The following is a 41,700-nucleotide window of genomic DNA, read 5'->3' as shown; positions in this document are numbered from 1 at the left end:
GGGGTTGGTGGGTGGGGGGGGGGGCCGGGCCGGCCCCCGGGCCCGGGGGGGGGGGGGGGGGGGGGGGGCCCGGGCCCGCGGCGTAGGTGAGCGCCCCGGGCACGCCCGCCTCCCCGAGCACCTGTGCGCGCCGGCCCAGCAGCAGCACCCGGTCGCCGTCCGCGGCGAAGGCGTGCGCCGCCGCCCGTCCGATGCCCGTGCCGCCTCCGCTGATCACGATGTTGCGAGTCATGGGGCGAGCCTAGGAGCGCTCCGCCGCCGGTGCCGGGAGTTGTCACAGGACCGTCACATCCGCACGGCGGCCGTACCGGTCACCGGGCCGGCGGGACGCGTGGGCGGGGGCCGCTCAGCGCAGACTGCGCACGTCGAGGTGGCGCAGCACCCGGTCCACGATCTCCGGGTCCGAGCCGGGCTCGCTCCGCGCGGCCAGCACCTCGTGCCGGGCGGCGCTGAGCATCTCGTTCTGGATGCGCCGCACCCGCCGGATCCGCTTGGCCCGCTGGTGCTGCGCCTCCCGCCGCTCCTCCTCGCCCATGTCCGGGCTGATCCGGATGCCGATGTCGAAGGCGCGGCGCAGCATCTGCTCGGAGAGTTCCTCGGGCAGTTCCTCCACCTGTTCGATCTCGCGCAGCCGGCGCTTCGCCGCCCTCGCGGCCCGGACCGCCAGCTCCTTCTCGAACTCCTTCTCCCGCTCGGAGTCGGCCCGCACCCCGAGCCGCCGCACCAGCCACGGCAGGGTCAGGCCCTGGAGCACCAGCGTCACGACGATCACCCCGAACGCGATGAAGATGATCTCGTCGCGGTCGGGGAACGGGGCGCCGCCGTCCACTTCGAGCGGCACGGCCAGCGCGAGCGCCACCGACGCCACCCCGCGCATCCCGGACCACCACATCACGACGGTCTCCCGCCAGCTGACCGGGATCTCCTCGTCGTAGTCCCGCCGCGCGTGCAGCCGCTTGGTCAGCCAGGTCGCGGGCAGCAGCCACAGCAGCCGGACGACGATCACCACGCCCACCACGGCGGCGGCCCAGCCGAGCATCTCGCCCCACCGCCCCTGGGCCGTGCGGACGGCGTTGTGCAGTTCCAGGCCGATCAGCCCGAAGGCGACGCCCGTGACGAGGGTGTCGATGATGTCCCAGAAGGTGTGCCCGGCGAGCCGGGTCATCACGTCGTCGGCGTCGGTGGCGTACTCGGCGAGGAAGAGGGCGGTGGTGAGCACGGCGAGCACCCCGGAGCCGTGCAGCTTCTCGGCGAGCACGTAGGAGGCGTACGGCACCAGCAGCGTCATTCCGATCTGGAGCGTCGGATCGCCGAGCAGGTCCATCAGCCGGTTCGCGCCCCAGCCCAGCACCAGGCCCACGGCCACCGCGACGACGGCGGACAGCACCAGGTCCAGTCCCGCCTGCCAGGGCGAGAACGCCCCGCTGACGGCGGCGGCGATCGCCACGTGGTACAGCACGATGGCGGTGACGTCGTTGAAGAGGCCCTCGCCCTCCAGGATCGACACCAGGCGGCGCGGCAGGCCGAGCTGGCCGGCGACGCTCGTCGCGGCGACCGGGTCGGGCGGCGCGATCAGGGCGCCGAGCGCGACGGCCGCGGCGATCGGCAGGCCCGGCACGATCGCGTTGGCGACGAACGCCACGCACACCGTCGTCACGAAGACCAGGGCGACGGCCAGCAGGAAGATCGGCCGGACGTTGGCCGCGAACTGCCGCCAGGAGGTGCGCCGGACGGCCGCGTACAGCAGCGGCGGCAGCAGCCCCGGCAGGATCAGGTCGGGCGGGATGTTCACGTTGGGCACGAAGTCGGCCAGGGCGAGCGCCCCGCCGAGGACGGTCATCAGGACCGGCGCGGGCACCCCCAGCCGGTCTCCCACCGGGACGCTCACCAGGGCCGCGAGCAGCAGTACGAACAACAGGGCAAGCTGATCCACGGACGGCGCTCCGGGGGTCGACGATCACACGGCAGATCTCAAGTCTGCCACCGCGACCTGCGGGTACCCCAAGATCGGCGATCTCGTGCACGCGTGTTCGCACATCACCGGGCCCGGCCGCGGGCGCCCTACAGCGCCCGGCGCATCGCCCGGTGCGGTATGCCCGCGTCGGGGAACTCCGGGCCGTACGGCGTGTAGCCGAGGCGCTCGTAGAACCCCAGGGCGTGGGTCTGCGCGTGCAGGTCCACCGCGGCCAGTCCGTGTGCGCGGGCCGCGTCCTCGACGGCGCGCACCAGGGCGGCGCCGACACCGAGCCCGCGGGCCGCCCGGGCGACGGCGAGCCGGCCCAGCGAGCCGACCGACGGGTCGCCGCCGGTCTTGGCGGCCGCCGCCTCGCCGTGCAGCAGCCGGCCGGTGCCCAGCGGCACCCCGTCCTCGCGGACCGCCAGCACGTGCACGGCGACGGCGTCGTAGGCGTCGTACTCGATGTCCTCGGCGACGCCCTGCTCGACCACGAAGACCTCCCTGCGGACCGCGAAGCACGCCTCGCGGTCGGCGGGGTCCCCGGCGGTGCGGACCGTGTACGCCGGGCTCACGCCCACGTCTCCTCCCGGACCTGGTCGAGCGCCCTGCGGAGGTCCTCGGGGTAGTCGCTGGTGAACTCCGCCCAGCCGCCGTCGCCCGGGTGCTCGAAGCCGAGGCGCACCGCGTGCAGCCACTGGCGGGTCAGGCCCAGCCGCTTGGCGAGGGTGGGGTCGGCGCCGTAGGTGAGGTCGCCCACGCAGGGGTGGCGGTGGGCGGACATGTGGACGCGGATCTGGTGGGTGCGGCCGGTCTCCAGCTTCACGTCCAGCAGGGAGGCGGCGCGGAAGGCCTCGATGAGGTCGTAGTGCGTCACCGAGGGCTTGCCCTCGGCCGTGACCGCCCACTTGTAGTCGTGGTTCGGGTGGCGGCCGATGGGGGCGTCGATCGTGCCGCTGGTCGGGTCCGGGTGGCCCTGGACCAGGGTGTGGTAGCGCTTGTCGACCGTGCGCTCCTTGAACTGGCGCTTGAGCGACGTGTAGGCGCGCTCCGACTTGGCGACCACCATCAGGCCCGAGGTGCCGACGTCAAGGCGGTGGACGATGCCCTGGCGCTCGGCGGCGCCGGAGGTGGAGATCCGGTAGCCGGCGGCGGCGAGACCGCCGATGACGGTGGGTCCGGACCAGCCCGGCGACGGGTGCGCGGCCACGCCGACCGGCTTGACGATCACGACCACGTCGTCGTCGTCGTGCACGATCTCCATGCCCTCGACCGGCTCGGCGACCACCTGCACCGGCGCGGGTGCCTGCGGCATCTCGACCTCCAGCCAGGCGCCGCCGCGCACCCGCTCGGACTTGCCGACCACCGCGCCGTCGATCTGGACCTTGCCGGCCGCGGCCAGCTCCGCCGCCTTCGTGCGGGAGAAGCCGAACATGCGCGAGATGGCGGCGTCGACGCGCTCGCCCTCCAGGCCGTCGGGCACGGGCAGGGTGCGGATCTCGGGAATCGTGCTCACCCGTCGAGTATGCCGGACGGCGCCGCCGCCCCCGCACGAGCCTGTGGACAACCCGTCCGGCTCAGTCCTTGTGGACGGTGCCGTCCGGGTCGAGGCCGCGGAAGGACAGCAGCACGATCAGGATGCCGCCGCACACGATCGCGGAGTCGGCGAGGTTGAACACCGCGAAGCCCTTGGGCGCGATGAAGTCCACCACCTCGCCCTCGAAGACGCCCGGCGCCCGGAAGATCCGGTCCGTCAGGTTGCCGAGCGCACCACCGAGCAGCAGGCCGAGCGCGACCGCCCACGGGAAGCTGTAGAGCTTGCGGGCCAGCCGGATGATCACCACGATCACGGCCGCGGCGATGAGCGTGAAGATGATCGTGAAGGCCGCGCCGAACCCGAAGGCCGCCCCCGGGTTGCGGATGGCGTGCAGCTCCAGCAGGTCCCCCACGACCCGGATCGGCGCGTGGCCCTCCAGCCGCGAGACGACCAGCAGCTTGCTGCTCAGGTCGAGGGCGTACGCGAACACGGCCACCGCGAACAGCACGGCGATCCGGCGCCCGCGGCCGGCCCGCCGCTCCCCCGCGTCACCCTCCCCCGGTACACCGCTCGCCCCGGCCGCGCCCGGGCCCGCGGGGGTCCCGGCCGCCGCCGTCCGCTCGCCGTCGCCGTCCGGGGTGTCCGGCATACCGATGATCCGCTCCGCCTCTGCCACGTGAGTCCCTCAACCTAGGTGCCTGACTGGGCACGAGACTACGGCACGGCCCGGCGGCGCCCCACGCTCAGGAGCGGCGTTCCTGCTTCTGCTTGCACTCCACGCACAGGGTGGCCCGGGGGAACGCCTGCATGCGTGCCTTGCCGATGGGCTTGCCGCAGTTCTCGCACAGTCCGTAGGTGCCCGCGTCCAGCCGTTCCAGGGCGCGTTCGGTCTGGGTGAGCATCTCGCGCGCGTTGGCGGCGAGCGCCAGTTCGTGCTCGCGCGTGATGTTCTTGGTGCCGGTGTCGGCCTGGTCGTCGCCCGCGCCGTCCCCGGAGTCCCGCATCAGGCCCACCAGGGACGCCTCGGACGAGCTGATCTCCTCGCGCAGCCGCTCCGTCTCGGACTGGAGTTCCGCGCGGGCCCCGGCGGCCTCCTCCTCGGTCCACGGGTCCTCCCCGGGGCGTACCGCCAGCTCGCCGGCGTCCGCCGCGGTGCCGCGCGCCTTGGGGACGGCGGTCTGGTCCGCCGTGGCGGTGGACGTGGGGGTCTTCTTCGCAACCACCGTCGTGGCTCCCGTCTGCTCCGCGGCCCGCGCCGCGCCCGCTCTCCTGGCCGTGCTCTTCCCCGCCGCCGTCCCCGCCGCCCCCCGGTGACCGGCGGCTTTTCCGGCGGCGGCCTTCCCGGTACCCGCCCGGCCCGCGGCCGCCCGCCTCTCCGCGGGCCGCTCCGCCGCGTCCGTCCCCGTGGCGTCCGTTCCCGTGGCGTCCGTTCCCGTGGCGTCCGTTCCCGGCGCGTCCGTTCCCGTGGCGTTCGCCCGCCCGGCCGCCGTCCTCGTGGCCGCCTTCCTGCCGGCCGTCTTCGCGGGCGCCGCCCGCCCGGCGGCCGCCGGGGTCTTCCGCCCGGCCGTCCTCCCGCCGGCCGCCGGCCCGGCCGCCTTCCCGGCGGCCGTCTTCCGCGCGGCCGCCTTCGCCGCGACCGGGTCCGCGGCAGCCGTCCCCTCGGCGGCCGTCGTGTCCGGAGCCGTCTTCTTGGCGGCAGGCCTCGCGCCGGTCTTCCCGGTCGCCGCCTGCTGCACGGCGGTCTTCTTCGCCACCATGGCCGCGACCCCTTCACATATTGTGATCTTGTTCGCGAATCGTGCTGGGACGATAAATCGACTCGGGTCCCGCGGCAACGGGGCGCACCGCCCGATTCGCCCGCCCGCACCCCCCGAGCCACGGGCCTGCATCCGTTGTGCCCAGCTCCCCGCCCGGTAATCCGCCGGGCCCGCCCGGCCCGGAGCCGGGCCCCCGCCCCCTCGCCGTTCGGGTCACGCGGGCCGCCCGCGCCCCGCCCCCGGAAAACCGGTCAGCCGCTGTCCGCGCGGCGCCGTACACTGGGCGCAGCGAGAAGCGTGGATGGGGACGAGTAGCGGCGTACGCAGCCCAGAGCGACCCGGGGACGGTGTGAGCCCGGGGGCGAGCGCGACGTGAAGATCACCCCGGAGCCGCCGGAAGAAAGCCGCAGCCAGTGCGCTGGGGCCGGTAGAACCGGCTTCGCGACCCCAATGAGGGGGCTCACCGGCGCACAGGGCGCGGCGGAGGGCCAAGGAGGGTGGTACCGCGGGAGCGCGCCGCACACGGCGTAGACAGGAACGAAGGCTCTCGTCCCTCCGACGGAAGGCAGCAAGTCCGTTGGAGGATGCTCGCAGATGACAGCGCCGACGTACCGCCAGGTGCCCGCACAGGTCGACCTGCCCGCTCTTGAGCACGCCGTGCTCGACTTCTGGCGCGAGCAGAAGATCTTCGCCAAGAGCCTGGAGCAGTCCGAGGGCCGCCCGGAGTGGGTGTTCTACGAGGGCCCGCCCACCGCGAACGGCATGCCCGGCGCCCACCACATCGAGGCCCGCGTCTTCAAGGACGTCTTCCCCCGCTTCCGCACCATGCGCGGCCACCACGTGGCCCGCAAGGCCGGCTGGGACTGCCACGGCCTGCCCGTCGAGCTGGCCGTCGAGAAGGAGCTGGGCTTCTCCGGCAAGCAGGACATCGAGGCGTACGGCATCGCCGAGTTCAACGCCCGGTGCCGCGAGTCCGTGACCCGGCACACCGACGCCTTCGCCGAGCTGACGACCCGCATGGGCTACTGGGTCGACCTGGACGACGCCTACCGGACCATGGACCCCGAGTACGTGGAGTCGGTCTGGTGGTCGCTGAAGGAGATCTTCGGCAAGGGCCTGCTGGTCCAGGACCACCGCGTGGCCCCCTGGTGCCCCCGCTGCGGCACCGGCCTGTCCGACCACGAGCTGGCGCAGGGCTACGAGACGGTCGTCGACCCCTCCGTGTACGTCCGCTTCCCGCTCACCTCCGGCCCGCTGGCCGGCGAGGCCGCGCTCCTGGTGTGGACGACGACCCCCTGGACGCTGGTGTCCAACACCGCGGTCGCCGTGCACCCGGAGGTCACCTACGTCGTCGCCACCAACGGCGAGGAGCGGCTCGTCGTCGCCGAGCCGCTCCTCGCCAAGGCGCTCGGCGAGGGCTGGGAGACCACCGGCCGGACCTTCACCGGCGCCGAGATGGAGCGCTGGACGTACCAGCGCCCGTTCGAGCTGGTCGCCTTCCCCGAGTCCGCCCACTACGTGGTCAACGCCGACTACGTGACCACCGAGGACGGCACGGGTCTGGTCCACCAGTCCCCCGCCTTCGGCGAGGACGACCTCAAGGTCTGCCGCTCCTACGGCCTGCCGGTGGTCAACCCGGTCCGCCCGGACGGCACCTTCGAGGAGGACGTGCCGCTGGTCGGCGGCGTCTTCTTCAAGAAGGCCGACGAGAAGCTCACCGAGGACCTCCAGCAGCGCGGCCTCCTCTTCCGGCACCTGCCGTACGAGCACAGCTACCCGCACTGCTGGCGCTGCCACACGGCGCTGCTCTACTACGCGCAGCCCTCCTGGTACATCCGGACCACGGCGGTCAAGGACCGCCTGATCCAGGAGAACGAGGGCACCAACTGGTTCCCGGAGACGGTCAAGCACGGCCGCTTCGGCGACTGGCTGAACAACAACATCGACTGGGCGCTGTCCCGCAACCGCTACTGGGGCACCCCGCTGCCGATCTGGCGCTGCGAGGACGACCACCTCACCTGCGTCGGCTCCCGCGCGGAGCTGACCGGGCTGACCGGCAGCGACCAGTCGGACCTCGACCCGCACCGGCCGTACATCGACGAGGTCGTCTTCGCCTGCCCGCACGAGGACTGCGGCAAGACGGCCACGCGCGTGCCGGAGGTCATCGACGCCTGGTACGACTCGGGTTCGATGCCGTTCGCGCAGTGGGGCTACCCGTACAAGAACAAGGAGCTGTTCGAGAGCCGGTACCCGGCGCAGTTCATCTCCGAGGCGATCGACCAGACCCGCGGCTGGTTCTACACGCTGATGGCCGTCGGCACCCTCGTCTTCGACAAGTCGTCGTACCAGAACGTCGTCTGCCTGGGCCACATCCTGGCCGAGGACGGCCGCAAGATGTCCAAGCACCTGGGCAACATCCTCCAGCCGATCCCGCTCATGGACCAGCACGGCGCGGACGCGGTGCGCTGGTTCATGGCGGCCGGCGGTTCCCCGTGGGCGGCCCGCCGGGTCGGCCACGGCACCATCCAGGAGGTCGTCCGCAAGACCCTGCTGACGTACTGGAACACGGTCGCCTTCCAGGCGCTGTACGCCCGTACGTCGCAGTGGGCGCCGTCCGCGGCGGACCCGGCCCCGGCCGAGCGCCCGGTCCTGGACCGCTGGCTGCTGTCCGAACTGCACGCGCTGACCGACCAGGTGACCCGGGCGCTGGAGGCGTACGACACCCAGCGCGCCGGCAAGCTGCTGTCCGCCTTCGTGGACGACCTGTCCAACTGGTACGTCCGCCGCTCGCGCCGCCGCTTCTGGCAGGGGGACAAGGCCGCGCTGCGCACGCTGCACGAGGTGCTGGAGACGGTCACCCGGCTGATGGCCCCGATCACCCCCTTCATCACCGAACGGGTGTGGCAGGACCTGGTCGTCCCGGTCACCCCGGGCGCGCCGGAGTCCGTGCACCTGGCCACCTGGCCGGAGGCGGACCTGGCGGCGATCGACCCGGAGCTGTCGAAGCAGATGGTCCTGGTCCGCCGGCTGGTGGAGCTGGGCCGCGCCACGCGCGCGGAGTCGGGTGTCAAGACGCGTCAGCCGCTGTCCCGCGCGCTGATCGCGGCGAGCGGCTTCGGCTCGCTGGACCGCGAGCTGCACGCGCAGATCACGGAGGAGCTGAACGTCTCCGCGCTGGCGTCGCTGTCCGAGGTGGGCGGCTCGCTGGTGGACACGACCGCCAAGGCCAACTTCCGCGCGCTGGGCAAGCGGTTCGGCAAGCGGGTGCAGGACGTGGCGAAGGCCGTCGCGGGCGCCGACGCGGCCGCGCTGTCCCTCGCCCTGCGCGAGGGCACGGCCTCCGTGGAGGTCGACGGTGAGACGGTTACCCTCGCCCCCGACGAGGTGATCATCACGGAGACCCCGCGCGAGGGCTGGTCGGTGGCCTCCGACTCCGGTGCCACGGTGGCGCTCGACCTGGAGATCACCGAGGAGCTGCGCCAGGCGGGCCTGGCCCGGGACGCGATCCGGCTGATCCAGGAGGCCCGCAAGAACAGCGGCCTGGACGTCGCCGACCGGATCGCCCTGCGCTGGACCTCCACGGACCCGGCGGTGGTCGCGGCGCTCGGCGAGCACGCCGCGCTGATCGCCGACGAGGTCCTCGCGACCGACTTCGCCCAGGGCGAGGCGGACGACACGTTCGGCGAGCCCTTCACCGACGAGGGCCTGTCGCTCGTGTTCCGCCTGCGCAAGGCGTAACGGACACCGGGAAGGGCCCGGTCCCCCTGGGGGGCCGGGCCCTTCCTCGTGCCCGCGGTGGGCGGGGCCGCCGCGGTACGTGTGCCCACCCCGTGCGAAAAGGGCGGGCCCCCGGACCGAGGTCCGGGGGCCCGCCCTTGTGGACGCTGCCGACGCCGTTGTCGCTACCGGTCCCGCGGGCCGGTCAGTTGTCGTCCTCGTCGATCAGGAACCCGCGCATGGGCGAGGGAGCCTGACCCATCGGGGACGGGCCCTGCGGGCGGACCGGGGCCATGGGCTGGGTCATCGCCGGGGTCATCTGCTGCTGGCCGCCGTAGGACGGGCCGGACGGGGCGGGCGAGTTGCCCAGCGCCTGGTTGCCGCCGTAGGACGGGGCGCTTGCGCCGGCCGGGGCCATGGAGGGCGTCGGGGACGGCGGCAGCGACGCGGCGGCGGGATTACGCGGCGGCGCCAGGGAGTCGTCCGCCTGGGTCTCCAGCTGACGCAGCTGCGACTCCAGGTACGACTTCAGGCGCGTGCGGTACTCGCGTTCGAAGCCGCGCAGGTCCTCGACCTTGCGCTCCAGCGTGGCGCGTGCGGACTCCAGGGAGCCCATCGCCACGCGGTGCTTCTCCTGCGCGTCCCGCTCCAGGGCGTCGGCCTTGGCACGGGCGTCGCGCTCCAGACCCTCGGCGCGGCTGCGGGCCTCGCCGACGATCTTGTTGGCCTCGGAACGGGCCTCGGCGATCGCCTGGTCGGCGGTCTGCTGGGCCAGCGAGAGGACACGGGCGGCACTGTCGCCACCCGGGGCCTGACCGGGGCCGCCCATCGGACCGCCCATGGGGCCGCCCATCGGACCGCCCATCTGCTGCTGCATGGGCGGCTGACCGCCCATCTGGCCCTGACCCATCGGGCCCTGGCCCATCTGCCCCTGACCCATCGGACCCTGGCCCATCGGACCCTGGCCCATGGGGCCGGGACCCTGCGGGCCGCCCTGACCGCCGGGGCCGGCGGGCAGCTGCGGGGCACCGCTCGGCAGCTGGGGCGGACCACCCATGGGGCCACCCATCTGCTGCTGCGGCGGGCCCGATATGCCGGCGGGCACCGGTGCGCCGGGACCTCGCATGCCCTGCTGGGGGTGCTGCTGCTGAGGATGCTGCTGAGGATGCTGCTGCTGCGGATGCTGCTCCTGCTCCGGAGGCTTGCGCATGTTCTGCTGGTTCTGCGCGGCGGCTCGCGTCGCGGCGGCCAGCTTCGCGCGCAGGTCCTCGTTCTCGCGGAGCAGACGGGTCAGTTCGGCTTCGACCTCGTCGAGGAAGGCATCGACCTCGTCCTCGTCATAGCCTTCTCGGAGGCGGACGGTCGTGAACTGCTTGTTCCGCACGTCCTCGGGGGTCAACGGCATCTCTTCACCTCAACGTAGTCATCGGCAGTCGGCAAGACCGGATCGTCCACCCTCATCTCACGAAATGCTGCGCGACGGAGATGAGAATGTAGACGATGATCATCAGTACGAAGAAGGACAGGTCGAGCGCCACGCCCCCGAGACGCAGCGGCGGGATGAACCGCCGCAGAAGCTTCAGCGGTGGATCGGTGACAGTGTAGGTGGCCTCCAGGAGGACCACCATCGCCTTGCCGGGTTGCCACGAGCGGGCGAACTGGAAGACGTAGTCCATGACCAGCCGGAAGATGAGGACGACGAGAAACAGCATCAGCGCGATGTAGATCACCTGCGCGAACACGCTCATGGCCTGACGTTCCCTCTCCCCTGTTCCCGTGCTCTTCCGTACTTCGGTCCGGTCGTGCGTCTCAGCTCTGGTTGAAGAACCCGCCCTCTGCGATGCGGGCCTTGTCCTCCGCCGTGACATCGACGTTAGCAGGAGACAGCAGGAACACCTTCTGCGTCACCCGCTCGATGCTGCCGTGAAGACCAAACACCAAACCGGCCGCAAAGTCGACAAGTCGCTTGGCGTCCGTGTCATCCATCTCCGTCAGATTCATGATCACCGGAGTGCCCTCGCGGAAGTGTTCCCCGATGGTACGGGCCTCGTTGTAGGTCCGGGGGTGAAGCGTGGTGATCCGGTACGGCTCTCGTTCCGACACGACCTTGGGCATGATCACCGCCGCGTTCTTCTCCAGGGACTGACGTTCTTGTGTGATGGATGCCACGGGCGCGATGCGCGCCGGACGTCCGGATTCCGCGGCGAGCGAAGTCGCGCGGGCCACCGGCTCACGGGGGGCGGGGGGTTGCACGATTCGCACTTCTTCGTCCCTTTGGGACTGATGCGCGCCATGCGGCTGATGTGACGGTTCGTGCCGTCGGTGGTCCCGCTCGGGCTCCGGGTCCAACTCGGGCTCGAAGTCGTCGTCGGGGTCGAATCCGCGGCCGTCGTACCCATCGTCCTCCACGAGGCCGAGGTAGACCGCCATCTTGCGCATCGCGCCGGCCATTCTCTGAGTCCTCCGCTCTGTGGTGGATCGACTGACGTCTGCCAAGTGCCCGCGATCCACGTGGTCTTTGTGCCCAATTTCACGGGCATTGACCATATTTTCTGCTGTGGTCCGACTTCCTGGCGACGTTACCCGAGCCTGGGGCGGACTCCGAGTACCGCGGTGCCGACGCGCACATGTGTCGCCCCGGCGGCCACGGCCTGTTCGAGGTCCGCGCTCATCCCTGCGGACACCATGGTTGCAGCCGGATGGACTCGGCGCAGGTCGGTCGACAAATCCATGAGGCGCCCGAACGCCGCCTGTTCGCGTCCCGCGTACTCGCCGGCCAGCGGCGCGACGGTCATCAGCCCGTCGAGCCGCAGTCCCGGCGACCCGGCGACGAGGTCGGCCAACTCTTCGATTCCCGCCGGGGCCACGCCCCCGCGCTCCCCCCTGCCGCTCGCGTCCGCGTCGAGCGCCACCTGGATCAGGCAGCCCACCTCGCGCCCGGTCCGCACCGCCTCCTTCGACAGGGCCGTGACGAGCCGGGAACGGTCGACGGACTGCACGACACCGGCGTAACCGACCACGGAACGCACCTTGTTGGTCTGCAACTGACCGACGAAGTGCCATTCCAGCGGCAGATCCGCACAGGCGGCGGCCTTCGGCGCGGCGTCCTGGTCCCGGTTCTCGGCCACGTCCCGCACACCGAGTGCCGACAGGATCCGCACATCACTGGCCGGGTACGTCTTGGTGACCACGATCAGGGTCACCTCTTCCCGGGCGCGCCCGGCCGCCGCACACGCGGCGGCGATGCGCTCCTCCACCTTCGCCAGGTTCGCGGCGAGTTCGGTCTTACGGTCCGTCATGCCTCATCAGTCCAGCCAGACGTAGCCGGCGAGGCGCCCGGTGGCGCGGTCGCGGCGGTACGAGAAGTGGTCGTGCGACTCCAGCGTGCACACCGGCGACTGCGCCCGGTCGCGCACCCCGAGCCGGTCGAGCTGCGCGTGCACGCCGGCGCTCACGTCGACCGCCGGTGTGCCCCAGCTCGTCTCGGCGTGCGCCGCCGGCTCGACGGCGGCCACCTCGGCGCGCATCGCCTCCGGCACCTCGTAGCACCGGCCGCACACGGCCGGTCCGGTGCGGACGACGATCCGCTCCGGGGCGGCGCCGAGTTCCACCATGGCCCGCACGGCGGCGGGAACGACTCCCGCGACCATGCCGGGCCGACCGGCGTGCGCCGCGGCGGCGACCCCGGCGACGGGGTCGGCCAGCAGCACCGGCACGCAGTCGGCGGTCAGGACGGCCAGGGCGAGGCCGCGGCGGGCGGTGACGACCGCGTCCGCCTCCGGCGCCGGCCGCTCGCCCCAGGGTCCGTCGACCACGGCGACCTCGGCCCCGTGCACCTGGTTCATCCAGACCACCAGGGCCGGGTCCAGCCCGAGCGACTCGGCGGCCAGCCGGCGGTTCTCGCGTACCGCCTCGGGCGTGTCGCCGACCGCGCCGCCGAGGTTCAGCTCCTCGTACGGAGCGGCGCTCACCCCGCCCCACCGGTCGGTGAAGGCGAAGTGCGCGCCGCTCACGCTCTCGTGCCGACCTATCACTTGAGGAAGTCCGGCACGTCCAGTTCCTCGGCCGTGCTGTCCGAGTAGGTCCGCGGCGCCGGCGTCACCGGCGGGGCGACCGGGAGGTCGGGCACCGGCTCGGGCGCCGGCTCCGGCTCCTCCTTCGGCTTGACGCTGCCCAGCGAGCCGAAGGACGGACGGCTGGGCTCGCTCGGCCGGGACGGGGCGGGCTCCTCACGGCGGCCGGCGGAGGGCGCGGCGGCCGAGCCGAGGACGTTGTCCCGGCGGGCCGGCGGCTGACCGCCGTCGAAGCCGGCCGCGATCACGGTGACCCGGACCTCGTCGCCGAGGGCGTCGTCGATGACGGCGCCGAAGATGATGTTGGCCTCGGGGTGGGCGGCCTCGCTGACCAGCTGGGCGGCCTCGTTGATCTCGAACAGGCCGAGGTCGGAGCCGCCGGAGATGGAGAGGAGCACGCCGCGGGCGCCGTCGATGGACGCCTCCAGCAGCGGCGAGGAGATCGCCATCTCGGCCGCCGCCACCGCGCGGTCGTCGCCGCGGGCCGAGCCGATGCCCATGAGGGCCGAACCGGCCTCGGACATGACCGACTTGACGTCGGCGAAGTCCAGGTTGATCAGGCCCGGGGTGGTGATGAGGTCGGTGATGCCCTGAACACCGGAGAGCAGGACCTGGTCCGCGGACTTGAAGGCGTCCAGGACCGAGACCTGGCGGTCCGAGATGGACAGCAGCCGGTCGTTCGGGATGACGATGAGGGTGTCGACCTCCTCGCGCAGCTCGGCGATGCCGTCCTCGGCCTGGTTCGCGCGGCGCCGTCCCTCGAAGGTGAACGGGCGCGTGACCACGCCGATGGTGAGCGCGCCGAGCGAGCGCGCGATGTTGGCCACGACGGGTGCGCCGCCGGTGCCGGTGCCGCCGCCTTCACCGGCCGTCACGAAGACCATGTCGGCCCCCTTGAGGACCTCCTCGATCTCCTCGCGGTGGTCCTCGGCGGCCTTGCGGCCGACGGCCGGGTTGGCTCCGGCGCCGAGTCCGCGGGTGAGTTCACGGCCGACGTCGAGCTTGACGTCGGCGTCGCTCATCAACAGCGCCTGCGCGTCGGTGTTGATGGCGATGAACTCGACGCCCTTGAGACCGACTTCGATCATCCGGTTGATGGCATTGACACCACCGCCGCCGACACCGATGACCTTGATGACTGCGAGGTAGTTCTGCGGTGCTGCCACGTCGAAGGCCTCTCGCCTCGAATTACGTCGCCGTCACCGTGCGGTGCCCCGCGCGGGGACGGCAGATGCCGAATGGGACGGTCCGTAGCGCCGACCCGAACCCTAACCTTGAAGTTTAGGGTTACCAGTGTGTCTGTTCCCTGGAGTCTTCTGAACAGGACACTAAGTCGACAAGCGGCGCCCGTTCAACGAACACGCCGAACCTCCCGTTTTTCTTTTCACCCTATGTGATCAGCCATGGCGGCGCCCAACCAGGGTGCTGGCCTGCGCTGATGTGCGTCAACTCCCCGATGACACGGGGGCGGTGGGCACGCTGACGTCGAAGTGCCGTGCGCCGGGAGCTGCTTTCATGAGTGCCGTGAGGGACCGCGCCTTGGCGCGGCCCTCCTCGTCACTGCCCCACGCCACCGTGCGGCCGTCGCCCAGCAGCAGTGAGACGGCGTCGTAGGACCGGACTTGGACGGTCCGGGTGGACCGGGCCACGGACGGGGGCAGGTCGCCGGCGACCCGGACGGCGGCGCGCACCAGCCGGTCGGCGCCGAAGCGGCGCAGGCTCGCGGCGCCCGGCCCCTTCCGGGAGGCGGCCAGTTCGAGCACCGGGACGCCGCCCGGCGCCCGCGCCACCGTGGCGAACCGGACGCCGCCGTGGTCGACTTCGACGAAGCCGCCGCCCTTGCGGACCAGCAGGACCGGAGTGCGCTCGACCACGTCCAGGCTGATGCCGTGGGGCCAGGACCGGGTCACGTCCACCGTGTCGATCCGGGGCAGCCCGCGGCGGAGCCGGGCCCCGATGGCGTCCGTGTCGACGGAGGCCATCGGCGCCCCCACGGGGACGGCCGCCGCCCGGCGGACCTCCGCGGGGGTCAGCGCGAACGTGCCCGACACCGATACCTGCCTGACCCGCAGCCACTGTGAGCCGTACAACACCCAGGTGGTGGCGGCCCCCAGGAGCACGGCGAGTGCGGCCAGGAGGGCGAGCAGGCGGACGCGGGGCCGCCGCAGCCCGCGGGCGGGCGGCGGGCCGGACGACTTCTGCTGGCGTTCACCGCGCTGGGCGGTCGTCGGTCCGGCCACGCTCACTGCCCCTTCGTCATATGGTCCTAACGGCGTGAGGCGATCGCCTCGTACACCATGCCGACGAGCAGGTCGTCGGCGTCCCGGCGGCCGAACTCGCTTGCCGCCCGGGACATCTCGTACAGCCGGTGCGGGTCGGCGAGCACGGGCAGCACGTTCTGCTGCACCCACTCGGGCGTGAGCTCCGCGTCGTCGACGAGGAGTCCGCCGCCCGCCTTGACCACCGGCTGGGCGTTCAGCCGCTGTTCGCCGTTGCCGATGGGCAGCGGGACGTACGCGGCCGGGAGCCCGACGGCGGAGAGTTCGGCGACGGTCATCGCGCCCGCGCGGCACAGCATCATGTCGGCCGCGGCGTACGCGAGGTCCATCCGGTCCAGGTAACTTACCGGGACATAGGGGGGCATTCCCGGCATCTGATGCACCTGTGGCAGTTCGTTCTTCGGGCCGACCGCGTGCAGGATCTGGATGCCGGCCTGCTGGAGCCACGGGGCGACCTGCTGGACCACCTCGTTGAGCCGGCGGGCGCCCTGCGAGCCGCCGGAGACGAGCAGCGTGGGCAGGTTCGGGTCGAGACCGAAGCGGGCGCGGCCCTCCGGGCGGGCGGCGGCGCGGTCCAGCGTGGAGATGGACCGGCGCAGCGGGATGCCGATGTAGCGGGCGTCGCGCAGCTTGCTGTCCGGGGTGGAGACGGCGACCCGGGCCGCGTACCGCGAGCCGATCTTGTTGGCCAGTCCCGGGCGGGCGTTGGCCTCGTGGATCACGATGGGCACGCCGAGGCGCTTGGCGGCCAGGTAGCCGGGCAGGGCGACGTAACCGCCGAAGCCGACCACGCAGTCCGCCTTGGTGCGCTCCAGGATCTGCTCGGCGGCCTTGATGGTGCCGCGCAGCCGGCCCGGGACGGTGATCAGCTCGGGGGTGGGCTTGCGGGGCAGCGGCACCGCCGGGATCAGCGCCAGCTCATAGCCGCGCTCCGGGACGAGCCGGGTCTCCAGGCCGCGCTCCGTGCCCAGGGCCGTGATCCCCACGGTCGGGTCCTGCCTGCGCAGGGCGTCCGCGAGGGCGAGCGCGGGCTCGATGTGGCCGGCGGTCCCCCCACCGGCGAGTACGACATGCACCGAAATTCACCGCTCTCCGGACGAGCGCGCCGCCGAGGCACGCCGTCGCATCGTGTTCCATCTCCGAGGCCCCCGCTCGGCACCGGAGCCTCCCGCACGCTTTCTACCAAAGCGGGGTTGCCGCATCGCAAGCGCCGCCCGCGCAGCGGGCTCGTCGCGCGCGAAGGCGATCAGCAGCCCGATGGCGAACATGGTCGGCAGCAGGGCGGACCCTCCGTAGGAGAACAGCGGGAGCGGGACGCCGGCGATCGGCAGCAGGCCGAGCACCGCACCGATGTTGATCACCGCCTGGGCGGTGATCCAGGTGGTCACGCCTCCCGCGGCGTACCTCACGAAGGGGTCCTCCGTGCGTCCGGCCACGCGGATACCCGCATAGCCTAGAGCCGCGAACAGGGCGAGTACCGACAGCGTGCCCGCCAGCCCCAGTTCCTCACCGGTGACGGCGAAGATGAAGTCGGTGTGGGCTTCCGGGAGTTGGCCCCATTTTTCCACACTCGCGCCGAGCCCGGAGCCGAAGAATCCGCCGGAGGCGAGGGCGTAGATGCCGTGCACGGCCTGCCAGCAGTCGGCCGCGCCCGTCCTGGGCTCGGTGGCGCCGATGCAGGCGAGCCGGGCCATCCGGTTGTCGCTGGTCTTGATCAGGACCACGCCGATCAGGCCGGCGATCGAGAGCACCCCGGCGAACAACCGGGTCGGCGCCCCCGCGAGCCACAGCAGGCCGAACAGGATCGCTGTGAGAATGATCGCGGTTCCCATGTCGCCGCCGAGCATGATCAGCCCGAGCAGCAGGAAGGCGCCCGGCACCAGGGGCACCAGCATGTGCTTCCACTGGGTCAGCAGCTTGCGCTCCTGCTTGCGGGCGATCAGGTCCGCGCCCCAGAGGACCAGGGCCAGCTTGCCGAACTCGCTCGGCTGGATCTGGAAGGAACCGCCGAGGGAGATCCAGTTCTGGTTGCCGTTGACCGACATCCCTATCCCGGGGACCTGCACCAGGACCATCAGGAAGACGGCGGCGGCGAGGATCGGGTAGGCCAGCGCCCGGTGCAGCTTCACCGGCATGCGGGAGGCCGCGAACAGCAGTGCGCCGCCGATGAGCGCGGCGAGCGCCTGCTTGCGGAAGAAGTACGAGCCGGGCAGCGAGAGCTGGAGCGCGGTGATCTGGGAGGCCGAGTAGACCATCACCAGGCCCAGCACCGTGATCAGCACGCTGCCGCCGAGGATCAGGTAGTAGGCCGTCAGCGGGCGGTCCCAGGCTTTGCGCGCGCGGGTGACCAGCCGCCGCACGGGGTTCTCGGGCGCGGCGCGAAGGACGGCGGGACGGCGGGCCGCCCGTTGTACGGGCGGCCGGCCGGTACGGCTACCGGGCATCGGCGCCTCCACTGAACGTCGGCCGTCCCACGCGTCCCTCCCAAGATCCGCCCGGCAGGCGGCCGGGGTCAGGCTCCGAGTTCGCGGACCGCCGCCGCGAACGCGTCGCCGCGCTGGTTGTAGTTGGTGAACATGTCCATGGAGGCGCAGGCCGGGGCCAGCAGCACCGTGTCGCCGGGCCGAGCCAGCCGCTTCGCTTCCGTCACCGCCTGGAGCATCGCCCCAGTGTCGGTCCGGTCGAGGTCGACCACGGGTACTTCCGGGGCGTGTCGCGCGAGGGCCTCGCGGATCAGGGCCCGGTCGGCGCCGATCAGCACCGCGCCGCGCAGCCGCTCGGCCGACTTGGCGACCAGCTCGTCGAAGGTCGCGCCCTTCGCCAGACCGCCCGCAATCCATACGATCGGTTCATATGCCGCCAACGAGGCTTCCGCCGCGTGCGTGTTGGTCGCCTTGGAGTCGTCCACGTACGCCACCCCGTCGAGGTCGGCGACGTGCGCGATGCGGTGGGCGTCCGGGCGGAAGGCCCGCAGGCCGTCCCGCACCGCGGTGGCGGGCACCCCGAAGGCGCGCGCGAGGGCCGCCGCGGCAAGGGCGTTGGCGATGTTGTGCGGGGCCGGCGGATTGACGTCGGAGACCTCGGCCAGCTCCTGCGCGTTGCGCTGCCGGTTCTCCACGAAGGCCCGGTCTACCAGGATCCCCTCGACGACGCCGAGTTGGGAGGGGCCGGGCGTGCCCAGGGTGAACCCGACGGCCCGGCAGCCCTCTTCGACGTCGGCCCCGCGCACCAGTTCCTCGGTGGCGGCGTCGGCGGCGTTGTAGACGCAGGCGACCTGGTTGCCCTCGTAGATACGGCCCTTGTCCTGCGCGTACGCCGCCATCGAGCCGTGCCAGTCCAGGTGGTCCGGCGCGAGGTTGAGGACCGCCGCCGAGTGCGCCCGCAGGGAGGGCGCCCAGTGGAGCTGGTAGCTGGACAGCTCGACGGCGAGGACGTCGTACTCCTCCTCGCCGAGGACCGCGTCCAGCAGCGAGACGCCGATGTTGCCGACGGCGGCCGTGCGCAGCCCGGCCGCCCGCAGGATCGAGGCCAGCATCTGGGTGGTGGTGGTCTTGCCGTTGGTGCCCGTCACCGCCAGCCAGGGGGCCGCGCCGGGTCCGCGCAGCCGCCAGGCCAGCTCCACGTCGCCCCAGACCGGCACGCCGGCCGCGGCGGCCGCCAGGAACAGCGGCTTGTCGGGCTTCCAGCCGGGCGCGGTGACGATCAGCTCGGTGCCCTCGGGCAGGGAGGCTCCGTCGCCGAGGCGCACGGTGATGCCGAGCGCCTCCAGCTCCGCGGCCTGTTCGCGCGCGCGTGCGTCGTCGCCGTCGTTGACGACCGTGACGGCCGCACCGCGCGCGTGCAGCGCCTTCGCCGCCGGTACGCCCGAGACGCCGAGTCCCGCGACGGTGACGCGCTTGCCCTGGAATTCGAAGAGCTCCGAGGTGGAGGTCACTTGTCCGCTGCCCATCCCGCGTAGAAGAGGCCGAGTCCGACGATCACGCAGATGCCCTGGATGATCCAGAAGCGGACCACCACGAGGACCTCGGACCAGCCCTTGAGTTCGAAGTGGTGCTGGAGCGGTGCCATCCGGAAGACGCGCTTGCCGGTGAGCCGGAACGAGCCGACCTGGATGACGACCGACATGGTGATGAGGACGAACAGGCCGCCCATGATGGCCACCAGCAGCTCCGTGCGGGAGAGGATGGCCAGGCCCGTGAGGACACCGCCGAGCGCGAGCGAACCGGTGTCACCCATGAAGATCTTCGCCGGCGAGGTGTTCCACCACAGGAAGCCGAGGCAGGCGCCCATCAGCGCGGAGGCCACCACGGCCAGGTCCAGCGGGTCGCGCACCTCGTAGCAGGCGCCGGGGTTGGTGAGGGTCTGCGCGTTGGCACAGGACTCCTGGAACTGCCAGACCCCGATGAAGGTGTAGGCGCCGAAGACGAGGACGGAGGCGCCGGTGGCGAGACCGTCCAGACCGTCGGTCAGGTTCACGCCGTTCGACATCGCGAGGATCATGAACAGCGCCCAGACCACGAACAGCACCGGGCCGATGGACCAGCCGAAGTCGGTGATGAACGACAGCTTCGTGGACGCCGGGGTGTTGCCGCGCGCGTCGGAGAACTGGAGCGACAGCACGGCGAAGGCGATGCCGACGATCAGCTGGCCGGCCATCTTCGCCTTGGCCCGCAGGCCCAGCGAACGCCGCTTGACGATCTTGATGTAGTCGTCGAGGAAGCCGACCAGGCCCATGCCGAACATCAGGCCGAGGACCAGCAGGCCCGAGTACGTCGGGGGCTGACCGGTGATCACCTTGGACAGGAAGTACGCGGCGATCGTCGCCAGGATGAAGGCGATGCCGCCCATCGTCGGCGTACCGCGCTTGCTGGCGTGCTCGCGGGGGCCGTCGTCACGGATGTACTGGCCGTACCCCTTGCGGGCGAGCAGCTTGATCAGCAGCGGAGTGCCGATCAGCGTCAGGAAGAGGCCGATGACACCCGAGAACAGGATCTGCTTCATCATCGGGCATCAACCCCACGCCCGGTGCCGGCCTCGGCGAGCGCCTCGGCGACGCCCTCCAGCCCCACCGAACGGGACGCCTTCACGAGTACGACGTCCCCCGGGCGCAACTCGCTGCGCAACAGGTCGATCGCCGCCTGTGCGTCGGACACGTGCACCGACTCCTCACCCCACGAACCCTCGTTATATGCGCCCAGTTGCAGCCAGGAGGCCTCAACCCCCCCGACGGCGACGAGCTTGCTGACGTTGAGCCGGACGGCCAGCCGTCCGACGGCGTCGTGCTCGGCGAGCGCCTCGTCCCCCAGCTCGGCCATCTTGCCGAGCACCGCCCACGTGCGGCGCCCCTTGCCCATGGCCGCGAGCGCCCTGAGGGCGGCCCGCATGGACTCGGGGTTGGCGTTGTAGGCGTCGTTGACGATGGTCACGCCGTCAGGGCGCTCGGTGACCTCCATGCGCCAACGGGAGAGGGAGCCCGCCTCGGAGAGCGCGAGGGCGATCTCTTCCGCGGACATGCCCAGCTCATGGGCGACGGCGGCCGCGGCGAGCGCGTTCGACACGTGGTGCTCACCGTACAGGCGCATGGTCACATCGCTTGCACCGGAGGGTGTGTGAAGCCTGAACGCGGGCTGTCCGCTGTCCGTGAGTCGCACGTTCTCGGCGCGTACGTCCGCTTCGGCCGACTCTCCGAAAAGGACCACCTTCGCCTGGGTACGGGAGGCCATGGCCCGGACCAGGGGGTCGTCGGCGTTGAGGATCGCCGCGCCGCCGTCGGCCGCGGACGGCAGGGCCTCGACGAGTTCGCCCTTGGCCTGCGCGATCTGCTCGCGGCCGCCGAACTCGCCGATGTGGGCGGTGCCGACGTTGAGGACCAGACCGATCCGCGGCGGGGTCAGCCCGGCGAGGTAGCGGATGTGGCCGATGCCGCGGGCGCCCATCTCCAGCACGAGGAAGCGCGTCTCCTCGGTGGCGGACAGGGCGGTGAGCGGCAGCCCGATCTCGTTGTTGAGCGAACCGGGCGTGAAGACGGTCGGCGCCTTGCGCCGCAGCACCTGGGCGATGAGGTCCTTGGTGCTCGTCTTGCCGGCCGAGCCGGTCAGCGCGACGAGGGTCGCGCCGAGCCGGCGCACGACGTGCCGGGCGAGGGCGCCGAGAGCGGTCTGGACGTCGTCCACCACGACGGCGGGGACACCGACCGGCCGGGAGGCCAGCACGGCGACCGCGCCGGCCTCGATGACCCGCGCCGCGTAGTCGTGGCCGTCCACGCGCTCGCCGACGAAGGCGGCGAACAGGCTGCCGGGCACCACCTCACGGGAGTCCCGGACCACCGGCCCCGTCACGTGCACGGACGGATCCGGTATGTCGTGCGTCTGCCCGCCGGCGACTGCTGCGATCTCGGCGAGGGAGAGGGCGATCACAAGTTCATCCCTGGGTCTTCTGGATAGCTTCGCGGAGCACCTGGCGGTCGTCGAAGGGACGGATCACGCCGGCGATGTCCTGGCCCTGCTCGTGCCCCTTGCCCGCGACCAGCACGGTGTCGCCCGCGTGGGCGCGCCCCACGGCGGCGGCGATCGCGGCGGCCCGCTCCTCGAAGAGGACCACCTCGCCGCGCTCGTGCGCGGGCACCGAGGCCGCGCCCCGGAGCATGGTCGCGAGGATCGCGAGGGGGTCCTCGGAGCGGGGGTTGTCGGAGGTCAGTACGGCCGTGTCGGCGAGCCGGGCCACGGCGGCGCCCATCGGTGCGCGCTTGGTCTGGTCGCGGTCGCCGCCGCAGCCCAGGACGACGTGCAGCCGGCCCTTGGTGACCTTGCGCAGCGCCTTGAGCACGGATTCGACCGCGTCGGTCTTGTGGGCGTAGTCGACGACCGCCAGGTACGGCTGCCCGGCGTCGACGCGCTCCAGACGGCCCGGGACGCCCGGTACGGCGGCGATGCCGTCGGCGGCGGCCTGCGGGTCGAGGCCGGCCACGGCGAGGGCCACGATGGCGGCGAGGGTGTTCGCCACGTTGAAGGGGCCGGCCAGCGGCGACCTGGCCCGGATCCGCTCGCCGTTCGGGCCGAGCACCGTGAACGTGGAGTCCAGGGGGCCGACCTGGACGTCCTCGGCACGCCAGTCGGCGTCCGGGTGGCCCTCGGCGGAGAAGGTGACGACCGGGACGGTCGCCTCCTCGACGAGCCGGCGGCCGTACTCGTCGTCGGTGTTGACCACGCCGAGTCCGCTGCGCCGGGGGGTGAAGAGCTGCGCCTTGGCCCGGAAGTAGTCCTCCATGTCGGAGTGGAACTCCATGTGCTCCGGGCTGAGGTTGGTGAAGACGGCGATGTCGAAGACGCAGCCGTCGACCCGGCCGAGGACCAGGGCGTGGCTGGAGACCTCCATGGCGACCGCCTCGACGCCGCGCTCGCGCATGACCGCGAACAGGGCCTGGAGGTCGGTGGCTTCGGGGGTGGTGCGCTCGGACTTGATGCGCTCGTCGCCGATGCGCATCTCGACGGTGCCGATGAGCCCGGTGGCGCGGGCGGTCCGCAGGCCGCCCTCCACCAGGTAGGCGGTGGTGGTCTTGCCGGAGGTGCCGGTGATGCCGATCTGGAGCAGGCCGCGGCCCGGGTGGCCGTAGATGCCGGCCGCCAGTTCGCCCATCCGCGCGCGCGGGTCGTCCACGACCAGGACGGGCAGGCCGGTCGCGGCGGCGCGCTCGGCGCCGCTCGGGTCGGTGAGCACGGCGACCGCGCCGAGGCCGGCGGCCTGCGTCACGAAGTCGGCGCCGTGCAGCCGGGCGCCCGGCAGGGCGGCGTACAGGTCGCCGGGGCGGACGGCGCGCGAGTCGTGGGTGATCCCCGTGACCCCGGCGGAGCCGGCCGGAGCGGCGGCGCCCAGCTGATCGGCGAGTTCCGCGAGGGGTGTGGCGGAGACCTGAACCGGTCGCGGCGGCCCCGGGTATGTCACGGAAGCGCCCTTCTGGGTGGTTTGGGACTGATCAGCGTGTGGCACGGCGGTGAGCGTACCGGGCTCGGCCGCTCCGGAGCGAAGCGAGGGGTTCGCGGCCCCCTGGTTCCCGGGGTCGGGAGTGATCGTTGTCACGAGTTCGTTCCTGGTGTTTCCGTGCTGGCCAGTGGGGTGCTGGTCAGGGCTTGTACTCGACGGGCAGGTTGGCGGGCTTCGCCCCGGTCGGCGGGACCTGGAGGGTCTTCAGGGCGAACTCCATCACCTGCTTGTAGATCGGACCGCAGATCTGGCCGCCGAAGTAGTTGCCGGAGGTGGCGTTCTGGATGGCGCAGTAGACGGTGATCCGCGGCTTGTCGGCGGGCGCGAAACCGGCGAACGACGAGGTGTAGCCGCGGTAGCGGCCGGTGGCCGGATCCACACGGTTGGCCGTGCCGGTCTTGCCCGCCACCCGGTACCCGGGGATGCGGGCCTTCACGCCGGTGCCCTGTTCGTCGTCGACGACGGACTCCAGCATCCGGGCGACGTTCCTGGCCGTCTCCGCGCTGATCACCCGGGTCTGCGCGGGCTTCGGCGCGGGGGTGAACTGCCCGTCGGCGCCCTTGGTGCCGCGCACCAGGGTCGGTTCGACGCGGACGCCGCCGTTGGCGATGGTCGAGTACACCGAGGCGGCCTGCATGGCGTTGATGGAGAAGCCCTGGCCGAAAGGGATCGTGTACTGCTGCGAGGTGGACCACTTCTGCGGCGGCGCGAGGATGCCCGGGGTCTCGCCGGGGAAGCCGAGCCCGGTGTAGCCGCCGATGCCGAACCTGCGCAGGTAGGAGTGGAGGACCTTGTTGGCCTCGGCCTGGCTCCGGCCGAGTTCGCCGGTGGCCAGGATGGTGCCGATGTTGCTGGACCGGGCGAGCACGCCGTTGAGGGTGAGGTACCAGGTGCGGTGGTCGACGTCGTCCTGGAAGAGCCGGTCGCCGCGGTGCAGCCGGTTGGGGACGACGACGTGGGTGAGCGGGGTCGCGGCCTTCCGCTCCAGCACGGCCGCCATCGACATCACCTTGGCGGTCGAGCCGGGCTCGTAGGCGTCCTGGAGGGCCGGGTTGCCCATGGCCTCGCCGTCGGCCGCGGACAGGTCGTTGGGGTCGAACCCGGGCGAGTTGGCCATGGCCAGGATCTGGCCGGTGCGGGTGTCCTGGACGATGACGTAACCGCGGTCCGCCTTCGACTTGCGCACCTGCTCGCTGATCGCGTCCTGGGCGGCCCACTGGATGTCGCGGTCGATGGTCAGCTCCACGTCGGAGCCGGGCACGGCGGGCGTCTCGCTGGACCCGGCCGTGGGCACCTCGCGGCCGCCGGACTGGGCGTAGCGGAGCTGGCCGTCCTTGCCGGAGAGCTGCTTGTTCAGCTGCTGCTCGATGCCGCCGGCGCCCTGGCCGTCGGCGTTGACCCAGCCCAGCAGCCCGGCGGCGAGGGCGCCGTTGGGGTACACGCGCTGGCTGCTGGGGTCCGCGAAGACGCCGCCCAGCACGTTGACGGTGCTCTTGTCCGTCCCGGCCTTCTTGGCGAGGGCGGTCTTCAGGTCCTTGATCTGCTTCCAGACCTGCGGGGTCTGCCGGACGGCGAGCCGGGTGTAGCGGGAGTTCCTGTTCTCGGGCCGCAGTTTCGCGACGAGCGCGGCCCGGTCCTGGCCGAGGATCGGGGCGAGCAGTTCGGCCGCGCGCTCCGGTCCGTCCTGGATCTTCAGCTGCTTGGGGCCGAACATGGTCGGGTCGGCCGTGATGTCGTACGCGTCCTCGCTGACGGCGAGCGCGACACCGTTGCGGTCGGTGATCCCGCCGCGTTCGGCGGCCAGGGTGTGCACCACGTACCGGTTTCGCTCGGCCCGCGCCGCGTACGCGCTCGCCTCGACGGCCTGCACCTGGAGCAGCCGTACGACGAAGACCAGCAGCACCAGGCCGAAAGCGAGCCCGACCAGGCGCAGCCGGGGCCGGGGGCTGCCGAGCCGGAGCGGGCGCGGGGGCATGGGCCGGGTCCCGCTCGGGCGGCGGGCCGGCCGGGCACCGGGCCCGGGCTGCCGCCGGACGGCGCCCCGCGGCCGGGGAGGCTTGACGGGCCCGGGCACACGGCGGCGCGGCGCTTGCCTGTCGGACACTTCCGTCACCTGCCGGGAATCGAGGGAATCGAGGGAATGGACTGGGAGGCGGCCACCGGGACCGGTGGCCGGGCCGGACGGCACCGCCCCACGCGCGGAACCGGCCCGGCGCCGCGCCGGAAACGGCCGGCACCGCCCCCGTCACCCGGGCGGGGCGCACCCGCGCCCACACGGCGGCGCGGCGCTTGGCTGTCGGACACGTCCGTCACCTGCCGGGGGTCGGGGTGGCGGGGGACTGGGGAGCGGCGGCGGGCGGCGCGGTGGCCGCGGGCGGTTCGGTGGCCGCGGGCGGTTCCTGCGGCTGGGCCGGCAGGGCGGGCGGCGCCGCCGCGCCGGGGGCCGGGGGGACCTGGGCGGTGGACAGGTCCACCGCCGGGGTCAGCGCCCCGGGCCCGGCCGGGCCGGTGAGGACGGCGGCCTCGGGGGCCGGGCTGGGGACGCCCATGACCTTGCCGTCCGGGCCGAGGAAGGCCGGGTCGCCGCCCGGGACCATGCCCAGCTCGTGGGCGCGGCGCTGAAGGGCGTCGGGGGCCGAGTACGCGTCGATGTCCCGCTGGAGGGCCTGTTCCTGGTCGGTGAGGGCCTTCGTCCGCTTCTGCAGGTCGGCGAGTTCGAACGAGCCTTCGCTGAGCGCGGAGTTCAGCACCAGCAGCCCGATGAGACCGCCGCCGAGGAGCAGCACGACGAGCAGGACGAACGGGGTGCGGGCCGCCCGGGCCCGGCCGGCCGGGAAGAGCCGGGCGAGCCGGGCGGCCCTTCCCTTCAGCGCGGGTTTCCTGCTCACTTCTCCCCCGGTGCCTGGCGGATCGCGCTCCCCCGGTGCGCGGGGGGAACCCTCCGGCCGGTCTCGCTCACTCGACGTCCTCCCTGATGCGCTCGGCACCCCGCAGTCTGGCCGGTGCGGCGCGGCGGTTCTCGGCGATCTCTTCCTCGGTGGGAAGTTCGGCACCGCGGGTGAGCAGCTTGAGCCGCGGCTGGTAGCGCTCGGGCACGACCGGCAGGCCGGGCGGCGCCGTCGAGGTGGCACCGGCCGCGAACACCTGCTTCACGAGCCGGTCCTCCAGCGAGTGGTACGACAGGACGGCGACGCGCCCGCCGACGTCCAGGGCCCGCACGGCGGCCGGGATCGCCCGCTCCAGGACGGACAGTTCGCCGTTGACCTCGATGCGCAGCGCCTGGAAGGTGCGCTTGGCCGGGTTGCCGCCGGTGCGCTTCGCGGCCTGCGGGAGGGCGTCGCGGATGAGTTCCACGAGCCGTGCGCTGTTGTCGAACGGCTGCTTCTCCCGCTCCCGCACGATCGCCGAGACGATCCGCTTGGCCTGCTTCTCCTCGCCGTAGGCGCGCAGGATGCGCACGAGCTCGCCGGCCGGGTAGCTGTTGAGGACCTCGGCGGCGCTGATGCCGGTCGTCTGGTCCATGCGCATGTCCAGGGGCGCGTCCTGCGCGTAGGCGAAGCCGCGGCCGGCCTCGTCCAGCTGCATGGAGGAGACCCCGAGGTCGAACAGGACCCCCTGCACGCGCGCGATGCCGAGCCGGCGCAGCACGTCGGGCAGCTCGTCGTACACGGCGTGCACGAGGGTGGCGCGGTCCCCGAACGGAGCCAGCCGTTCGCCGGACAGGCGCAGCGCCTCGGTGTCCCGGTCGAGGCCGATCAGCCGCGCCTCGGGGAACCGGGCCAGCAGCGCCTCGCTGTGCCCGCCGAGGCCGAGGGTGCAGTCGACGACCACGGCTCCGGGGCCCTGGAGGGCGGGCGCCAGCAGGTCCAGGCACCGCTGGAGCATCACCGGGACGTGTCGACTCTGGCTCAAGGGGGCCTCTCAGTTCCGGCGGGCCGTACGCACCGTCGGTTCCCCCGAGCCGTACGTACGCGCCGCGCGCGCGAGGAGACGTTTCCGGGCACGTGCCGGGGTCTCCGGGGGTCTCACCAGGGGAGAGACTCGTCTCCCGCCTCCGCGTCACTTTAGTCCACCCCGTCTCCGGGTCAATCAACCGCACTGCGCGTCGCGCACCGGGACCCGGGGGAATCCCCATTCGCGGCGATCCACCCGTTCGGCGCACCTTTGGCCGCCCTGTGGGTTACCTCACAACAACCCGCGCGGGGCTTCTTTGTCCCCTCCCACAGCAGGCCGGACCAGTGCGTGACCAGTAACGTCGTCGGTATGACGACTTCTGCAGCAGCACCCACCGGCCCCGAAGACGCCATGAACCCCGGCGCCGCCGTGACGGACCGTCTCGTGGCGGCCAACCAGCGGTACGCGGAGGCGTTCACCGACCCCGGCATGGACGCCCGGCCGGTCCTGCACGTCGCCGTGGTCGCGTGCATGGACGCCCGCCTCGACCTGCACAAGGCCCTCGGCCTCCAGCTCGGCGACTGCCACACCATCCGCAACGCGGGCGGCGTGGTCACCGACGACGTGATCCGGTCCCTGACCATCAGCCAGCGCAAGCTGGGCACCCGCAGCATCGTGCTCATCCACCACACCGGGTGCGGCCTGGAGTCCCTCACCGAGGACTTCCGCACCGAGCTGGAGATGGAGATCGGGCAGCGGCCGTCGTGGGCGGTGGAGTCGTTCCGGGACGCGGACCAGGACGTGCGCCAGTCCATGCAGCGGGTGCGCACCTCGCCCTTCCTGCTGCACACCGACGACGTGCGGGGCTTCGTCTTCGACGTGCGCACCGGTCTGCTGCGCGAGATCGACCCGGCCTGACCCGGCGGGCCGGCGGCGCGGGCGGAACGGCCGTGGGACCGGCGCCGCGTGGGCAGTTGTCCACAGGCGAGTGACACGAATCGGTAACGGCGGCAAGAATGCGGGTGTGACATCACGCGGAACCTTTCCCGCGTGGTGTCCGTGTTTCGGGGTGGGCCGTTTCGCAGCATGAGCGTCGGCCCGTATTGAACGGGGCCGAGGAGGGCCGGGTGACGACCTATGACGATCGTGAGAGCCTCACTGATCTGACCGCCACGGTGGAACGCGTGCGCGGTTCGGTGGAAGGCGTGATCGAGGGCAAGCCCGAGGTCGTACGGCTCGCGCTGACCGTGCTGCTCGCCGAGGGCCACCTCTTGATCGAGGACGTCCCCGGAGTGGGCAAGACGATGCTCGCCAAGGCGCTGGCGCGGTCCATCGACTGCTCGGTGCGGCGCATCCAGTTCACTCCGGACCTGCTGCCGTCCGACATCACGGGTGTGTCGATCTGGGACCAGCAGCGCCGGGACTTCGAGTTCAAGCCGGGCGCCATCTTCGCGCAGATCGTGATCGGCGACGAGATCAACCGCGCCTCGCCCAAGACGCAGTCCGCGCTGCTGGAGTCCCTGGAGGAGCGGCAGGTCACCATCGACGGGCAGACCTACGAACTGCCCAGCCCCTTCATGGTGGTGGCGACCCAGAACCCGGTCGAGATGGAGGGCACCTACCCGCTGCCCGAGGCCCAGCGCGACCGCTTCATGGCCCGCGTCTCCGTCGGCTACCCGAGCGTGGAGGCCGAGTTGCGGATGCTCGACGTCCACGGCGGGGCCAGCCCCCTGGAGGACCTCCAGCCGGTGGCGCACGCGCACGAGATCGTGAAGCTGATCGAGGCGGTGCGCGGGGTGTACGTCGCCGAGCCGATCCGGCGGTACGCGGTCGAGCTGGTCGCCGCCACCCGCGCCCACCCCGACCTCAGGCTCGGCGCCTCGCCGCGTGCGACGCTGCACCTGCTGCGCGCGGCGAAGGCGTCGGCGGCCCTCGCCGGCCGGGACTACGCGCTGCCGGACGACGTCCAGGCGCTCGCCGTCGCCGTCCTCGCCCACCGCCTGCTGCCCACCGCCCAGGCCCAGCTCAACCGCCGTACGGCCGAACAGGTGGTGCTGGAGATCCTCCAGCGCACGCCGGTGCCCGCGGAGCCCGGCCGGCCGGGCGGCGCCGGCGGCCTCGGCCGGACCGTGCCGGCCTATCCGCAGCAGCCGCCGCGGGGCCTGTGATGAGCACCGGGGGGGCCGGGCCGGCGGAGGCCGGTCCGCGGGAGCCGGGCGGCGTCCGTACGGCCCTCGCGGGTCTGACCACCCGCGGCCGCTCCTTCCTCGCGGCCGGGATCGCCGCCGCCGTCTGCGCGTTCGTGCTGGGCCAGGGCGAACTGCTGCGCGTCGGGCTGCTGCTCGCCGTGCTGCCCCTGCTCTGCGCGACGGTGCTGTACCGCACCCGCCACCGGGTGGCCGCCAACCGCCGCCTGGCGCCCGCGCGGGTGCCGGCCGGCAGCGAGGCCCGGGTGCACCTGCGGATGGACAACGTCTCCCGGCTGCCCACCGGTCTGCTGATGCTCCAGGACCGGGTGCCCTACGTCCTCGGGCCGCGCCCCCGGTTCGTGCTGGACCGGGTGGAGCCGGGGGGCCACCGCGAGGTGTCCTACCGGGTCCGCTCCGACCTGCGGGGCAGCTATCCGCTGGGCCCGCTGCAACTGCGGCTGACGGACCCCTTCGGCCTGTGCGAACTGACCCGCTCCTTCGCGGCGTACGACACCCTGACGGTGATACCGCGCGTGGAGCCGCTGACCCCGGTCCGCTTCGGCGGCGAGGCGAGGGGGTACGGCGACGGGCGGCAGCGCTCGCCGGCCCTCGCCGGCGAGGACGACGTGCTCCCGCGCGGCTACCGCTACGGCGACGACCTGCGCCGGGTGCACTGGCGGTCCACCGCGCGCCACGGCGAGCTGATGGTGCGCCGCGAGGAGCAGCCCCGGCGCTCCCGCTGCACCGTGCTGCTGGACACCCGGGGCGGTGCCTACGAGGGCGCGGGCCCGGACTCGGCCTTCGAGTGGGCCGTCTCCGGCGCCGCCTCGGTGCTGCTGCACATGCTGGAACGCGGCTTCTCGATACGGCTGCTGACCGACACCGGCAGCGCGGTGCCCGGCGAGGGCGGCGACGGCTTCGCGGGCTCCGCCCAGGAGACGGCGGAGGCGGCCGGGCTGATGATGGACACCCTCGCGGTGATCGACCACTCCGACGGCACCGGGCTGTCCCGGGCCCACGACATGCTGCGCGGCGGCAACGAGGGGCTGCTCGTCGCCTTCCTCGGGGACCTGGACGAGGAGCAGGCCGCGACGGTCGCCGGGATGAACCGGCGCGGCAGCGCCGTCGCCTTCGTGCTGGACCCGGACACCTGGACGCGGGAGGCGGACGACGTGCCGCGGCCGGGCGACATGCACGCGCGGCGGCTGCGCCTGCTGCGCGAGGCGGGCTGGACGGCGCTGAGCGTGCCGCGCGGCGCGACGCTGGACGAGCTGTGGCGGCAGGCGGACCGGAGCCGCTCCGGGGCGGCCGCGCCGAGCGGGGAGGCCGTGGGATGAGCGGACGGGCACGACTGGCGCTGTGCGCGGCGGCGGCCACGCTGATGGCCTCCTGCGCGCTGCTGCCGCTGGTCGTCGAGCCGACCTGGCTGCTGCAACTGGTGCCGCTGGTGGCCGTGCAGACCGGGGTGGGCGCGGCGGCCCGGCGGGTGCCGCTGGGCCGGCTGCTGACCGTGGCGGTCCAGGCCCTGGTCTCCCTGGTGCTGCTGACCCTGGTGTTCGCCCGGCAGCACGCGATCGCGGGGCTGCTGCCCGGCCCGGACGGCTTCCGGTACTTCGCCGAGCTGCTCCGGCAGGGCGCGGACGACGTCAGCCGGTACGCGACACCGGCGCCGGTCACCGATGGCATCAAGCTGATGCTGATCGGCGGCGCGCTGCTGGTCGGGCTGATCGTGGACGTGGTCGCGGTGACCTTCCGCAGCGCGGCCCCGGCCGGGCTGCCGCTGCTCGCGCTGTACTCGGTGGCCGCGGGCCTGTCGGACGGCGGCGCCGCGTGGCTGTGGTTCCTGGTGGCGGCGGGCGGCTACCTGATGCTGCTGCTCGCGGAGGGCCGGGAGCGGCTGGCCCAGTGGGGCCGGGTGTTCGGCGGCGCGCCGGGTGCCCCGGGGACGGGCGCCGTGGCCCCGGTGCGCAGCGGCCGCCGGATCGGCGCGGTCGCGCTCGGCGTGGCCCTGGTGGTGCCGCTCGCCCTGCCCGCGATGCACGGCGGCCTGCTGGGCGGCGCGGGGGCCGGCGCGGGGGCGGGCACCGGCCGCGGGGGCACGATCTCGGCGGTCAACCCGCTCGTGTCGCTGCGCGACAACCTCAACGCGAACGACGACCGCGAGGTGCTGTCCCTGCGGACCAGCTCCAACGACCTCTCCGACCTGTACCTGCGGATCGTCTCCCTGGACGAGTTCGACGGCACCACCTGGACGCCGGCCCAGCGGCACGTGGTCGGTGTGCCGGACCGGCTGCCGACTCCCGCGGGCCTGGCCGCGGACGTGCGCCGCACCGAGGTGCGGACGACCGTCACGGCGGCGGACACGTACGCCCAGAACTGGCTGCCGATGCCCTACCCGCCGAGCGGTGTGCGGGTCGACGGCCGGTGGCGGTACGAACCGGTCGGGATGACCCTCGTCGGCGACCACGGCCAGTCCACGCGCGGCGAGACCTACCAGGTGACCAGCCTCTCCGTGCAGCCGACCGCCGAGCAGCTGGCCGCCGCGCCGCAACCGCCGGCCGAACTGCGCGAGGAGTACACCAGGGTGCCGTCCTCGCTGCCGAGGGTGGTGGCGCGCACAGCCGCGGAGATCACCGCGGGCGCGGACAACCACTACGAGGAGGCCGTCCGGCTCCAGGACTGGTTCGCCGTGAGCGGGGGCTTCCAGTACGACACCTCGGTGAAGGTGGGCCGCGGTTCCGAGGCCATCGCGAACTTCCTGCGGCAGAAGGAGGGCTTCTGCGTCCACTTCTCCTTCGCGATGGCGGCCATGGCCCGCACGCTCGGCATCCCGGCCCGGGTCGCGGTGGGCTTCGCGCCCGGCACCCCGCAGCCCGACGGCTCGGTCTCGGTGAACCAGAGGGACGCGCACGCCTGGCCCGAGCTGTACTTCGAGGGTGTGGGCTGGACCCGCTTCGAGCCGACGCCGACCCGCGGCAGCGCTCCGCCGTACACCCAGTCGGACACGCCCGGCACCTCGGTGCCGGACGAGGTGCTGCCGTCCAAGGGCGCGTCGTCGGCGCCGTCGGCGACCGCCTCGCCGGGCGAGAGCTGCGCGGACGGGCCGCGCAGGCTCCAGGACTGCGGCGCCCCGTCGGCGGCGGCGGCCCCGCCGCGCGACGGCGGCGGCCCGGGCCCGTGGTGGTGGCTGATCGGGCCGGGCGCCCTGGTGGTCCTGGCGGCTTTGCTGTCGCCGCTGCTGTGGCGGGCGCGGATGCGCGCGCGGCGGCTGGGCGGGCACGCCCGGACCGCCGAGGGGGCGGCCGCGCACACGCTGGCCGTCTGGCGGGAGCTGACGGACAGCGCCTGGGACCACGGCATCGTGCCGGACGAGTCCCTGACGCCGCGTAAGGCGGCCACCCGGATGGTCCGGCTGGGGCGGCTGGACCAGGCCGCCGGGGCCGCGGTGCACCGGGTGGCGGACGCGGTGGAGCAGGTGCTGTACGCGCCCCGGCCGCACCCGGCGGCGGGAGCCGCGCAGGACGCGCGCCGGGCGGTCGAGGGGCTGCGGGCCGCGGCGGGCGCGGGTGCGCGGCTGCGGGCCCGGCTGCTGCCGCGGTCCTCGGTGCAGGTGCTGTGGGCGGTGTCGGCCCGCTGGTCGGCGCTGCGGGCCCGGGCCGCGGCGGCCCGGCCGGTCCTGCGCCGGCCGTCCCGGCAGCAGGGCTGAGCGCACGCGGGAGGGGCGGCCACCGGATGGTGGCCGCCCCTCACTGCTGTCTGCGATCGTCCGCGACTGCCCGCCGGCGCCTCTCGTCGGGGGCGGCGCCGGAGCGCGGTGCGGTCAGCGGCCCTGTTCGTCCCTGCGACGCTGCCAGCGCTGCTCGATCCGGTCCATCATGGAGCGCTTCGGCCGCACCTGCCTGCGGGCGGCGCCCGGGGGCTGCTCGCCGGGCTTCGGGGCCTTGCGCCAGCCGGTGACGGCGAGCACGGCACACCCCAGCATGACGAGGAAGCCCACCACACTGACCCAGATCTGCTGCATGACCATTCCGGTCATGAGGAGCGCGATACCGATGAGGAAGCCCGCGACCGCCTGGTAGACCCGCCGCCGGGTGTACGTCCGCAGCCCGTTTCCCTCAAGCGCCGACGCGAACTTGGGATCTTCGGCGTACAGCGCTCGCTCCATCTGCTCGAGCATGCGCTGCTCGTGCTCCGAGAGCGGCACGGAGTCCTCCTCATCGTGCAGTCGCCGGGGCGACCCGGGGGGTCCCTTCAGGATAGGCAGGGAATCGCCCCCGTGAAACCCGCCCCTCTGCGCCAACCGGCCAACCGGAGTCCGCCATGGACAGCCGGCTCGCTGAGGCTTCCATTCCCCGGCGGCCGGCCCGTCATGCCGGACGGTGTACCTCGATCATACGGCGCAAACCCCTCGTCCGGGGGGCTTGTGGCGTACTCCATGTGCCGCCAAGGTGCTGATCAGCGGCGTGTCCCGGTGCCGCGTCAGGACCCGGCGGCCTGCTCCGTCTCGCCCAGCACGTGGAGCTGGGTGGCGACGGAGTGGAACGCGGGCAGTTCGGCGGCCGCGGCCTCCAGCCTCAGCAGCGCGTCCACGGCCCCGGGCTCGGTGTCCACCAGGACGCCGGGCACGAGGTCGGCGAAGACGCGCACGCCGTGCACCGCGCCGACCCGCAGGCCCGCGTTCTCGACCAGCGCGGTGAGCTGCTCGGCGGTGAACCGGCGGGGCATCGGGTCACCGGTGCCCCAGCGGCCGTCGGGGTCCTGGAGCGCCTGGTGCGCCTCGGTGAAGTGGCCGGCGAGGGCGCGGGCGAGCACGGCACCGCCGAGGCCGGCGGCGAGCAGGCTGAGGACGCCCTCGGCGCGCAGCGCGGCGACGGCGTTGCGGACGCCCTCGGCCGGGTCGTCCACGTACTCCAGGACGCCGTGGCACAGGACGGCGTCGTAGCCGCCGCGCTCGACCACGTCGAACAGGCCGTGCGCGTCGCCCTGGACGCCCTGGACCCGGTCCGCGACGCCGGCCTCGGCGGCCCGGCGCTCCAGCGCGAACAGCGCGTTGGGGCTGGGGTCGACGACGGTGACGCGGTGGCCGAGGCGGGCGACGGGCACGGCGAAGTTGCCGCTGCCGCCCCCGGTGTCGAGGACGTCCAGCGAGTTCCGGCCCGTGGCCTTGGCCCGGCGGTCGAGGGCGTCCTGCAGGACCTCCCAGACCACGGCGGTACGGAGGGAGGCGCGGGGGCGCGACGGGTCCGACACGGCAGTTGACTCCTCGGCGGGACTGGCGGGTTTCAGGCCTCTCCACCCTATTGCCTCCGGTGCCGTCCCAGGTCATCGCGCCGCTGGTGCGGCGGGCGGCGGCAGCCGCGGCCACCGTCGGCCGGCGTCAGCCGGTGTCCGGGAAGCCGCCGCGCCGCGCCGCCGGCCGGGGCTCCGGGCCGTCGGGCGCCCCGGTGTCCCGGCGGGGCCGCGGCAGGACCGGCTGGAGGACCAGCATCCGCTCCACGAGGCGCAGGAACATCGCCACGTCGCGGATCAGGTCGTCGGCGTCCCGCGCGCCGACCGCGCCCCGGATGCCCGCCTCGGCGCGGGCCCGGCGCGCGGCGCCCGAGGCGAACAGGGCGCTCCACTCGGTCAGCTCGGGGGCCGTCTCGGGCAGCACCTCCCAGGCGCTGCGGATGCGGGCCCGGCGGCGCGGTGTGGCCTCCGGGCGGCCGCGGGCGGCGAGCACGGCGGCGGCGGTGCGCAGGGCGGCGAGGTGGGCCGTCGCGTAGCGTTCGTTCGGCGTGTCCAGGACGGCGGCCTCCTCCAGTCCGGCGCGGGCCTGGGCGAGCAGGTCGAGGGCGGCGGGCGGGGCCGTGGCCCGGCGGAGCACGGGGTGCACGTCGCTCGCCGGGCCGGTCAGTGAGGGGGCAGGGCCGGTGGCGCGGCGCCGGTGGGAGGCGGCTGCGGACGAGTGGGCCATGACGAACCTCCTGTCGTCTGGGTGACGGCACGCATGCCGTATGTGCCCATCGTGCGGTATGCCACTGACAATCCGTTCCGACCTGGTCCTTTGTTTCGCTCGGACGTTCGGGTCCGCCGCTCGGTCCCGCTCTCCGGGCAGGCCGACGCGACGGCGGCCGGCGCGGGCCGGGCCCGTGATTCCGGGCGAAGCACCCGCACGCGCGCATACCTGTGAGAATCGGGGCCATGGAACGCAGCAGCGCCAGGCCGGGCGCCGGCACGCGCCGGGAGGCCACCCGGCAGAAGCTCTACGAGGCGGCCGTCACGCTCATCGCCGAGCAGGGCTTCTCCGCGACCACGGTCGACGAGATCGCCGAGCGGGCCGGGGTCGCGAAGGGCACGGTGTACTACAACTTCGCGAGCAAGTCCGTCCTCTTCGAGGAGCTGCTGCGGCACGGCGTCGGGCTGCTCACCGCCTCGCTGGAGGAGGCGGCCGGGAGCACGGCGCGCGCGGGCGGCGGCAAGGTGGACGCGCTGGACGCGATGATCCGCGCGGGCCTGGTCTTCATCGACCGCTACCCGGCGTTCACCCAGCTCTACGTCGCCGAGCTGTGGCGCACCAACCGGGCCTGGCGGTCCACGCTGACGGTGGTGCGCCGGCAGGCCGTGGCGGTGGTGGAGAGGGTGCTGCGCGAGGGCGTGGCGGCCGGCGAGTTCAGCGACGAGATCGACGTCCCGCTGACGGCGGCGGCCCTGGTCGGCATGGTCCTGGTGGCCGCGCTGGACTGGAAGTCCTTCCAGCCGGAGCGCTCCCTGGACGACGTCCACGCGGCCCTGTCCCGGCTGCTCCAGGGGCGGGTCGGCGGCCCCGGGTGAGCCGGGTGCCCCGGCGGGCCGGGAACGCACGGGCGGGCGCCGGTCCGTCCCCCGGACCGGCGCCCGCCCGTTCCCCCGTTTCCCCCGTGCCCCCTCTTTCCGCCGTCCCCGTACCGCTGCCGGTACGGGTCCCCCGTGCGGACCCCCGTGGTGGTCTTCCGCGAGGCCCCCGTGTCCCGCTCCCCCCGACGGACCGGCGGAAGGAGCGGCCGGCGGGCGGGACCCGTTCCGCCGCCCCGTGCCGACGGTGCCGGGCCGCGCCCCCTGCCGTGCCCCCACTCTCCCGTCCCGGCGCCCGCCGCCCCATCCGCGCGCATACTCATCCGGACGACTGAGTACCTGTACTCAGCCGTCCGCGTCCGGACCCATGACCACGGGCCCGCCGGCTGGCTACCATCGCGTCCGTGTCCGTGCTACCCCTCGTCTTCACCAGCGGCTGGGCCAGCGGCATCAACGCCTACGCCGTGGTGCTGCTGCTCGGCCTCTTCGGCGCGACCGGGCTCTCCGACGACGTCCCGCAGACGCTCCAGCGCCCCGAGGTGCTGATCGCCGCGGCCGTGCTGTTCCTGTGCGAGGCCGTCGCCGACAAGGTCCCGTACGTCGACTCCCTGTGGGACTCGGTGCACACCGTGGTCCGCCCGCTCGCCGGTGCCTGGGTCGGCACGCTGCTCGCCGGGCAGAGCGGCTCCCTCTCCGACGTCGCGGCCGGCCTGCTCGGCGGTTCGACCGCGCTGGCCAGCCACGGTGTCAAGGCCGGGACGCGGATGGCCGTGAACGCCTCCCCCGAGCCGTTCAGCAACGTCGTGCTGAGCATCGCCGAGGACCTCGGGGTGGCCGGCGTCGTGTCGTTCGCGATGTTCCACCCGCGGGCGGCGGCGGTCGTCGCGGCCGTCCTGCTGGCGGGCGGACTGCTGGCCGTGCTCTTCCTCGTCTCGCGCATCCGGCGCTTCCTGCGCCGCCGCGCCCGGCGGCGCGAGGAGCGGCGGCCGGCCTCCCGCACTCCCTGACCTGCGCCGCCGCCCGGGGACCGGAGGGTGACCGGCGGTCGGTAGAGTCGCGGGCATGGCACGGATTGCGGTGATCGGCGCCGGGATGGGCGCGATGGCGGCTGCGGCCCGGCTGGCCGTCGCGGGCCACCGGGTGGTGGTGTACGAGCGTACGGAGACCTACGGCGGCGCGGTGCGCCGGTTCGAGCGGGACGGGTTCCGCTTCGACACGGGCCCGGGGCTGCTGACACTGCCCGCCGTGTACCGCGATCTGTTCCTCAAGACCGGCAGGAAGCCGCTGGAGGACCGCGTCGAGCTGGTCCAGGTCGATCCGTCGGCGCGGCACGTCTTCGCGGACGGCGGCGAGGTGTCCCTGCCGAACGCCTCGCGCGCGGGTGTCGTCGCGGCCCTGGACGAGGCGCTGGGCGCGGGGACCGGCGGGCGCTGGGGCGACTTCCTGGTACGGGCGCGCGAGGCGTGGGACCGCACGCGGCGGCCGCTGCTGGAGGAGCCGCTGTGGCCCGACTGGCGGGTGCTGGCCGGCAAGGAGCCCTACCCGTCGGTCCCGCACAAGCGGCTGCTGCGCACCCGGCGCGCCACGACGCTGGCCGAGGTCGGCTCCTGGGAGCTGCGGGACGAGCGCCTGCGGGCCCTCCTGATGAGCCACGCCCTCGCGTACGGCCTCGCCCCCTGGACCGCCCCGGCCGGCGCGGCCGTACTGCCGTACATGGAGCACGCCTTCGGCACCTGGTACGTGCGCGGCGGCATCCGCGAGCTGGCCCGCGCGGTGTACGAGCGGTGCCTGGAGCGGCGGGTGGAGTTCGCCTTCGGCGCCGAGGTCGTGCGGATCGCGGCGCAGGACGGCCGGGCCGCGGGGGTGGAGACGGCCGACGGCGGCTTCGCCGGGGCGGACCACGTGGTGGCGGACCTGCACCCGGCGCGGCTGCGCGCCCTGACGGACCGTCCGCTGGACGGCGAGGACGACGTGCGGGCCGACACGGACGCCGCGCCGACCGCCCGGTTCACCCTGCTCCTCGCCCTGCGCGGCGCGCGGGAGCCCGGGGCCGCGCACCGCACGGTCGTCCATCCGGCGGCCCCGGAGTCCGAGTGGGACTTCCTGGCCTCGCCGGGCGGCGACCTGCCCCCGCAGCCCACGGTGACGGTCCTGCGCCCCGGCGACCCGGCGCTGCGGCCCGACGACGGGCACGAGTCGGTGGTGCTGTCGGCGGCGGTGCCCACGGCGGCCGCCTGGGACGACGCGGCCACGGCGCGGCGGTACACGGACCTGCTCCTGCACGCCGCGGAGCGCGCGGTGCCCGGCCTGCGCGAGCGCCTGCTGTGGCACGAGGTGCGCGCGCCCGGCCAGGTCGAGGAGGAGACGGGGGCCCGCCTCGGGGCGGTGCCGGCCCCGTCGCTCGCCGCCGGTCAGGGACGTTTCCTGCACCCGGCGAACACCACCCGGCTGCCCGGCCTGTACCGGGCGGGCGGCTGGGCCCACCCGGGCGGCGGCCTCGCGCACGCCGGCATGTCGGGCGCGCTGGTGGCCGGGCTGATCGTGGAGGGATCCGGGTTCCGCGGCTCGCAGTGAGCGGGCGGTGCTCGGAAGCGGCGCGGTGAGCGGGCGGTCCTCAGAAGCGGTACTGCTCGTCGTACCCGAGGCCGGGCTGCGGCTGCTGCCCGCCGGGCTGCTGCGGGTACGGGTGCTCCTGCGGGAGGTCGCCGCCGTAGGACTCGTCGGTGCGCTGCTGCGGCACCCACACCCCGCCGGGCGGGGTGTCGCCGTAACCGGCCGCCGCGTACGGGTCCTGGGGGTGCCCGGACTGTCCGTACCGCTGGTCGTAGCCCTGCTCGTAGGAGGCGTAGGGCTGGCTGCCGATGTACGGGTCGGAGTAGTTGGCGTAGCCCTGCCGGCCCGCCTCCTCGTAGCCGTAGCCCTGCTGGGCGTAGCCGGGGTGGTCGTAGGCGTAGTCCTGCCGGGCGGTGTCCGGGGCGGCCCGGTCGTCGCCGTACACGCCGTAGCCGCCGGTGTCCTCGGGGAAGGGCTGCGGCTCGTGGACGGGGCCGCCCGGCTCGGCCGCGCGGGCGGCGGGCGGGGTGAAGACGTCGTCGTGGTCGTCGTCGAAGTCGCCGTACGCCCGGCCGTGGCCGTCCGTGCCGTGGGCCTCGTCGTGGCCCGTCTCCCGGCCCGGGTCGTGGTCCGCGTCGTGGCCCGGCGACGGGACCGCGCCGGCGGTCGCGGCGAACGCGGGGCCGTCCGGCTCCTGCCGGTCCGCCCGGCCGCGGCGGCGCTTGCGGGCGGGCGGCGCGGCCCCGTCGCCGGGCCGCTTGACCGCCCAGCCGGCGGCGAAGCCGCGGCGGAACGACAGCGTCACGTAGGTCTGGCCGACCGCGAACGCGATCGCGCCGAGCCCGATCACGATGACGGAGGGCAGCAGCACGCCGACGACCACGCCGACGAAACCGCCGAAGGCCAGCAGCCGCCAGCGCAGCCTCGCCTTGTACTGCAGCAGCACTTCGCCCAGCAACCACAGCGCGACGACGCCGAACGCGATGTAGAGGACCGCCCAGCCCATGTACGCCCCTCTCCCAGTGACCGCTACGCAGTGTGTCGTACTGCCGTGCGGCCGGTCTAGGCCCGCGGGGGGTGGTGCAGGCCCAGGTTCTCGTAGATTTCCAGGGTCGCCGTGGAGTTGTTGAGCGTGATGAAGTGCAGTCCGGGCACTCCCTCGGACAGCAGCCGCGCGCAGAACTCCGTGGCGAACTCGATACCGATGGAGCGTACCGTCGCCGGATCGTCCTTCGCTGCGAGGATCCGCTCTTTCAGGGCGTCCGGGAACCGGGCGTTGCTGAGTTTGGGCAGCCGTTCCAGCATCTTCACGCTCGTGACCGGCAGGATCTCCGGGATGACCGGCGTCTCGCAGCCCGCGGCCGCCACCCGGTCGCGCAGCCGCAGGTACGACTCCGGCTGGAAGAACATCTGTGTGATGGCGTAGTCGGCGCCCGCCCGGCACTTGTCCACGAAGTGCGCGACGTCGGTGTCCCAGTCCGCGGAGCGCGGGTGCATCTCCGGGAACGCGGCGACGCCCACGCAGAAGTCGCCGGACTCCTTGATGAGCCGGACGAGTTCGGCCGCGTAGGCCAGGCCCCGGGGATGCGCCACCCACGGTCCCATGGGGTCGCCGGGCGGGTCGCCGCGCACGGCGAGCATGTTGCGGATGCCGGCGTCCGCGTACTGGCCGATGATGTTCCGCAGCTCGGCGATGGAGTGGTCGACCGCGGTGAGGTGGGCGACCGGCGTCAGCGTGGTGTCCGCGACGATCTGCTGGGTCTCCTTGACCGTGCCCGCGCGGGTGGAGCCGCCGGCGCCGTAGGTCACGGAGACGAAGTCGGGGGCGACCGCCTCGACCCGCCGGAGCGCGCTCCACAGGTTCCGCTCCCCCTTGGGGGTCTTCGGCGCCGAGAACTCGAAGGAGTACGTCGTCTTGCCGGTCGCGAGGATGTCGCGCACGGTGCGCGCGCGATCGGTCCTGGTGGATGCGGTTCCGTGGGCCATACCCGCAGGTTAGCCAGGGGTGACCGGTCGCCCAACCACGCGTGGGGGATTTGCCGGGATTGCCCGCTTCCTGTCCACCCCTTGGACACAACCGGACACCCGGGTACCGGACCGCGGCCCGGCCCGGCCCCGGCGGCGCCGTCGTCAGTCCTGCCGCAGCCGCTTCGCGAACTCCGCCGCCGCCGCGCCCGGGTCGTCGGCCTCGGTGATCGCGCGGACCACGACCACCCTGCGGGCACCGGCCGCCAGCACCTGGTCCAGGTTGCCGAGGTCGATGCCGCCGATGGCGAACCAGGGGCGGTCGGTGCCGAGGGCCGCCGTGTGGCGGACCAGGCCGAGACCGGGGGCGGGCCGGCCGGGCTTGGTGGGCGTGGGCCAGCAGGGGCCGGTGCAGAAGTAGTCGACGCCGTGCTGGACGGCGGCCGCGGCGGCCTCCGCCTCGCTGTGCGTGGAGCGGCCGATCAGCACCCCGTCGCCGAGGATCGCCCGGGCGGCCGGGACCGGCAGGTCGCCCTGGCCGAGGTGCAGCACACCGGCGCGGGCGGCGTGGGCGACGTCGGCCCGGTCGTTGACGGCGAGCAGCCTGCCGTGCCGGGCGCAGGCGTCGGCGAACACCCGCAGGGCCTCCAGCTCCTCGGCGGCCTCCATGCCCTTGTCGCGCAGCTGCACGATGTCGACCCCGCCGGCCAGCACCGCGTCCAGGAACTCGGGCAGGTCTCCCTGGCGCCGGCGGGCGTCGGTGCAGAGGTACAGGCGGGCGCCGTCGAGTGCGGCGCGGGCGGTGTCGGACATGCTGGGTCCCCCCGTGGTCGGTGTCCCTGGCGGTTCTCGGCGGTGGGGGGGGGGGGGGGGGGCCCCCCCCCCCCCCCCCCCCCCCCCCCCCGCCGCCCGCCCCCCCCCCCGGCCCCCCCCCGCCCCCCCCGCCCCCCCGGGGGCCCCCCGCCCCCCCCCGCCGGGGGCCCCGCGGC

General features: G+C 73.6%; 35 protein-coding genes and 1 pseudogene. 8 read left to right on the top strand and 28 right to left on the bottom strand.

What is annotated here, in order from left to right; all coding sequences use genetic code 11:
* Positions 1 to 73: 73 nt before the first annotated feature.
* The 6 genes and pseudogenes from ACZ4K2_RS28965 to ACZ4K2_RS28940 all read right to left on the bottom strand — a co-directional run.
* Positions 74 to 232, bottom strand: a pseudogene (locus ACZ4K2_RS28965) (oxidoreductase); the annotation flags it as partial.
* 114 nt (positions 233 to 346) lie between these two features.
* Positions 347 to 1,933: a Na+/H+ antiporter gene (locus ACZ4K2_RS28960; RefSeq protein ID WP_467469448.1), complete on the bottom strand. Its 1,587-nt coding sequence runs from the start codon at positions 1,931 to 1,933 to the stop codon at positions 347 to 349.
* A gap of 128 nt (positions 1,934 to 2,061) precedes the next feature.
* Entirely contained in the window at positions 2,062 to 2,529 is a 468-nt protein-coding gene (locus ACZ4K2_RS28955; protein WP_467469446.1) for a GNAT family N-acetyltransferase, read from the bottom strand.
* The gene (locus tag ACZ4K2_RS28950) at positions 2,526 to 3,470 is read right to left on the bottom strand and encodes an RluA family pseudouridine synthase (protein ID WP_467469444.1); all 945 of its coding nucleotides are present in this window, start codon (positions 3,468 to 3,470) and stop codon (positions 2,526 to 2,528) included. The genes ACZ4K2_RS28955 and ACZ4K2_RS28950 overlap by 4 nt, the downstream gene beginning before the upstream one ends.
* Before the next feature lie 61 nt (positions 3,471 to 3,531).
* Positions 3,532 to 4,167 carry a signal peptidase II gene (gene lspA, locus ACZ4K2_RS28945; protein ID WP_467469442.1) on the bottom strand — a complete coding sequence of 212 codons (636 nt, stop codon included), beginning with the start codon at positions 4,165 to 4,167 and terminating at the stop codon, positions 3,532 to 3,534.
* Between the two features lie 67 nt (positions 4,168 to 4,234).
* Complete coding sequence (locus tag ACZ4K2_RS28940) at positions 4,235 to 5,248, bottom strand: TraR/DksA family transcriptional regulator (RefSeq protein WP_467469440.1); 1,014 nt, start codon at positions 5,246 to 5,248, stop codon at positions 4,235 to 4,237.
* Between the two features lie 594 nt (positions 5,249 to 5,842).
* Between ACZ4K2_RS28940 and ileS the strand changes: the two genes are divergently transcribed.
* Positions 5,843 to 8,986 (top strand): isoleucine--tRNA ligase, encoded by a 3,144-nt coding sequence (gene ileS, locus ACZ4K2_RS28935; protein ID WP_467469438.1) that lies wholly within the window; start codon positions 5,843 to 5,845, stop codon positions 8,984 to 8,986.
* Positions 8,987 to 9,170: 184 nt separating this feature from the next.
* Here ileS and ACZ4K2_RS28930 read toward each other — a convergent pair whose 3' ends face one another.
* From ACZ4K2_RS28930 to rsmH, 16 genes are all read right to left on the bottom strand, one after another.
* Complete coding sequence (locus tag ACZ4K2_RS28930) at positions 9,171 to 10,370, bottom strand: DivIVA domain-containing protein (RefSeq protein ID WP_467469436.1); 1,200 nt, start codon at positions 10,368 to 10,370, stop codon at positions 9,171 to 9,173.
* 52 nt (positions 10,371 to 10,422) lie between these two features.
* Positions 10,423 to 10,713 (bottom strand): YggT family protein, encoded by a 291-nt coding sequence (locus tag ACZ4K2_RS28925; RefSeq protein WP_467469434.1) that lies wholly within the window; start codon positions 10,711 to 10,713, stop codon positions 10,423 to 10,425.
* 61 nt (positions 10,714 to 10,774) lie between these two features.
* On the bottom strand, positions 10,775 to 11,416 hold the full coding sequence (locus ACZ4K2_RS28920; protein WP_467469432.1) for a cell division protein SepF: 642 nt from the start codon (positions 11,414 to 11,416) through the stop codon (positions 10,775 to 10,777).
* Positions 11,417 to 11,544: 128 nt separating this feature from the next.
* Positions 11,545 to 12,264: a YggS family pyridoxal phosphate-dependent enzyme gene (locus ACZ4K2_RS28915; protein ID WP_467469430.1), complete on the bottom strand. Its 720-nt coding sequence runs from the start codon at positions 12,262 to 12,264 to the stop codon at positions 11,545 to 11,547.
* A 6-nt stretch (positions 12,265 to 12,270) separates the two neighbouring features.
* A complete protein-coding gene (gene pgeF / locus ACZ4K2_RS28910) occupies positions 12,271 to 12,978 on the bottom strand; it encodes a peptidoglycan editing factor PgeF (protein WP_467469428.1) in 708 nt (235 codons plus the stop codon).
* Between the two features lie 17 nt (positions 12,979 to 12,995).
* Complete coding sequence (ftsZ, locus tag ACZ4K2_RS28905; RefSeq protein ID WP_467469426.1) at positions 12,996 to 14,204, bottom strand: cell division protein FtsZ; 1,209 nt, start codon at positions 14,202 to 14,204, stop codon at positions 12,996 to 12,998.
* Positions 14,205 to 14,483: 279 nt separating this feature from the next.
* A complete protein-coding gene (locus ACZ4K2_RS28900; RefSeq protein ID WP_467469424.1) occupies positions 14,484 to 15,278 on the bottom strand; it encodes a cell division protein FtsQ/DivIB in 795 nt (264 codons plus the stop codon).
* Positions 15,279 to 15,304: 26 nt separating this feature from the next.
* Positions 15,305 to 16,393, bottom strand: a complete 1,089-nt coding sequence (gene murG, locus ACZ4K2_RS28895) for an undecaprenyldiphospho-muramoylpentapeptide beta-N-acetylglucosaminyltransferase (protein ID WP_467469422.1) — start codon at positions 16,391 to 16,393, stop codon at positions 15,305 to 15,307.
* A gap of 6 nt (positions 16,394 to 16,399) precedes the next feature.
* A complete protein-coding gene (gene ftsW / locus ACZ4K2_RS28890) occupies positions 16,400 to 17,761 on the bottom strand; it encodes a putative lipid II flippase FtsW (protein WP_467469420.1) in 1,362 nt (453 codons plus the stop codon).
* 68 nt (positions 17,762 to 17,829) lie between these two features.
* Entirely contained in the window at positions 17,830 to 19,266 is a 1,437-nt protein-coding gene (murD, locus tag ACZ4K2_RS28885; RefSeq protein ID WP_467469418.1) for a UDP-N-acetylmuramoyl-L-alanine--D-glutamate ligase, read from the bottom strand.
* Positions 19,248 to 20,321 carry a phospho-N-acetylmuramoyl-pentapeptide-transferase gene (gene mraY / locus ACZ4K2_RS28880; RefSeq protein WP_467469416.1) on the bottom strand — a complete coding sequence of 358 codons (1,074 nt, stop codon included), beginning with the start codon at positions 20,319 to 20,321 and terminating at the stop codon, positions 19,248 to 19,250. The genes murD and mraY overlap by 19 nt, the downstream gene beginning before the upstream one ends.
* Positions 20,318 to 21,733 (bottom strand): UDP-N-acetylmuramoyl-tripeptide--D-alanyl-D-alanine ligase, encoded by a 1,416-nt coding sequence (locus ACZ4K2_RS28875; RefSeq protein WP_467469414.1) that lies wholly within the window; start codon positions 21,731 to 21,733, stop codon positions 20,318 to 20,320. Before ACZ4K2_RS28875 ends, mraY begins: the two co-directional genes overlap by 4 nt.
* A gap of 4 nt (positions 21,734 to 21,737) precedes the next feature.
* Positions 21,738 to 23,258, bottom strand: coding sequence for a UDP-N-acetylmuramoyl-L-alanyl-D-glutamate--2,6-diaminopimelate ligase (locus ACZ4K2_RS28870; protein WP_467469412.1), 1,521 nt, complete (start codon positions 23,256 to 23,258; stop codon positions 21,738 to 21,740).
* 178 nt (positions 23,259 to 23,436) lie between these two features.
* Positions 23,437 to 25,401, bottom strand: a complete 1,965-nt coding sequence (locus tag ACZ4K2_RS28865; protein WP_467469410.1) for a peptidoglycan D,D-transpeptidase FtsI family protein — start codon at positions 25,399 to 25,401, stop codon at positions 23,437 to 23,439.
* 205 nt (positions 25,402 to 25,606) lie between these two features.
* Entirely contained in the window at positions 25,607 to 26,185 is a 579-nt protein-coding gene (ftsL, locus tag ACZ4K2_RS28860; RefSeq protein WP_467469408.1) for a cell division protein FtsL, read from the bottom strand.
* 67 nt (positions 26,186 to 26,252) lie between these two features.
* Entirely contained in the window at positions 26,253 to 27,209 is a 957-nt protein-coding gene (gene rsmH / locus ACZ4K2_RS28855; protein WP_467469407.1) for a 16S rRNA (cytosine(1402)-N(4))-methyltransferase RsmH, read from the bottom strand.
* 351 nt (positions 27,210 to 27,560) lie between these two features.
* Here rsmH and ACZ4K2_RS28850 point away from each other — a divergent pair, with 351 nt between their 5' ends.
* The 4 genes from ACZ4K2_RS28850 to ACZ4K2_RS28835 all read left to right on the top strand — a co-directional run bounded on the left by ACZ4K2_RS28850 (position 27,561) and on the right by ACZ4K2_RS28835 (position 33,086).
* Positions 27,561 to 28,109: a beta-class carbonic anhydrase gene (locus tag ACZ4K2_RS28850; protein ID WP_467469405.1), complete on the top strand. Its 549-nt coding sequence runs from the start codon at positions 27,561 to 27,563 to the stop codon at positions 28,107 to 28,109.
* Positions 28,110 to 28,318: 209 nt separating this feature from the next.
* Complete coding sequence (locus tag ACZ4K2_RS28845) at positions 28,319 to 29,359, top strand: AAA family ATPase (protein ID WP_467469403.1); 1,041 nt, start codon at positions 28,319 to 28,321, stop codon at positions 29,357 to 29,359.
* Positions 29,359 to 30,717, top strand: coding sequence for a DUF58 domain-containing protein (locus ACZ4K2_RS28840; RefSeq protein ID WP_467469401.1), 1,359 nt, complete (start codon positions 29,359 to 29,361; stop codon positions 30,715 to 30,717). Before ACZ4K2_RS28845 ends, ACZ4K2_RS28840 begins: the two co-directional genes overlap by 1 nt.
* Positions 30,714 to 33,086 (top strand): transglutaminase TgpA family protein, encoded by a 2,373-nt coding sequence (locus ACZ4K2_RS28835; protein WP_467469399.1) that lies wholly within the window; start codon positions 30,714 to 30,716, stop codon positions 33,084 to 33,086. The genes ACZ4K2_RS28840 and ACZ4K2_RS28835 overlap by 4 nt, the downstream gene beginning before the upstream one ends.
* 114 nt (positions 33,087 to 33,200) lie before the next feature.
* On the opposite strand, the gene ACZ4K2_RS28830 is transcribed toward ACZ4K2_RS28835, so the two are convergent.
* From ACZ4K2_RS28830 to ACZ4K2_RS28820, 3 genes are all read right to left on the bottom strand, one after another.
* Positions 33,201 to 33,584, bottom strand: a complete 384-nt coding sequence (locus tag ACZ4K2_RS28830; RefSeq protein WP_467469397.1) for a DUF3040 domain-containing protein — start codon at positions 33,582 to 33,584, stop codon at positions 33,201 to 33,203.
* A gap of 275 nt (positions 33,585 to 33,859) precedes the next feature.
* Complete coding sequence (locus ACZ4K2_RS28825; protein WP_467469395.1) at positions 33,860 to 34,630, bottom strand: methyltransferase; 771 nt, start codon at positions 34,628 to 34,630, stop codon at positions 33,860 to 33,862.
* Between the two features lie 127 nt (positions 34,631 to 34,757).
* Positions 34,758 to 35,336, bottom strand: coding sequence for an SAV_6107 family HEPN domain-containing protein (locus ACZ4K2_RS28820; RefSeq protein WP_467469394.1), 579 nt, complete (start codon positions 35,334 to 35,336; stop codon positions 34,758 to 34,760).
* Positions 35,337 to 35,563: 227 nt separating this feature from the next.
* On the opposite strand from ACZ4K2_RS28820, the gene ACZ4K2_RS28815 reads away from it, so the two are divergent.
* The 3 genes from ACZ4K2_RS28815 (at position 35,564) to ACZ4K2_RS28805 (ending at position 38,767) form a co-directional block, all read left to right on the top strand.
* Positions 35,564 to 36,193, top strand: coding sequence for a TetR/AcrR family transcriptional regulator (locus tag ACZ4K2_RS28815; RefSeq protein ID WP_467469392.1), 630 nt, complete (start codon positions 35,564 to 35,566; stop codon positions 36,191 to 36,193).
* A 404-nt stretch (positions 36,194 to 36,597) separates the two neighbouring features.
* Entirely contained in the window at positions 36,598 to 37,200 is a 603-nt protein-coding gene (locus ACZ4K2_RS28810) for a DUF4126 domain-containing protein (protein ID WP_467469390.1), read from the top strand.
* 55 nt (positions 37,201 to 37,255) lie between these two features.
* On the top strand, positions 37,256 to 38,767 hold the full coding sequence (locus ACZ4K2_RS28805) for a phytoene desaturase family protein (protein WP_467469388.1): 1,512 nt from the start codon (positions 37,256 to 37,258) through the stop codon (positions 38,765 to 38,767).
* 40 nt (positions 38,768 to 38,807) lie between these two features.
* On the opposite strand, the gene ACZ4K2_RS28800 is transcribed toward ACZ4K2_RS28805, so the two are convergent.
* From ACZ4K2_RS28800 to thiE, 3 genes are all read right to left on the bottom strand, one after another.
* Positions 38,808 to 39,752 (bottom strand): SCO2102 family sporulation regulator, encoded by a 945-nt coding sequence (locus ACZ4K2_RS28800; protein WP_467469386.1) that lies wholly within the window; start codon positions 39,750 to 39,752, stop codon positions 38,808 to 38,810.
* A gap of 56 nt (positions 39,753 to 39,808) precedes the next feature.
* Positions 39,809 to 40,732, bottom strand: coding sequence for a methylenetetrahydrofolate reductase [NAD(P)H] (gene metF, locus ACZ4K2_RS28795; RefSeq protein WP_467469384.1), 924 nt, complete (start codon positions 40,730 to 40,732; stop codon positions 39,809 to 39,811).
* 144 nt (positions 40,733 to 40,876) lie between these two features.
* Positions 40,877 to 41,524: a thiamine phosphate synthase gene (gene thiE / locus ACZ4K2_RS28790; RefSeq protein ID WP_467469382.1), complete on the bottom strand. Its 648-nt coding sequence runs from the start codon at positions 41,522 to 41,524 to the stop codon at positions 40,877 to 40,879.
* Between the last annotated feature and the right edge of the window lie 176 nt (positions 41,525 to 41,700).

The organism is Streptomyces sp. NPDC025833, assembly GCF_055558055.1.
This window is presented reverse-complemented; position numbering and strand designations above follow the sequence as displayed.

Excerpts from the sequence above, each read along its gene's own strand:
- ACZ4K2_RS28920 (WP_467469432.1), bottom strand. The coding sequence starts at position 11,416 with ATGGCCGGCGCGATGCGCAAGATGGCGGTCTACCTCGGCCTCGTGGAG.
- ACZ4K2_RS28940 (WP_467469440.1), bottom strand. The coding sequence starts at position 5,248 with ATGGTGGCGAAGAAGACCGCCGTGCAGCAGGCGGCGACCGGGAAGACC.
- mraY (WP_467469416.1), bottom strand. The coding sequence starts at position 20,321 with ATGATGAAGCAGATCCTGTTCTCGGGTGTCATCGGCCTCTTCCTGACG.
- ACZ4K2_RS28840 (WP_467469401.1), top strand. The coding sequence starts at position 29,359 with ATGAGCACCGGGGGGGCCGGGCCGGCGGAGGCCGGTCCGCGGGAGCCG.
- ACZ4K2_RS28850 (WP_467469405.1), top strand. The coding sequence starts at position 27,561 with ATGACGACTTCTGCAGCAGCACCCACCGGCCCCGAAGACGCCATGAAC.
- ACZ4K2_RS28835 (WP_467469399.1), top strand. The coding sequence starts at position 30,714 with ATGAGCGGACGGGCACGACTGGCGCTGTGCGCGGCGGCGGCCACGCTG.
- ACZ4K2_RS28820 (WP_467469394.1), bottom strand. The coding sequence starts at position 35,336 with ATGGCCCACTCGTCCGCAGCCGCCTCCCACCGGCGCCGCGCCACCGGC.
- ACZ4K2_RS28800 (WP_467469386.1), bottom strand. The coding sequence starts at position 39,752 with ATGGGCTGGGCGGTCCTCTACATCGCGTTCGGCGTCGTCGCGCTGTGG.
- thiE (WP_467469382.1), bottom strand. The coding sequence starts at position 41,524 with ATGTCCGACACCGCCCGCGCCGCACTCGACGGCGCCCGCCTGTACCTC.
- ftsW (WP_467469420.1), bottom strand. The coding sequence starts at position 17,761 with ATGCCCGGTAGCCGTACCGGCCGGCCGCCCGTACAACGGGCGGCCCGC.
- murD (WP_467469418.1), bottom strand. The coding sequence starts at position 19,266 with ATGGGCAGCGGACAAGTGACCTCCACCTCGGAGCTCTTCGAATTCCAG.
- ACZ4K2_RS28925 (WP_467469434.1), bottom strand. The coding sequence starts at position 10,713 with ATGAGCGTGTTCGCGCAGGTGATCTACATCGCGCTGATGCTGTTTCTC.
- ACZ4K2_RS28805 (WP_467469388.1), top strand. The coding sequence starts at position 37,256 with ATGGCACGGATTGCGGTGATCGGCGCCGGGATGGGCGCGATGGCGGCT.
- ACZ4K2_RS28815 (WP_467469392.1), top strand. The coding sequence starts at position 35,564 with ATGGAACGCAGCAGCGCCAGGCCGGGCGCCGGCACGCGCCGGGAGGCC.
- ileS (WP_467469438.1), top strand. The coding sequence starts at position 5,843 with ATGACAGCGCCGACGTACCGCCAGGTGCCCGCACAGGTCGACCTGCCC.
- ACZ4K2_RS28915 (WP_467469430.1), bottom strand. The coding sequence starts at position 12,264 with ATGACGGACCGTAAGACCGAACTCGCCGCGAACCTGGCGAAGGTGGAG.
- ACZ4K2_RS28930 (WP_467469436.1), bottom strand. The coding sequence starts at position 10,370 with ATGCCGTTGACCCCCGAGGACGTGCGGAACAAGCAGTTCACGACCGTC.
- metF (WP_467469384.1), bottom strand. The coding sequence starts at position 40,732 with ATGGCCCACGGAACCGCATCCACCAGGACCGATCGCGCGCGCACCGTG.